This is a genomic window from Archangium sp., from assembly GCF_057119385.1.
The window spans coordinates 57,672-113,667 of sequence record NZ_DBNGVP010000028.1 but is presented as its reverse complement, the minus strand read 5'-3'; the positions used below and the strand labels follow the sequence as shown (position 1 = coordinate 113,667).

General features: G+C 69.7%; 54 protein-coding genes and 2 tRNA genes (2 of these 56 only partly in view). 16 read left to right on the top strand and 40 right to left on the bottom strand.

Annotated elements, in window-relative coordinates; translation table 11 throughout:
- The 3 genes from rfbA to rfbB all read right to left on the bottom strand — a co-directional run.
- A protein-coding gene (gene rfbA, locus AC16DP_RS07605) for a glucose-1-phosphate thymidylyltransferase RfbA (RefSeq protein ID WP_329728610.1) crosses the window boundary here: on the bottom strand, positions 1–367 show its 5' portion. It extends 515 nt beyond the left edge of the window; only the first 367 of its 882 coding nucleotides appear in the window; the start codon lies at positions 365–367; its stop codon lies off the left edge, out of view.
- A gap of 101 nt (positions 368–468) precedes the next feature.
- Positions 469–1,368 carry an SDR family oxidoreductase gene (locus AC16DP_RS07600; protein WP_329728609.1) on the bottom strand — a complete coding sequence of 300 codons (900 nt, stop codon included), beginning with the start codon at positions 1,366–1,368 and terminating at the stop codon, positions 469–471.
- Positions 1,369–1,384: 16 nt separating this feature from the next.
- Entirely contained in the window at positions 1,385–2,404 is a 1,020-nt protein-coding gene (gene rfbB / locus AC16DP_RS07595) for a dTDP-glucose 4,6-dehydratase (RefSeq protein ID WP_329728608.1), read from the bottom strand.
- 115 nt (positions 2,405–2,519) lie between these two features.
- Here rfbB and AC16DP_RS07590 point away from each other — a divergent pair, with 115 nt between their 5' ends.
- Together AC16DP_RS07590 and AC16DP_RS07585 are read left to right on the top strand one after the other, a co-directional pair.
- A complete protein-coding gene (locus AC16DP_RS07590) occupies positions 2,520–4,157 on the top strand; it encodes a glycosyltransferase (protein WP_329728607.1) in 1,638 nt (545 codons plus the stop codon).
- Entirely contained in the window at positions 4,147–4,650 is a 504-nt protein-coding gene (locus AC16DP_RS07585) for a hypothetical protein (RefSeq protein WP_329728606.1), read from the top strand. Before AC16DP_RS07590 ends, AC16DP_RS07585 begins: the two co-directional genes overlap by 11 nt.
- Positions 4,651–4,670: 20 nt before the next feature.
- Here the strand turns inward: AC16DP_RS07585 and AC16DP_RS07580 are convergent, their stop codons facing one another.
- The 9 genes from AC16DP_RS07580 to AC16DP_RS07540 form a co-directional block, all read right to left on the bottom strand.
- On the bottom strand, positions 4,671–6,098 hold the full coding sequence (locus AC16DP_RS07580) for a glycosyltransferase family A protein (RefSeq protein WP_329728605.1): 1,428 nt from the start codon (positions 6,096–6,098) through the stop codon (positions 4,671–4,673).
- Entirely contained in the window at positions 6,095–6,943 is an 849-nt protein-coding gene (locus tag AC16DP_RS07575) for a glycosyltransferase family 2 protein (RefSeq protein ID WP_329728604.1), read from the bottom strand. The genes AC16DP_RS07580 and AC16DP_RS07575 overlap by 4 nt, the downstream gene beginning before the upstream one ends.
- A complete protein-coding gene (locus tag AC16DP_RS07570; protein WP_329728603.1) occupies positions 6,940–8,244 on the bottom strand; it encodes an ABC transporter ATP-binding protein in 1,305 nt (434 codons plus the stop codon). The genes AC16DP_RS07575 and AC16DP_RS07570 overlap by 4 nt, the downstream gene beginning before the upstream one ends.
- Positions 8,244–9,023 (bottom strand): ABC transporter permease, encoded by a 780-nt coding sequence (locus AC16DP_RS07565; protein WP_329728602.1) that lies wholly within the window; start codon positions 9,021–9,023, stop codon positions 8,244–8,246. The genes AC16DP_RS07570 and AC16DP_RS07565 overlap by 1 nt, the downstream gene beginning before the upstream one ends.
- A 194-nt stretch (positions 9,024–9,217) precedes the next feature.
- A tRNA-Gly gene (locus AC16DP_RS07560) sits at positions 9,218–9,292 on the bottom strand.
- Positions 9,293–9,305: 13 nt separating this feature from the next.
- Positions 9,306–9,380: transfer RNA gene (locus tag AC16DP_RS07555), tRNA-Gly, on the bottom strand.
- A gap of 83 nt (positions 9,381–9,463) precedes the next feature.
- The gene (gene pgsA, locus AC16DP_RS07550) at positions 9,464–10,153 is read right to left on the bottom strand and encodes a CDP-diacylglycerol--glycerol-3-phosphate 3-phosphatidyltransferase (protein WP_329728601.1); all 690 of its coding nucleotides are present in this window, start codon (positions 10,151–10,153) and stop codon (positions 9,464–9,466) included.
- Positions 10,154–10,164: 11 nt separating this feature from the next.
- Positions 10,165–11,667, bottom strand: a complete 1,503-nt coding sequence (locus tag AC16DP_RS07545) for a tetratricopeptide repeat protein (RefSeq protein WP_329728600.1) — start codon at positions 11,665–11,667, stop codon at positions 10,165–10,167.
- Complete coding sequence (locus AC16DP_RS07540) at positions 11,621–12,307, bottom strand: transglycosylase SLT domain-containing protein (protein ID WP_329728599.1); 687 nt, start codon at positions 12,305–12,307, stop codon at positions 11,621–11,623. Before AC16DP_RS07540 ends, AC16DP_RS07545 begins: the two co-directional genes overlap by 47 nt.
- Before the next feature lie 87 nt (positions 12,308–12,394).
- Between AC16DP_RS07540 and nadB the strand changes: the two genes are divergently transcribed.
- Positions 12,395–13,984 (top strand): L-aspartate oxidase, encoded by a 1,590-nt coding sequence (gene nadB / locus AC16DP_RS07535; RefSeq protein ID WP_329728598.1) that lies wholly within the window; start codon positions 12,395–12,397, stop codon positions 13,982–13,984.
- 22 nt (positions 13,985–14,006) lie between these two features.
- Positions 14,007–14,603: an LOG family protein gene (locus AC16DP_RS07530; protein WP_329728597.1), complete on the top strand. Its 597-nt coding sequence runs from the start codon at positions 14,007–14,009 to the stop codon at positions 14,601–14,603.
- A 15-nt stretch (positions 14,604–14,618) separates the two neighbouring features.
- On the opposite strand, the gene AC16DP_RS07525 is transcribed toward AC16DP_RS07530, so the two are convergent.
- The 9 genes from AC16DP_RS07525 to AC16DP_RS07485 form a co-directional block, all read right to left on the bottom strand.
- Complete coding sequence (locus AC16DP_RS07525; protein ID WP_329728596.1) at positions 14,619–15,248, bottom strand: hypothetical protein; 630 nt, start codon at positions 15,246–15,248, stop codon at positions 14,619–14,621.
- The gene (gene pyrE / locus AC16DP_RS07520; protein ID WP_329728595.1) at positions 15,245–15,814 is read right to left on the bottom strand and encodes an orotate phosphoribosyltransferase; all 570 of its coding nucleotides are present in this window, start codon (positions 15,812–15,814) and stop codon (positions 15,245–15,247) included. The genes AC16DP_RS07525 and pyrE overlap by 4 nt, the downstream gene beginning before the upstream one ends.
- On the bottom strand, positions 15,811–16,671 hold the full coding sequence (locus tag AC16DP_RS07515; protein WP_329728594.1) for a ParB N-terminal domain-containing protein: 861 nt from the start codon (positions 16,669–16,671) through the stop codon (positions 15,811–15,813). Before AC16DP_RS07515 ends, pyrE begins: the two co-directional genes overlap by 4 nt.
- An 81-nt stretch (positions 16,672–16,752) precedes the next feature.
- On the bottom strand, positions 16,753–17,451 hold the full coding sequence (locus AC16DP_RS07510; RefSeq protein ID WP_329728593.1) for a bactofilin family protein: 699 nt from the start codon (positions 17,449–17,451) through the stop codon (positions 16,753–16,755).
- A 3-nt stretch (positions 17,452–17,454) separates the two neighbouring features.
- A complete protein-coding gene (locus AC16DP_RS07505; RefSeq protein WP_043389034.1) occupies positions 17,455–17,781 on the bottom strand; it encodes a bactofilin family protein in 327 nt (108 codons plus the stop codon).
- Between the two features lie 48 nt (positions 17,782–17,829).
- Positions 17,830–18,174 carry a bactofilin BacN gene (gene bacN / locus AC16DP_RS07500; RefSeq protein ID WP_043389032.1) on the bottom strand — a complete coding sequence of 115 codons (345 nt, stop codon included), beginning with the start codon at positions 18,172–18,174 and terminating at the stop codon, positions 17,830–17,832.
- Between the two features lie 64 nt (positions 18,175–18,238).
- Positions 18,239–19,075 carry an alpha/beta hydrolase gene (locus AC16DP_RS07495; RefSeq protein ID WP_329728673.1) on the bottom strand — a complete coding sequence of 279 codons (837 nt, stop codon included), beginning with the start codon at positions 19,073–19,075 and terminating at the stop codon, positions 18,239–18,241.
- A gap of 14 nt (positions 19,076–19,089) precedes the next feature.
- Complete coding sequence (locus AC16DP_RS07490; protein WP_329728592.1) at positions 19,090–20,961, bottom strand: tetratricopeptide repeat protein; 1,872 nt, start codon at positions 20,959–20,961, stop codon at positions 19,090–19,092.
- 20 nt (positions 20,962–20,981) lie between these two features.
- Entirely contained in the window at positions 20,982–23,483 is a 2,502-nt protein-coding gene (locus tag AC16DP_RS07485; RefSeq protein WP_483956663.1) for an ATP-binding protein, read from the bottom strand.
- A 413-nt stretch (positions 23,484–23,896) separates the two neighbouring features.
- On the opposite strand from AC16DP_RS07485, the gene AC16DP_RS07480 reads away from it, so the two are divergent.
- Genes AC16DP_RS07480 through AC16DP_RS07460 form a run of 5 tightly spaced genes read left to right on the top strand, consistent with a single transcriptional unit; the run spans position 23,897 to position 29,669 of the window.
- Positions 23,897–25,819 (top strand): OmpA family protein, encoded by a 1,923-nt coding sequence (locus AC16DP_RS07480; protein WP_329728590.1) that lies wholly within the window; start codon positions 23,897–23,899, stop codon positions 25,817–25,819.
- Between the two features lie 39 nt (positions 25,820–25,858).
- Positions 25,859–27,430, top strand: coding sequence for a hypothetical protein (locus tag AC16DP_RS07475; protein WP_329728589.1), 1,572 nt, complete (start codon positions 25,859–25,861; stop codon positions 27,428–27,430).
- A gap of 43 nt (positions 27,431–27,473) precedes the next feature.
- Entirely contained in the window at positions 27,474–28,193 is a 720-nt protein-coding gene (locus AC16DP_RS07470; RefSeq protein ID WP_329728588.1) for a Coq4 family protein, read from the top strand.
- Between the two features lie 28 nt (positions 28,194–28,221).
- Positions 28,222–28,893 carry an SDR family oxidoreductase gene (locus tag AC16DP_RS07465; RefSeq protein WP_329728587.1) on the top strand — a complete coding sequence of 224 codons (672 nt, stop codon included), beginning with the start codon at positions 28,222–28,224 and terminating at the stop codon, positions 28,891–28,893.
- Positions 28,893–29,669, top strand: coding sequence for an SDR family NAD(P)-dependent oxidoreductase (locus AC16DP_RS07460; RefSeq protein ID WP_329728586.1), 777 nt, complete (start codon positions 28,893–28,895; stop codon positions 29,667–29,669). The genes AC16DP_RS07465 and AC16DP_RS07460 overlap by 1 nt, the downstream gene beginning before the upstream one ends.
- A 12-nt stretch (positions 29,670–29,681) precedes the next feature.
- Here AC16DP_RS07460 and AC16DP_RS07455 read toward each other — a convergent pair whose 3' ends face one another.
- From AC16DP_RS07455 to cpaB, 13 genes are all read right to left on the bottom strand, one after another.
- Entirely contained in the window at positions 29,682–30,479 is a 798-nt protein-coding gene (locus AC16DP_RS07455; protein ID WP_329728585.1) for a hypothetical protein, read from the bottom strand.
- On the bottom strand, positions 30,476–31,111 hold the full coding sequence (locus tag AC16DP_RS07450; RefSeq protein WP_329728584.1) for a hypothetical protein: 636 nt from the start codon (positions 31,109–31,111) through the stop codon (positions 30,476–30,478). Before AC16DP_RS07450 ends, AC16DP_RS07455 begins: the two co-directional genes overlap by 4 nt.
- A gap of 95 nt (positions 31,112–31,206) precedes the next feature.
- Entirely contained in the window at positions 31,207–31,947 is a 741-nt protein-coding gene (locus AC16DP_RS07445; protein ID WP_329728583.1) for a TlyA family RNA methyltransferase, read from the bottom strand.
- Positions 31,944–33,698, bottom strand: coding sequence for a 1-deoxy-D-xylulose-5-phosphate synthase (locus AC16DP_RS07440; protein ID WP_329728672.1), 1,755 nt, complete (start codon positions 33,696–33,698; stop codon positions 31,944–31,946). Before AC16DP_RS07440 ends, AC16DP_RS07445 begins: the two co-directional genes overlap by 4 nt.
- Positions 33,698–34,588: a polyprenyl synthetase family protein gene (locus AC16DP_RS07435; protein WP_329728582.1), complete on the bottom strand. Its 891-nt coding sequence runs from the start codon at positions 34,586–34,588 to the stop codon at positions 33,698–33,700. Before AC16DP_RS07435 ends, AC16DP_RS07440 begins: the two co-directional genes overlap by 1 nt.
- A 1-nt stretch (position 34,589) precedes the next feature.
- Positions 34,590–34,979, bottom strand: a complete 390-nt coding sequence (locus AC16DP_RS07430) for a response regulator (protein ID WP_329728581.1) — start codon at positions 34,977–34,979, stop codon at positions 34,590–34,592.
- A gap of 29 nt (positions 34,980–35,008) precedes the next feature.
- A complete protein-coding gene (gene xseB, locus AC16DP_RS07425; protein WP_329728580.1) occupies positions 35,009–35,365 on the bottom strand; it encodes an exodeoxyribonuclease VII small subunit in 357 nt (118 codons plus the stop codon).
- Between the two features lie 78 nt (positions 35,366–35,443).
- Positions 35,444–37,186, bottom strand: a complete 1,743-nt coding sequence (gene xseA, locus AC16DP_RS07420; RefSeq protein ID WP_329728579.1) for an exodeoxyribonuclease VII large subunit — start codon at positions 37,184–37,186, stop codon at positions 35,444–35,446.
- Positions 37,183–39,018, bottom strand: a complete 1,836-nt coding sequence (locus tag AC16DP_RS07415) for an FHA domain-containing protein (protein WP_329728578.1) — start codon at positions 39,016–39,018, stop codon at positions 37,183–37,185. Before AC16DP_RS07415 ends, xseA begins: the two co-directional genes overlap by 4 nt.
- Positions 39,019–39,056: 38 nt before the next feature.
- Positions 39,057–40,589 carry an FHA domain-containing protein gene (locus tag AC16DP_RS07410; RefSeq protein ID WP_329728671.1) on the bottom strand — a complete coding sequence of 511 codons (1,533 nt, stop codon included), beginning with the start codon at positions 40,587–40,589 and terminating at the stop codon, positions 39,057–39,059.
- Between the two features lie 34 nt (positions 40,590–40,623).
- A complete protein-coding gene (locus tag AC16DP_RS07405) occupies positions 40,624–41,514 on the bottom strand; it encodes a type II secretion system F family protein (protein ID WP_329728577.1) in 891 nt (296 codons plus the stop codon).
- Positions 41,515–41,523: 9 nt separating this feature from the next.
- Positions 41,524–42,369 carry a type II secretion system F family protein gene (locus AC16DP_RS07400; RefSeq protein ID WP_329728576.1) on the bottom strand — a complete coding sequence of 282 codons (846 nt, stop codon included), beginning with the start codon at positions 42,367–42,369 and terminating at the stop codon, positions 41,524–41,526.
- A 53-nt stretch (positions 42,370–42,422) separates the two neighbouring features.
- Positions 42,423–43,247: a Flp pilus assembly protein CpaB gene (cpaB, locus tag AC16DP_RS07395; RefSeq protein WP_329728575.1), complete on the bottom strand. Its 825-nt coding sequence runs from the start codon at positions 43,245–43,247 to the stop codon at positions 42,423–42,425.
- 276 nt (positions 43,248–43,523) lie between these two features.
- Between cpaB and AC16DP_RS07390 the strand changes: the two genes are divergently transcribed.
- From AC16DP_RS07390 to AC16DP_RS07360, 7 genes are read left to right on the top strand one after another with little or no spacing between them, the layout of a single operon-like run.
- On the top strand, positions 43,524–44,285 hold the full coding sequence (locus tag AC16DP_RS07390; RefSeq protein ID WP_329728574.1) for a TadE/TadG family type IV pilus assembly protein: 762 nt from the start codon (positions 43,524–43,526) through the stop codon (positions 44,283–44,285).
- Entirely contained in the window at positions 44,282–46,252 is a 1,971-nt protein-coding gene (locus AC16DP_RS07385) for a pilus assembly protein TadG-related protein (protein ID WP_329728573.1), read from the top strand. The genes AC16DP_RS07390 and AC16DP_RS07385 overlap by 4 nt, the downstream gene beginning before the upstream one ends.
- Before the next feature lie 9 nt (positions 46,253–46,261).
- Positions 46,262–47,410 carry a TadE/TadG family type IV pilus assembly protein gene (locus AC16DP_RS07380; protein WP_329728572.1) on the top strand — a complete coding sequence of 383 codons (1,149 nt, stop codon included), beginning with the start codon at positions 46,262–46,264 and terminating at the stop codon, positions 47,408–47,410.
- Positions 47,401–48,144 carry a hypothetical protein gene (locus tag AC16DP_RS07375; protein WP_329728571.1) on the top strand — a complete coding sequence of 248 codons (744 nt, stop codon included), beginning with the start codon at positions 47,401–47,403 and terminating at the stop codon, positions 48,142–48,144. The genes AC16DP_RS07380 and AC16DP_RS07375 overlap by 10 nt, the downstream gene beginning before the upstream one ends.
- Positions 48,141–48,932: a hypothetical protein gene (locus AC16DP_RS07370; protein WP_329728570.1), complete on the top strand. Its 792-nt coding sequence runs from the start codon at positions 48,141–48,143 to the stop codon at positions 48,930–48,932. Before AC16DP_RS07375 ends, AC16DP_RS07370 begins: the two co-directional genes overlap by 4 nt.
- Positions 48,929–49,156 (top strand): hypothetical protein, encoded by a 228-nt coding sequence (locus tag AC16DP_RS07365; RefSeq protein WP_329728569.1) that lies wholly within the window; start codon positions 48,929–48,931, stop codon positions 49,154–49,156. The genes AC16DP_RS07370 and AC16DP_RS07365 overlap by 4 nt, the downstream gene beginning before the upstream one ends.
- On the top strand, positions 49,153–49,860 hold the full coding sequence (locus AC16DP_RS07360) for a hypothetical protein (protein WP_329728568.1): 708 nt from the start codon (positions 49,153–49,155) through the stop codon (positions 49,858–49,860). The genes AC16DP_RS07365 and AC16DP_RS07360 overlap by 4 nt, the downstream gene beginning before the upstream one ends.
- Before the next feature lie 131 nt (positions 49,861–49,991).
- Here AC16DP_RS07360 and AC16DP_RS07355 read toward each other — a convergent pair whose 3' ends face one another.
- From AC16DP_RS07355 to AC16DP_RS07330, 6 genes are all read right to left on the bottom strand, one after another.
- Positions 49,992–51,419 carry a zf-HC2 domain-containing protein gene (locus AC16DP_RS07355; RefSeq protein WP_329728567.1) on the bottom strand — a complete coding sequence of 476 codons (1,428 nt, stop codon included), beginning with the start codon at positions 51,417–51,419 and terminating at the stop codon, positions 49,992–49,994.
- Positions 51,416–52,048: an RNA polymerase sigma factor gene (locus AC16DP_RS07350; RefSeq protein WP_329728566.1), complete on the bottom strand. Its 633-nt coding sequence runs from the start codon at positions 52,046–52,048 to the stop codon at positions 51,416–51,418. Before AC16DP_RS07350 ends, AC16DP_RS07355 begins: the two co-directional genes overlap by 4 nt.
- A 205-nt stretch (positions 52,049–52,253) precedes the next feature.
- Entirely contained in the window at positions 52,254–54,122 is a 1,869-nt protein-coding gene (locus AC16DP_RS07345) for a DUF362 domain-containing protein (protein WP_329728565.1), read from the bottom strand.
- A 37-nt stretch (positions 54,123–54,159) separates the two neighbouring features.
- A complete protein-coding gene (locus tag AC16DP_RS07340; RefSeq protein ID WP_329728564.1) occupies positions 54,160–54,567 on the bottom strand; it encodes a DUF2085 domain-containing protein in 408 nt (135 codons plus the stop codon).
- The gene (locus tag AC16DP_RS07335) at positions 54,542–55,567 is read right to left on the bottom strand and encodes an ABC transporter ATP-binding protein (protein WP_329728670.1); all 1,026 of its coding nucleotides are present in this window, start codon (positions 55,565–55,567) and stop codon (positions 54,542–54,544) included. The genes AC16DP_RS07340 and AC16DP_RS07335 overlap by 26 nt, the downstream gene beginning before the upstream one ends.
- On the bottom strand, positions 55,564–55,996 hold the 3' portion of the coding sequence (locus AC16DP_RS07330; protein WP_329728563.1) for an ABC transporter ATP-binding protein. It continues 560 nt past the right edge of the window; 433 of the gene's 993 nt are visible here — the last part of the coding sequence; its start codon lies off the right edge, out of view; the stop codon is at positions 55,564–55,566. Before AC16DP_RS07330 ends, AC16DP_RS07335 begins: the two co-directional genes overlap by 4 nt.

Genomic DNA, 55,996 nt, shown 5'->3' with positions numbered 1-55,996 from the left:
CGCGCTGCACCAGCTCGCTCAGGCCGTGGCCGTAGAAGATGTTGTCGCCGAGGATGAGCGACACCTTGTCCTTGCCCACGAACTCGCGGCCGATGATGAAGGCCTGGGCGAGCCCGTCCGGGCTGGGCTGCACCGCGTACTGGAAGTTCACGCCCCACTGCTTGCCGCTGCCGAGCAGCTCCTCGAAGCGCGGCAGATCCGTGGGCGTGGAGATGATCAGGATGTCCCGGATGCCCGCCAGCATCAGCGTGGTGACCGGGTAGTAGATCATCGGCTTGTCATACACGGGCAGCAGCTGCTTGCTGACCACGCGCGTGAGCGGATACAGACGGGTGCCGGAGCCCCCGGCGAGAACGATTCCCTTCATGACTTTCCTCGGAAGGTCTGCCGGGTGGAGCGCGCTCCGGCCCTCAGACGCACTCTGTTTGCAGACCTCGGGAAGGCTATACCCGCCCCGAAGCGCTTCGTTCAAGCACCCCGCCCGTCCTTCCAAGCGGCATGGAAGCGGGCCAGGGACTCAGCCAACGGCAGCGGCTGGGTGCGCAGCTGGGTGCGGACCTTGTCCACCTTGAGGCCACTGCGGAGCGGGCGAGGGCTCGCCAGCTTCATGTCCGCCAGGCGGGTAGGCGTGATGAGGCCCGGATCGAAGCCGAACACCTCGCACACCGCTCGGCCGAAGCTGACGCGATCCACCACGTCCGCGCCGCAGGTGTTCCAGATGCCCCCCAGCTTGCGCTCGCCCAGCTCCACCAGCATGGCGGCCACGCTGTCGGCGAGGCTCGCGGAGACGAACTGGTCCTCGAAGAGCTTCACGGGCTGACCCTTCTCCAGGGCACCCACCAGCCACGCGCCGAAGTTGGGACGGCCCGCCATGGGCCAGCCGTACACCACGGCGGTGCGCGCGATGGCGCAGCCCGGCACGAAGGTGCGGGCGGCCTGCTCCCCCATGTGCTTGGTGAGGGCGTAGACGCCGCGCGGGTTGGGCAGCGCCTGCTCGTCGTAGGGCCCGTGCTCGCCGTCGAAGACGTAGTCCGTGGAGACGTGCACCAGGTGCGCGCCCAGCTTGCGCGCGCCCCGGGCCACCGCCGCCACCGCGGTGACGTTGGCCGCGTACGCCTGCTCCGGCTCGCGCTCGCAGGCATCCACCTCCGTCATGGAGGCCGGATGGATGATGACCTCGGGAGCCGCGGCCTCGAGGGCGGCGGCCACGTCCTGCTCGCGCGTGAGGTCGCACTCCACATACCGGTAGGCGCCGTCGGTGCGGCGCGGACCGCGGCCCAGACCCACCACCTCGTGCCCGCCCTTCTCGAGGAGCGTGCACACGCGGCTGCCCACCAGCCCGTTGGAACCCGTGACGAGGAATCGCATGGGAGAGGCTCCTGGCTCAGCCGTTGAGGCGCGTGCGGTACTGCGACTCGAAGTACTGGCGGTAGGCGCCGCTCATCACGCGCTCCCACCAGGCCGCGTTGTCCACGTACCAGCGCACCGTCTCCTGCAGGCCCTGCTCGAAGGTGTGCGACGGCGTCCAGCCCAGCTCCGTGCGGATCTTCGTGGGGTCGATGGCGTAGCGCCGGTCATGGCCCGGGCGGTCCTTCACGTACTTGATGAGGGACTCGGGCTTGTCGAGCAGGCCGAGGATCGCCTTGACGATCTCGATGTTCTTGCGCTCGGAGTTGCCGCCGATGTTGTAGACCTGACCGGACTTGCCCTTCTCCAGCGCGGTGAGGAGCGCCGAGCAGTGGTCCTCCACGTGGAGCCAGTCGCGCACGTTGGCGCCGTCGCCGTAGACGGGCAGCGGCTTGTCGTGCAGGGCGTTGACGACCATGAGGGGGATGAGCTTCTCGGGGAACTGGTAGCGGCCGTAGTTGTTGGAGCAGCGCGTCACCACCACGTCCATGCCGAAGGTGTGGTGCCAGGCCAGCGCGAGCAGGTCCGAGCTCGTCTTGGAGGCCGAGTAGGGGCTGGAGGGCTGCAGCGGCGAGGTCTCGGTGAAGTAGCCGGTGGGGCCGAGCGAGCCGTACACCTCGTCGGTGGAGACCATGAGGAAGCGCTTGATGCCGCGCACGCGGCTGGCCTCGAGCAGCTGCTGGGTGCCGAGCACGTTGGCCTGGATGAAGGCCTCGGGGCCCATGATGGAGCGGTCCACGTGGCTCTCGGCCGCCAGGTGCATGACGGCGTCGATGCGGTGCACGCCCATCAGGTGCTCGACGAGCTCGCGGTTGGCCACGTCGCCGCGCACGAAGATGTGCTTGGGGTCGCCCTCGAGCTCCTTGAGGTTCTCGAGGTTGCCCGCGTACGTGAGCTTGTCGAGATTGACGAGCGTCCAGTCGGGCCGCACGCGGCGCAGGTACTTGACGAGGTTGGACCCAATGAAACCGCAGCCACCCGTGACCAGGACGTTCATCGACGAACTCGGAGAGTAAAGAAGTGAATACCGGGGGCCTGAGTAGCGAAGGGGGCGGTGCGCGTCAAGGCAGCCTTGTGTGCGGACCTCCCAGCAGGTAGACGCTGGAAGCATCGTGAGAATCCCGAGAAGCAGACGGGCGGCCGGGCCATCAGCGGCCCGAGCGGTCCACCAGCTGGTCCCTCGGCTGGCCTGGGGCGACGCGGTGGGCAACCAGGTGCGCTACCTGCGCGAGTTGCTGCGGAGCTGGGGTTACGCCTCGGAGATCTACGCGGACCAGTGGGACGAGGAGTGCCGGCCCCTGGTACGGCCCGCGAAGGATTATCCGCGCGAGGCGGATGATTCGAGTGCCCTCATCATCCACCACAGCTTCGAGTCGAGGCTGGTGCCGCTGATCGCCCGCTCGCCGGGGCGCAAGGCGGTCGTGTACCACAACGTCACGCCGGCCCGGCTCTTCGAGGGTTTCGAGCGCAAGGTGGCCCAGGCCTGCGAGGCGGCCCGGGACGAGCTGCTGGCGATGAGGCCGATGGTGGAGTGCGCGTGGGCGTATTCGCGCTTCAGCGCCGAGGAACTGGTGGCGGCGGGCTACCCGCACGTGTCGGTGCTGCCCTTCGCGGTGGACTGGCGGGCCTTCGACGTGGAGCCGGATCCGGTGCTGCGCGCCGAGCTGGATGACGGGTGCGCCAACCTCCTCTTCGTGGGCCGCGCGGTGCCGAGCAAGCGGGTGGACGACGTGCTGCGCGTCTTCACCGCCTGGCAGCGGCTGTACCAGCCCCGGAGCCGGCTGCTCGTGGCGGGCTACCTCAACCGGGAGACGCCGTATGGCGCGTACCTGTACGGGCTGAAGGAGATGCTCGGGGCCGAGCGCGTGCAGTTCCTCGGGCGGGTGAGCGCGGCGCAGCTGTCCGCGTGCTTCTCGGTGGCCTCGGCGTACCTCTCCATGAGCCGGCACGAGGGCTTCGGCGTGCCGCTGCTGGAGGCCATGTATCGCGGCGTGCCCGTGGTGGCGTATGGCGCCGCCGCCGTGCCCGAGACGATGGGGGGCGCGGGCGTGGCCTCGCTGACGAACGACCCCCTGGAGATTGCGCGGTTGCTCGCGGTGCTGGAGCGCGACCCGGCCCTGCGGCGGGAGATGGTCGCCGCCCAGCGCGCCCGGGTGGAGCAGCTCGGCCAGGACGCCGTGGCCGAGGCCGTGCGCGAGGGGCTCCAGCCCTTCCTGGAGGGCACCCTGCGTGCACCGGCCACCGGGAGCGGGGCCTCGGGCGTGAACCTCGTGTGCCCCGGCTTCGTGGCCGCTCCGGAGGCGCCCGCGTCCGAGCTGGCACGGCGGCTGGTGGAGCAACTGCCCGGGGCACGCCTGCTGACGCTGGATCCCCAGCCCCGGCCGGTGGAGCTGGCGCCGCGCTCGCTGCGCGTGGGAGGCCTGGAGGTGCGCGCCTTCACCCCCGACGAGCCCCTGCCCCGGGATGCGTCGCGTGAGCTTCCCGGCTCCTCGTCGCTGGAGACGGCACTGCGCGCCTCGCGTGTGCCCACCGTCTTCCTGCCCGCGGATTCACTGCTCGCCCGGGACACCCTGCCCCACCTGTCCGCCGAGGCCTGGGGGGTCCGCGACACGTCCCGCCCGCTCTCCGCGCCCGACGTGGGCGAGCGCCTGGGGCAGCGGCTGCTCACCTTCGATCCCAGCCGGCCGGAGCCCACCGTGTCCGCGCTCGTCCAGGCCCTGCGGGCCACTGGAGCCCTCCGTGCGTCCTGAAGATCTCCTCACCACGACCCCGACCGCCGAGCGCCTCGCGGAGGAGGCCGCACGGCTGCCCGAGCCCGCGCCCGAGCAGGTGGAGTCGCTCCGCCGGCTGCTGGACGCCTCGCAGCGGGCTCCGGCCGAGACGGAATGGCCGCCCATCCTCCAGGCGCCCCGCTCGAAGAAGGACAGCCGCTACGCGGAGCCGCCCACCTCGCACCGCCCGGTGGTGGGGCCCATGCTGGTGACGGCCAAGCGCGCCTTCCGGCTCGCCTTCCAGCCCTTCATCAACGAGATGCTGCGCAAGCAGGTGGAGTTCAACGAGGCCATCCTCGACTCGCTGGCGCTCATCTATGAGCACCAGCGCGAGGAGTCGCGGACCCAGACGGCCTGGCGCCGCGAGGTCATGGCCCGGCTGGCCGCACTGGAGCAGTCGGCTCCTGAGCAGACGCCTTCCGAGCAGGTGCCTTCCGAGCGGGCCCCCAAGGGACGGAACCGGCGGTCCTGACACCAGGTCCAAGGACTCCGCTACCGCAGCACGCGGGAGACCAGGGAGCGGACCCGGGCGTGCGTGCCAGGGAAGCGCTCCCGGAGGCGCTGGTTGAGCCGGTCGATGGCCTGATAACGCAGACCCTTGGTGCTCTCGCCGCGGGCCTGGGCCCGGGCCAACCGCTCCTCCAGCGACGCGAGCGGGAGCAGCACCTGGAGGGGCGGAGCGGGAAGCGCCATGGGCTCGGGTCCGAGCGCGCGCCACTCCCACGTCGCGAGCCCCGCGGTGAAGACGGGCTCGAAGAGACTCGCCAGCCGCGCGGGCAGATCCGCCCGAGGAGCCTCCACCGGATCCGCCACCTCCAGCGGCAGCGCGCCCACGCGCGAGCGATCGATGACAAGCCCGTACAACAGGGCCGGGTGCTCCAGCAGATGGGAGAACTCGAAGTGGTCGCCCAACGGGAAGGGCTTCTTCTCCGCGATGAAGCGCCCCCCCGCCGTCTCGCGAACGAGCGTCCACCGGGAACGAGCGAAGGCCCACGCCGCGGAGCCCTCGCGCAGCCGCTGGACGAGTTGCACGTAGTGGGCGGGGTACACGACGCACGAGGCATCGAGGAAGGACAGGTACTGGCCCCGAGCCTCGCGCACGCCCCGGGCCATCCCGCCTTCGGGGACGCGGATGAGCTGGTAGGAGAAGTCTCGGAGCCGTCGGTGGCGTTCCAGCAGCGCGCGGGCGTCCGGTTCCTTCAGGGAGGCTCCCGGAGGCAGCACCACGAGCAGTTCCAGCGGGCGGTACTCCTGACACGCGAGCGAGAAGAGCGTCTCGTCGAGCGAGGCCGCGGGCGTGTCTCCCGCCCAGAGCACGATGCTGAGCAGCCCCGGCTCCCGCGAAGGAGCACGCGAGGCAGCACGCCCAAGGGCCAGCAACACCCCATCCGCCTCGGAGGTGGGGCTGAGCTGCGCCAGGAGCCGCCGGAGGGCACGCGCGGTATCCGGGGCCAGCTCCGCCGTGGAGTCCTGGCAGGGAATGAGCTCCTGGTGCCGCACCTCGAGTCCAAGCTCGGTCAGGCCCCGCAGCACGGCCTCGGCCGATGAGCCCGGCCGGCCCGGAGCCATCCCCAACAACGTCTCCAGCAGGGCAGCCGACGCACCGGCGTTGCGCATCGCCAGGAGGAGCTCGGCACCGGGAGCGGCCTCGGAGGCCTCGCGCACCTGGGGCAACGGCTCCCCCTCCTCCACCGGGAGCACCACGTGGGTGGGAGCGAACGCACGCATCCGCTCCACCCGCTCGCCCGTGGCCGGCACCGCGAGCACCGCACAACCCGCGGCCTCGAGGGCCCGGGCCAGCTCCGGCGCCTCACCCAGGAGAGCCACGCGGTCCCCTGCCCGGACGCGCTCCCGCACGAGCCCGCTCAGCCGGGAGTCCAGCGTCTCCAGAAGAACCGAGTCACGCGCGCCGGTGCTCACCAACGAGGCTCCGCGAACTCGAAGAGGTGCTGGAAGTCGGCCACCCGGGCCAGTGCGCGGGGCGGACGGGACTCCTTGGGAAGCTCGAAGGGCGCACCACCGAGCTCCAGGTATTCCTTCATGCGGGCCCGGGCGAACTCCAGGTCACCGTACTTGGCGCCCAGCAAGGCGGCGCTGCGGCGCACGCGGCGCTCGCGGTCCGGGCTGAGCTCCCGCGTCACCGTGTAGTGATGCACCAACGCCCGAGGCGCCACGCGGACGGAGAAGCCCGCGGCGCGAGCCCGCCAGGACAGGTCCACGTCCTCGCAGTACATGAAGAAGCGCTCGTCGAAGCCGCCGATGGACTCGAACAGCTCGCGCCGCACCAGCAGCACGCACCCGGAGCACCAGGGCGTCTCGTGCGTCTCCGGGTCGTACGGCTTGGGCAGCTCATCGGGGAAGAGCCGGGCCTCCACCAGCCCCGTACGAGGCCGCCGCTCCGCCTCGGTGACGAGCTCGCGCAGACACTCGGGGTGCAGCACGCCGTCCGGGTTGACGCAGACGTAGTGGCGCACCGAGGGGTCCGCGAACGCCTCGGCCATGAGCCGGTTGTGGGCCACGCCAAAACCCAGGTTGGCCCCGGAGAAGCGGTAGTCCGCCCCCGGTGACACCGTGAGCACCACGTCGCGCAGCGCCTCGGTGGGCGAGTTGTCCAGCCAGCGCACCTGGAAGGCCGGTGTCCCCGGCGTCTCCCGGGTCGCGGCCAGCGAGGCGACGAGCCGTTCCAGCTCCTCGCGAGAGTTGCGGTACAGCACGATGCCGAGCCACACGGGACTCGAGCCCGGCGCCGGACCGCCCCGGCTCACGAGACGACCTGTCTCACGGGAGCCGCCTCGGCGACGCCATCCAGCCGCCAGCGGTGCACCAACCTCACCAGCCCCTCGTCCGCGCCGGAGACACGCACCGAGAACGGACACACGCCCTTGCGCTCGTCGTAGACGGACCCACTGGCCGTCCGGGCGGACACATCGAACGTGTAGTCCCCGGACAGCAGCCCGAGCCGCTCGATGCTCAACCGCGCCGTCCCACGCCCGGAGACGACACCGGGCATCCGGGCGTCATCGGCGAAGGTGGTGATGCGGTAGATCATCGTGCCATCCGAGCGCATCAACGCCAGCGAGAAGCCCAGATCCTCCACCGGTTGCGTGGCGTTGTAGCCGATGTGGACCTCCAGGCCCTCCTCCGTGCCGATCTCCTTCACATCCTCGCCGCGGGGATTCGTCAGCCGGAGCAGCTCGAGGCTGACCGGGGAACCGGGACGCTGCGCCGCCGCCTCCAGCGTGGGCAGGGCGCCGCCGTCGGGAGACAGGGCGGGCGCGAGCATGGGCAGGCCACTGGCCTCCGCGAGGTTCACGGCCTGGCGGTAGTGCCGGACGACCTCCGCGGGCGTGCCCACCTCGCGGATGCGCCCACCGTCGATCCACGCGGCCAGGTCGCACCAGCGCTCGAGCGTGCCCAGGTCATGCGTGACGATGACGATCGTCTTCCCGGCGTTCCGGAACTCCGTCATCTTCTGCATGCTCTTGCGGCTGAAGTGCTCGTCGCCCACCGCGAGGATCTCATCGATGATGAGGATCTCCGGGTCCACGTGCGTGGCCACCGCGAAGGCCAGGCGCATGTACATGCCGCTGGAGTACGTGCGCACCGGCTCGTCGATGAAGTCGCCCAGCTCGCTGAAGGCGATGATCTCATCCATGCGCGCCCGGATCTCCGCGCGCGACATGCCGAGGATGACGCCGTTGATGAGGATGTTCTCCCGCCCGGAGAAGTCCGGGTGGAAGCCGGCGCCCAGATCCAACAGCGCGGAGATGCGGCCGTTGAGCTCGATGTGGCCCGACGTCGGCGTGTAGATGCCGGTGATGAGCTTGAGCAGCGTGCTCTTGCCCGAGCCGTTGCGGCCGATGATACCCATCGTCTTGCCGCGGGGCACCGTGAGGTTGATGCCCCGGAGGGCCTCGATGACCGTGGCGTCCTGCTTGTGCCGCTGACCGCGCAGCCAGCGCACCAGCTCGGACTTGAAGGTCGTGTACTCGCCCCGGATGGTTCTCTTCCGAAAGCGCTTCACCACGTCCCGCAGGACGATGGCATCGTTGGAGGGGGCTTGCATCAGATGAACTCCGCGAACTCCTCGCGGCGACGCTCGAAGATTTCGGACGCGACCCAGAGCAGACCGAAGGCAATGGCCATCCACAGCAGCAGGGGCCCCGCATCCGGCAGCCGCTGCTCGTAGAAGATGGCCTGGTAGGAGGTGACCATCACCGCCATGGGGTTGGCCAGCACGGCCAGCGTGCGGAAGCGCTCGGGGATGGTGGTCGCCTGGTAGAAGATGGGGGTGACGAAGAACCAGAGCGTCAGCACGTTGGTGACGATCTGCTGCAGGTCCCGGAAGGTGACGTTGAGCGAGGAGATGAGGTAGGCGAGCGCCAGCGTCACGGCCAACTGGGTCACCACCACCGCGGGGAAGGCCACCACGTGCCAGGAGGGGTAGCGGCCGAAGAACATCCCCAGCACCATCATCAACGGCAGGGACAGCAGGAAGTTGATGAGGTTGGTGGTCACCACCGAGGCGGGCAGCACCTGGGCCGGGAAGCGCACCTTGGTGAGCAGATCCCTCCGGTCACTGATGGCGCTGGCCCCGGTGCCCAGGGAGCTGTTGAACCAGATCCACGGCAGCAGCCCCACGAACACGAAGTACGTGTACGCCTCCATCTTCTGCCGCATGTAGACGGAGAAGAGGAGCGTGTAGACGGCCATCTGCAACATCGGGTTGAGGAACGTCCAGAGGAACCCGAGCACCGAGTTGCGGTAGCGGGCCTTGAGCTCGCGCTGCGTCAGGCTCAGCAGGAGGCCCCGGTACTGGTAGAGCTCTCGGAGGTTGCGGAACATGCGGCGCTATCCATACAGCATGGGAAGGGGTGGAGGGGAACGGCCCCCACGGATTCCCGTTCCGTATGGCTGGCCGCCCTGCTTCCCGGGGGCGAACCGCCCGAGGCGGCGCCCCCTATAGGCAAAGGGCAGGGCCTCGTCAAACCAGAGCTGGAAACAACAAAGGCCTCCTGGCTTCCCAGGAGGCCTTTTCTTGGAGCGGGAAAAGGGATTTGAACCCTCGACCCTCGCCTTGGCAAGGCGATGCTCTACCGCTGAGCTATTCCCGCATCAGAGGAGTGGTGGAGCGGGAAAAGGGATTTGAACCCTCGACCCTCGCCTTGGCAAGGCGATGCTCTACCGCTGAGCTATTCCCGCGTCACTCGCTCCTGATTGCCTCCGGCGTTGCCTCGCGGCGACGTCGAAAGCGAGGGGGGATATACAATCCGGTCCCAGGTGCGTCAAGCCTTCTGTGCGTCCGCTCCGCTCCCCCGTCTGGCCAGCATGGAGAGGAAGGCGCGGAAGTACACGACGGCGCTCCACACCGAGAACGCCCCCGACAAGTAGACCAACAACTGGCCCGCCTTGTTGAAGTCCACGGGCGCCGCGTAGAAGCCCACGTCGATGACGTGCTCGTAGTGCACGCACAGGGAGATGATGCCCACCAGTTGCAGCGAGGTCTTCCACTTGCCCTCCTGCCCGGCGGCGATGACCATGCCCTCGCTCGCCGCGATGGTGCGCAGGCCGCTGACGATGAACTCGCGCGCCAGCAGCACGATGACGACCCAGGCGGAGATGCGCCCCAGCCGCACCATCATCACCAGGGCGGCCATGGCGATGAGCTTGTCGGCCAGCGGATCCATGAACTTGCCCACCACGGTGATGAGGTTCCAACGGCGCGCCAGGTAGCCGTCCACCACGTCGGTGATGGAGGCCACGGCGAACACCGCGGCCGCCAGCAGCGAGGAGAGCGGATCCGCGTCGTAGGTGAGCCAGACGAAGACGGGGATGAGGAAGATGCGGCCCAGCGTCAGGATGTTGGGGAGGTTCCAGAACTCCTGGACGAGCACGCTCGGCTGACGTGCCGCCCGACGCCGCGCCCGCTCCTCCTTCTTCTGCTTCTTCCGCAACGCACGCTCAGCTCGATCCATGGCGGGGCCTTCTACCGGACTGGCAGGGCAATGAGGGCAAATCCTTCACCGCTCAGTTCCACGGCGACACGGGGAGCGTCCTCCTCCCCCGGCAGCGGCACCACCCGGGGCGTCACCTTGCCCTGCCAGCCCACCAGGTGGGACAGGGGGACCGTCACCGGTGTCTCCTCGGCGACGAACACCGAGCGCAGCGTCCCGCCCAGGCTCAGCACCACCCTGCCCTGCCCGCGCAGGTGTACCAGGCTCAGGTCCGGAGCGATCTCCGAGGGCACCTTGCCATTCTCGAAGGCCACCGCCTCCTCGAAGGCGAAGAGGCACTCCTCGCGCACGTAGGCGCCCACGTCCCCCAGGTCCACCGCCAGGAAGGAGCGCGACGCGGGCGGCTCGAGGAAGAGCACGCCCTGGCCGCTGGCGCGCACGAAGCGGCCCGCCCCATCACCGAAGGGCTCGTCCGTGGGCCGGCCCCGGTAGCGCTTCACCTCCGGCTGGAAGTGGATCTGCCCGCTGTAGGCCACCAGCCCCTCCAGCCGCGTGAGCAGCTCGCCCTCCACTCGCGCGGAGAAGCTGCCGTTGCCCACCCGGAAGGGCTGGGTCTGGCTCGCCCCCGCCAGCGCCAGCGCGGGCACCAGCTCCGCCAGCATCGGCACGTCCGCGCCCGGCCGGAAGGCGACCCTCGACGGCAGCTCGGGAACGGCCTCATCCAGGGACTGGGGCAACGGCTCACTCGGCGTCACCGCCTGGGACGTCTCCGCGAAGGCCGCGTCCGACTCCGCCTCGGGGGTGTCCGCCGGGGCCCGCGCTCCGGCCGCGTCCGACTGACTCTCGGAGAGGGCACCGGGCCCCTCGTCCTCGGCGAACCGCAGGTCGTCCGAGTCCTCCGCCTGCGCGGGCTGGGGCGCGGAGGGGGGCGTCTCGTCCAGGCCGAACTGCGTGCCCCACTGCCCTTCCACGGGAGCCACCGGACGCGGAGCGGGCGTAGACGCCCGGGGGATGACGGGCACGGACCTGGAGGGCCGGAGCACCTTCTCTCCCGCGATGGCCTTGGCCATCTTCTCCGCCATGGCCTCGCTGCCCGCCTTGACGAAGTGCTCGCGGGCGCGGCCGTACTCCCCGGCCTGTGCCAGGGCGAGTCCCAGGTAGTTGTGCGCCTTCTGGTGGTCGGGCTGCAGATCCGTCGCGGCCTCGAACTCACGCATCGCGCGCTGCAGGGCGTTCGTCTTCAGGTACACCAGTCCCAGGTTGACGCGCAGCGTGGCGTCCACCGGGTTGTCGCGCACCAGCGCCTCGTAGATCTCCGCCGCCCGGTCGAAGAGGCCCAGCTTGAAGTAGGCCAGCCCGAGCAGGTTGCGGCCCTTCTCGTTGCGGGGTTGGAGCTGGTGGGCCCGCTCGAGCAGTTGGCGCGCCTCGGGCACGCGGCCCTGCGCCAGCAACTCCCCGCCCTGGTAGAGCTGCTTGAGGAACTCCTCGTCAACGGGGCTCTTCTGCCCCCGCCCCGTCACGCGCGTCGTCGCCATCGGAATCCGTCCCGCGGGGCTCGTTCTTCGTGAGCCGTTCGCGCTCTTTATAATGGTAGTAGAGCTGGAGCACCTTGCGAACGTACGCCTGCGTCTCCGCGTATGGCGGCACCTGGCCCCCGTACTTGCGCACGGCTTCCGGGCCCGCGTTGTACGCGGCCACCATCTTCACCATGTCCCCGTTGAAGAGGTTGGCCAGCACGCGCAGGTAGCGCACCCCACCCTCGATGTTGTCCCGGGTGTCGAAGATGTCCTTCACGTACATGTCCGAGGCCGTCGCCGGCATGAGCTGCATCAACCCGCTGGCGCCCTTGGGAGACAGGGCATTGGAGTTGAAGTTGCTCTCCGTGTGCATGATGGCCCGCACCAGCGCGGTGGGGATGCGGTAGCGCTCGGCGGCCTTGACGATGTGCGGCTCGAGCTCCGCCGGGGTACGCGACCTGCCCTTCACCGGGGCGGTGGGCTCGGGAGCATCGGTGAAGGTGCCCTTGAGCTTGCTCGCCTTCTTGGCTCCACCGGGCGGGACGTTCGTGTAGACGATGGTCCCGTCCTTCTCCACGTACCTGTAGATGCCCTCCGCCTGGACACCCAGGGGGGCAAGCAGCAGCGCGGCCAGCAGCAGGAAGGAAATGGGTCGCATATCGGCCCCCCAACCTTAGATCCCCTGTCGAAAGTCCTCAAGAAATCGCCTTGTTTCCGGCACTTACAGCCATTAAGGGTCTGACACATGCCCCATCGGTTCGACTTCCTGGTTTTGGGCGGTGGTGTGGCCGGACTCTCGCTGGCCCTCCAGGCGGCCCGGCACGGCACTGTCGCGGTCCTCACCAAGCGGGACAGGCACGAGGGCAACACGGCCTACGCCCAGGGTGGCATCGCCAGCGTGCTGTCGCCCACGGACACCTTCGAGGAGCACATCCAGGACACCCTGGAGGCCGGTGCCGGCATCAACCACCTGGACGCGGTGGAGGTGACGGTGCGCGAGGGCCCCGAGCGCATCCGGGAGCTGGTGCAGCTGGGGGCGGACTTCAACCGGCGGGCCACGGGCGAGTTCGACCTGACGCGCGAGGGCGGCCACTCGCAGCGGCGCATCATCCACTCGGGCGACATCACGGGGCGCGAGGTGCAGCGGGCCCTGATCGAGGCCTGTGACGAGCAGCCCAACATCACCTTCTTCCAGAACACCTCGGCCATCGATCTGATCCTCGATCGGAAGGCGGGCCCGGGTGCGCCCGGCCGGTGCCTGGGGGTGTACGCGCTCACGGCGGAGGGCCACATCGAGCGCTTCCTGGGGAAGGTGACGGTGCTGGCCACGGGAGGAGCGGGCAAGGTGTACCTGTACACCTCCAACCCGGACGTGGCCACGGGCGACGGCGTGGCCATGGCGTACCGGGCGGGGGCGGCGGTGGCCAACATGGAGTTCTACCAGTTCCACCCCACCTGCCTGTACCACCCGGAGGCCAAGAGCTTCCTCATCAGCGAGGCGCTGCGGGGCGAGGGCGGCAAGCTGCGGCTGCGCAACGGCCAGCAGTTCATGGACCGCTACCACCGGATGGGCGAGCTGGCCCCGCGCGACGTGGTGGCGCGCGCCATCGACGCGGAGCTCAAGCGCACCGGTGACGACAGCGTCTTCCTGGACATGACGCACCTGGGGCGCGCCTTCATCATGGAGCGCTTCCCCAACATCTACACCACGTGCAAGGCCTTCAACATCGACATGGCCGTGCAGCCCATCCCCGTGGTGCCCGCGGCCCACTACATGTGCGGCGGCGTGGTGACGGACCTGTACGGCCGCACCAACGTGCCGGGCCTCTACGCCATCGGCGAGGTGGCCCACACCGGCCTGCACGGCGCCAACCGGCTCGCCTCCAACTCGCTGCTGGAGGGGCTCGTCTTCGGCCACCGTGCCGCCGCCATCTGCGCCGAGGAGCTCCGCGCCCTCTCCCCGCTCGAGGAGGATCCTCCCGAGTGGGACGAGGGCAGCGCGGTGGCCTCGGACGAGAGCGTGGTGGTCACCCACAACTGGGATGAGATCCGCCGGCTCATGTGGAACTACGTGGGCATCGTCCGCACGGACAAGCGGCTGATGCGGGCGCGGCGCCGGCTGGAGCTGCTGCGCGAGGAGATCCGCGACTACTACTGGCGCTTCAAGGTGACGCGCGACGTGATCGAGCTGCGCAACATCTGCGAGGTGGCCAGCCTCATCGTGGACTGCGCCAGCCGCCGCAAGGAGAGCCGCGGCCTGCACTTCACGCTGGACTACCCCAACACGGACGACCACCACTGGAAGCACGACACCGTCGTCCGCCGCGAGCTGTGAGCCCCTGGAGGAGCTTGCCGAAATGGAACCGAAGTCGGTCTGTGTCTTCTGTGGCTCGCGGATGGGAGCCCGGCCGGAGTACCTCGAGGGGGCCCGGGCCCTGGGCACGGAGATCGCCCGGCGGGGGCTCACCCTCGTCTACGGCGGCACCAGCGTGGGGCTGATGGGCGCGATGGCGGACGCGGCCCTCGCGCGGGGCGGCAAGGTGATCGGCGTGCTGCCCCAGTTCTTCCTGAGCGAGCGGGAGCGCGCCCACAAGGGGCTCACCGAGCTGCACCTGGTGGACTCCATGCACACGCGCAAGGCGATGATGGCCCGGCTCTCGGACGCCTTCATCGCCATGCCCGGCGGCGTGGGCACCTTCGAGGAGCTCTTCGAGATCACCACCTGGGCCCAGCTCGGCCTCCACCACAAGCCCATCGGCCTGCTCAACGTGGCGGACTTCTACGGGCCACTGCTGGTGATGATGCGGCGCGCGGTGGACGAGGGCTTCATCCCCGAGGCGCGCGCCCAGCCCTTCGCCTGCGACACCTCGCCGGCCGCGCTGTTGGATCAGCTCCAGCGGGCCGGGCAGCCGCTCGCGCCGGACACGCCGGTGCTGCGGCCCGAGCAGACGTGAGACGCCGGGGGCACGTCAGCGCGCGTGCACCCGCATCTCCACCTTGCCGAGCGAGGAGGCCATGCGCAGCACCACGTGCCCCATGCCCTCGGTGATGACGGGCCTGCCATCCGGGTAGGTGGCGGGGAAGCGCACGCGGTAGCCCACCCAGAAGGTGCCCATGTACGGGTAGAAGGAGCGCATCTCCAGGTCCGAGCGCCCCACCCGCTCCACGCTCACGGGCTTCAGCTCGCCCCCGGGCGTCACCATCACCAGGTTCCAGATGGACGAGGGCCGGTCGAAGTCCTCGTAGCGGTAGTTGAAGACGTGGACGCCGAGGAAGAACTCGTGCGTCTTCGCCGCCTCGGCGATCTCCTGGGTGAGGATCTCCTGCACGCGCTCCTGCGTCAGGGCCTTGAAGGCGGCCTCGCGGCGCACGCGGGCCTCACGGAAGGGCTGCGTCTGCAGCGTGGCCGCGGCGAACATCACCGTGTCGAAGCCGCTGTAGAGCTCGGCGCGATCCGTGTACTTCTCCAGCACCTCCTGGTAGCCGAACTCCTGGCGCTCGTCCTTGAAACCAGGCGGCGGATCTCCCAGCGTGGGAGGCGTCGAGACACAGCCCGCGAGCGCCATCATCAGCGCCCCGAGCCGCAACTGCATCTTCATGGAATGAAGTCCTTGCGGGTGTACAGGGTGAAGAGCCGGTGTCCGGCGGCCTCGACCGCCTCGCGTCCGCCCTCCAGTCTATCCACCAACGCGAACGCCCCAAGCACCCGCAGTCCTTCCTGCTGAGCCCGCTCGATTGCCTTGAGCGTGGAGGCGCCCGTGGTCACCACGTCCTCCAGGATGGCCACCGGCGACCCGGGAGCGAGCGCCTTCATGCCCTCGATCCACTGGCCGGTGCCATGGCCCTTGGGCTCCTTGCGGACGATGAAGGCATGCAGGGGCGTGCCCGACAGGTAGCTCATCAGACTGACGGCCGACGCGAGCGGATCCGCGCCCAGCGTCAGCCCGCCCACCGCCACCGCCTCGGAGGCCTCGCGCTGCACGGCCTGCAACAGCAGCCGGCCGATGAGGAAGTGCCCCTCGGCCAGCAGCGCCGTGCGCTTGCAGTCGATGTAGAAGTCCGACTCCTTGCCGGACGACAGCACCACCTTGCGCCGCTCGAAGGAGCGCTCGGTGAGCACCTCCAACAAGCGGGCCCTGTCCCGCGCGAGCGCGTCCACGGTCACAAACGCTCCAGCCAGGCCACGAGGTCCGAGGAGTAGCGCAGCTGGGTGAGCAGCTCCTGCTTCCGCGTCTCATCCAGGTCGGCGAACACGTCCGCCAGCAGCGCCAGGTCCTGGTTGATGTCCACCAGCCGCTGGGTGGCCTCGGCGGCCAGCTCGTCCGCGTCGACCTCTTCCTCCACCGTCTCGGAGGCCAGCGACTCGTCGGGGGACACCAGCGCCTTGTCCAGCATGTCCCGGGCGATGGGCGTCAGCCGCCCCTCGGACTCGAGCCGCGCCTTCAGCTCCTCCAACTCGTCCGCATCCACCGGCGAGGCATGGATGGCCGAGGCCAGCGCCATCAGCAGCGCGTCCTCGTCCGACAGGTCCGTGTGCAGGCGGGCCAGCACCCGATCCCTCTTGAGGAACCTCAGCGCCGCCACCCGGCGGAAGCCGGAGATGATCTGGAAGCGGTCCGGCGGCTTGAAGCGCACGTCCACCGGGAAGAGCTGTCCCAGCCTCGCCAGGTCCGTGGCGAGCGCGGACAGTTCTCCCGGCGGGCGGATCTGGAAGGTGGTGTCCTCGTCGATCCGCTCCAACGGAATGTGCGCGGGAGCCACATGCCCCCGGCGGCGCGGCGCCACGGCTTCCATCCCCTCGGGAGGAACCGCGGCCTGCGCGCTCTCCGGCTGCGAATGCTGCTCGGTGCCCTGTGCCCCACCCTCCTGCTGCTCGGTGGAAGCCGCCTGGGCGGTCTCGGACGCGGAGGCCTCCGCCGTCCCCTCCTGCTCGGAGGAAACGGAGGACTCCCCGGTCGACGACTCCTCGGCCGGGGTGCTCGGCTTCGCGTCCACCTCGTCGATTCTGTTCTCGGCGTTCATGGCGTTCATCGGCACCCTTGGATCGGCCCGTCGTAGCGCCGGGACGGCGGTGCGGTGGCGCACGAGCGCCACCACAACGCTTTAACGACCCTTCTTCTTCACCACGACCTTCTTGCGGGCGGCCTCGGCCACGGTCGGCGGGACCGGCGCGGCGGCCGGCGGCCGAGGAGGCTCGGGGCGGGTGGGCTCGGCGGCCCTGGCCGCGGGCGGCGCAGGGGGTGCCGGGCGGGCCGCCGCCGGAGCGGGCGGAGGCGCCGGGCGGGCCGGAGCCGCGGCCGCCGGACGGGCCGGAGCGGCAGCGGCGGGCGGCGTGGGCCGCGCACCCGGCAGGGCCGGACGGGCCGGAGCCGCACCCGGACGCACCGCGGGACGCACGGTGGCGCCCGTCGGACGCGGCAGCGCCGAGCGATCGGACGGCATGCGTCCCGGCTCCACCTCGCCCATGTCCACGCGGCCGCGGAAGCTCGCACCATCCACGATGATCACGCGGGGGGCGTGGATGTCGCCCACCATGCGGCCCTCGCGGGTGAGCTCCACGCTCTCGGTGGCGTTGATGTTGCCCACCACCACGCCGCTCACGATGGCGTTCTTCACCGCCACGTTCGCCTTCACCACGCCCGTGGGCTCCACGATGAGGGTGCGGCTCAGCGTGAGCTCGCCCTCCACGCGGCCGCGCACGGTCAGGTCCTCGTCACCCGTCAGCTTGCCGCTGATGAGGATGGACTGACCGACCACGGTGTTGTTGACGGCCCCTGGGGCCAGTTCCTTCGCAGTGGCCAAGGATCAGCGCTCCTTCGGAATGTCCATGTCGACGTTGCCCTTGAAGGAGGCACCATCGGCGATGAGGATGCGCGGGGCCTTGATGTCGCCCACCACGCGGCAATCCGTCTTGAGCTCCACCTTGTCCGAGGCGGCGATGTTGCCCGTCACCCGGCCGGCGATCTCCACGTTCTGCGTCTCGATGTCGGCCTCGACCACGCCGCTCCCCTCGACGAAGAGACTCTCCTTCAAGGAGATCTTCCCCTTCACGGTGCCCTGGATGACCAGGTCCTCGTCGCCGGAGATCTCACCATCGATGACAATGCTCGAACCAATGACCGTATTCGCCATGAGTGTTGTCCACCCCTCCCGGAGGGTGCTGCGGGCCCTGGGGCCCGTTTAGATGTCGTCCGGCAGCTTCACGTCCATCTCGATGGAGCCGTTGAACACCGCTCCATCCTCGATGACCACGCGCGGGGCCTTGATGTCCCCCGCCACCTTCGCCGAGGCGTTGATGGCCACCCGGCCCGAGGCGTCGATGTTGCCACTCGCCTCGCCGTTGATGGTCAGCTCCTCCGCGCGGATGTCCGCCTGGACCTTGCCCGTGCCCTCGATGGTCAGGTGGTTCTTCAGGGCGATCTGCCCCTCCACCCGTCCCTCGATGATGAGGTCCCCACCACCCGTCAGATTGCCCCGGATGATGATGCCCTTGCCGATGATGCCCGTCTGCTCGCCCTGTGCCATGCGGTGACCCTCGGAAGCGCCCTCGCGATAACGAAGTTTGCTCTGTAAGGAATTGGAACCTACGTCAGAGATGCGCGGAGATCCAGTTGGAGATATCGCCCTGGACCTCCTCTTTGCCGAGCTCGTTGAGCGGCTCGTGGCGCATCCCCGGATACACCTTGTACACCTTGTCCTTCGAGCCCACGGCCTCGAAGAAGGCGCGTCCGGTCTCCACGCTCGCCACGCCGTCGTCCGCTCCGCTGAGCAGGAAGAGCGGCACCTTCACCTCCGGAGCGAGCGTCATCACCCGGGCCTGGGCCTCGGTGGACTGGATGAACCAGCGGGGGGTCACGATGTGATTGTAGAGGGGGTCCTGACGTACCGCCTCCTGCACCGCCTCGTCCCGGCTCAGGTCCTTGGGCGTGAGCTCCGTCTTGATGGGCATCCACGGCAGGACCCTGCCCACCGCCTTGGCGGCCACGAGCTTCATCGCGGGCGGCGTGATGGCGAGCTTGAAATAAGGTGCTGACAGCACCATGCCGCTCACGCCCTGGAGGCCGCCGCGCCCCAGCAGGTGCACCGCCATCAGGCCGCCGTGGCTGTGCGCGAGCACGAAGATCTTGCGCCCACCGGCCGCGCTCCGCACCCGGTCCCAGAAGGCCGCGAGGTCGTCCAGGTAGTCCGGCCAGCTGGCGCAGAAGCCGCGGCGTCCGTCGGCGCGGCCATGGCCCCGGTAGTCGAAACCGTGCACGGCGAAGCCCTGGGCCGTGAGGGCGTCGAACGTCGTGCGGTAACGGCCGATGTGGTCGCCGTAGCCGTGCACCACCGCCACGTGCGCGCGGGGTTCGTCCGGCTGCTCGGACATCCAGTACAGCCGCAGCCCGTCCTTCCCGGTGAAGAAACCCTCGTCGAAGCGCGCCATAGGATGCGGGGACATTAGCGATCCGCGGCACCCGTGGATAGCAACTTCAGCTTGCGCTCGAGGAGCACCCGTTGATCCGCCGGGTCGGCCGCCTCCGGATTGAGGGCCAGCACCTCCAGCGCGCGCCGCCAGGCCCCCGCCGCATCACCGGGCCGTGACACGCGGTGGTAGACATCCCCCAGGTGCTCCAGGATGACGGGCTCCTCGGGCTCCAGCTCCACCGCCCGCTCCAGCGACTGCAACGCGCGGGGGTAGTCGCCCCGCTGGTAGTGGATCCACCCCAGCGAGTCGAGGAAGGAGCCGGTGTCCGGGCGCAGCTGCAACGCGCGCCGCACCAGCCGCTCCGCCTCGGCGAAGTCCCGGCCGCGCTGGGCCAGCACGTAGCCGATGAAGTTCATGGCCGCGGCGTGCTCCGGGTCCACCTCGAGCACGCCGCGCATGCTGGTGATGGCCCCCTCCTCGTCCCCCTGTGCGAGCAGCACGTTGGCGAGCACGTAGCGCAGGGCCGGCTCACGAGGCTCCCGTGAGATGGCCTCCCGCAGCAGGCGCACGGCCTCGGCCGGGCGCTTCTGACGCTGCAGGGTGGAGGCGAGCGCCTCGTACAACTCCGGGGACGACTTGCGCGCGAGGGCCTCCTTCAGCGTGGCCACGGCGCGCTCGGGCTCCCCGGCGCGCTCCTGGGCCCGGGCCTGATGCACCCACAGCTCCGTGTCGTCGGGGTGCTCGGCGAGGGCCTCGCGCAACAGGGCGAGCGCGGGCTCATGCTGTCCCGCCTGCGAGAGACAGACAGCGCGGCGGGCGCGCGCCTCGGGGAAGAGCTCGGAGGTGAGGGGCACCTCGGCATAGGCGGTGGCGGCCGCGTCGAAGTGGCGCAGCCGCTCGTGCACCAGGCCCGCGTAATAGGAGATACGGGGCGAGGCGACCCTCCCCTTCCGCGCGGCGTCCAGCACCTCCACGGTGGAGGAGGGATCCCTCGCGGAGAGGAAGGCCAGCGCCACCCGCACGGTGAGCTCCGGGTCCGAGGAGATCGACAGCAGCCGATCGAAGTACGCCCGCGCCCGCACCGGCGAGCCGAGCCGCAGCGCGAGCCGGCCGGCGCTCATCAGCACCGCCTGGTTGTCGGGATCCCGCTCCAGGGTGCGGGCCAGGGCCTCCTCGGCATCGGAGAGCTGCCCGGCCTTCTCGCGAATCTGCGCGAGCACGGTGAGCGACTCCACGTCACCGGGATCCCTCTCGATGGCCCGCGCCAGCAGGTGCCCGGCCCGCGTGGAGTCTCCCCGTTCGGCCAGCGCCAGACCGAGGCGACGGTAACCGGAGGCCTCGCCGGGAAGCGCCGCCGCCAGCTCCTCCACCACCTTCACGGCCTGCTCGTTCGCGCGGCCATCCAGGTGGAGCTGCGCGAGGACGAGGTAGGCCTCCGGCTCGCGGGGCTTGAGCTGGATGGCGCGGCGCAGGTGCATCCGGGCGCGCGCGGGCTTGCCGGCCTCCATCAGCACGCGCCCCAGCATCAGCCGGCCGGCGTAGTGCGTGGGGTACGACTTCACCACGCGCCGCAGCTCGCGCTCGGCCTTCGTCAGGTCGCCCAGGCGCGCGTACTCCTCGCCCAGCTGCGTGAGCAGGTGCGGGTTGTTCTCGTCGGTGGCCAGCGCCAGCCGCAGCGCGTACACCGCCTCCCGGTGCTGGCCCTGGAGGCTCAGCAGCTTCGCCCGGAGGTAGTTCGCGTAGCTGGCGGGCGACGCGATGCCCTCGTCATTGGACCCCGCGGAGATGGCCTCGCGCATGGCCTGCGTGTCCACCTTGGGCCGGCGCGCGGGCGCGGCCATCACCCCCAGCCCCACGAGGGCCAGGAGCGGTACGGCTCGGGTGAGGAGTCGACTCGGGCGCACGCCCCGAGTCTAACGCGGGCCTAGAGCTTCGGCACGGGGGGTGGTGCGCCCAGCCGCTCCAGGATGCGCTCCACCGGCTCGCTGTCGTGGCTCACATCCGCCACCGCCGAGCGGTACTCCATCCCTGTGTGCTTCTCGACATCCGGCAGCAACCGGCCGATGACGTTGCGTCCCGCTTCAACATTGCACTCGGGCAGGACGACGGCGAGCACCCCCTCGCCCATGTGGCCGAGGATGTCCTGGGTGCGCAGGCGTGCGCGCATCACGTCGGGAATCCCGCGCAGGGCGTCGTCGAGCACGGGGCGGTCCGGGCGGAGCACCGCGAGGCTCACCGGCCGGCTGTAGCGCCGCCCGCGGCTCACCTCGTGGTCCAGGCGCAGCATGAGGCCGCGCCGGTCATAGACGCCCGTGAGGGGATCGTTCCCGCTGCGGCGCATGAGCGTGGAGGTGCGCTCCAGCTCGTTCTCGGCCTTGCGCAGCTTGAGGGCGCGCTCGGTGCGGCCCAGCAGCTCCATGGCGTTGAAGGGCTTGCTCATGTAGTCCACCGCGCCGAGGTTGAGCGCGCGGACCTTGTCGGCCACGCCCTGGTGGGCGGACAGCAGGATGACGGGGATGCTGGCGGTGTCCGAGGAGGACTTGAGCGCCACCGCGGCGTCCAGGCCGTCCAGCTTGGGCAGGAAGACGTCCATCACCACCAGGTCCGGCTTGGCCGAGCGCGCCCGCGCCAGGCCCTCGGCGCCGTCGCGCGCCACGTCCACGCGGTAGCGCGAGCGCAGCACCTCCACCAGCACCGCGGCGATCTCCGGCTCGTCCTCCACCACCAGCACGCGCGGCTGCTCGGCCGTCTCCTTGGCCGGCAGGTTCTGCACCGCGCGGGAGACCTCCTGCGCCAGCGGCAGGGTGAAGATGAACGCGGCGCCTCCCTCGGCCGGGGCCTCGGCCCAGATCTCCCCGCCGTGGAGCTCCACGAACTCCTTGCAGATGGCGAGCCCCAGGCCCGTGCCACCGCCGCCCTTGGCCCCGCTGCGGTAGCGGTCGAAGACGAGCGGCAGCTCCTCGGCCGGAATGCCCTTGCCGTCGTCCTGCACCACGATGCGCGCCACGTCACCGTCCGGGCGCGCCAGCCGCGAGGCCTTCACCACCACCTCGCCCGCGTCCTGCGCGTGGTGGATGGCGTTGGTGATGAGGTTCTGCAACACCTCGTGCAGCTTCAGCTCATCGCCGATGAGCATCATGATCTCGCTGGTCTCGGCCCGCAGGGCCACGCCCCGCTCGGCGGCGAGGATCTCCAGCTCGGTGACGCTCTCCTTGCAGAGCGTGGACATGTCCAGCACGCGCGGCTCGATGGACAGGCGCGCCACGTCGCCCTTGCCCCGCTCCAGCAGCGACTCCACGAGGCCGAGGATCTTCCGGCCCTGGCGGATCATCGCCTCGGCGGACTGCTTCTGCTGCGGATCCAACCCGCCTTCCAGCAGCAGCCGGCCATGGCCCAGCAGCACCTGCAGCGGCGCGCGCAGGTCATGGCTGCACACGGCGATGATCTCGTCCTTGAGCCGGTTGAGATCCTTGAGGCGGCGGTTGGCCTCGGTCAGCTCGCGGTAGCGCTCCACGTAGGCCAGCTCGAGCTCGTCGCGCTTCCTCTTGAGCGCGGTGTGCAGACGGGCGTTGCGGATGCAGTTGGCCAGCGCCGCCGCCACCGCCTGGGCGAACTCCTGCTCGTCCCGGCCGAAGCCCTCGGAGCCCCGGGAGATGCGCAGGAAGAGCGCGCCGAGCAGCTCGTCCGAGCACACCAGCGGCTGCACGAGGATGGAGCGCACCCCGAGCGACGTCATGGTGGGGCGCACCTCGGCCATCAGCGGATCCCGCTGGGCCTCCTCCACCAGCACCGGCTGGCGCGTCTCCAGCGCGCGGCGCAGCTCGGGGTAGCGCTGCAGGTCCACGTCCAGCGACAGGCCCGGATCCTCCAACGTGGCCACCACGCTGGCGGTGCGCGAGTTGACGTCCTCCACCAGCACCACCGAGCACCGGTCGGCGTTGATGACGGCGCCCACCTTCTCCACCGCGAGGCGGAGGATCTGCTCCAGCTCCAGCGAGCTGGTGGCGGCCTGGGTGATCTCCAGCAGCCGCTCCATGCGGTTGCGCGTGCGCTCCATCACCCGCCGCTCGCGCAGCGCCGAGTCCAACCGGGAGCTGAGCTCCTCGAGGCTGCGGACCCACTCGTCCACGGGCAGCTTGCGCAGCACCTCCGAGCGTGAGCGCGTCAGGTCCGCCAGCACGCGCAGCTCGCGCAGCCGGGACTCCTGACGCACGGCGCTGAGCGCCTCGGTGGCCTTCTTGCCGGTGGCGGACATGAGCACGGCGTCCGGCCGCAACGACTCGGCCAGGCTCGACAGCTCCTGCATGTCCTCGGTGATGGCCCACTGGTAGCCACTGTCGGACAGGTGGGCGAGCAGCTCCTCGCTGCCCGCCTTCGTGCCGATCACCAGGACGCGGCCACGTGACCCCACGAGTTCAGCTCTCACGAGCGCCCCCGGGGTGCCTGGCCCTGCATGTCTGTGTGGAGAGACCGGAAAAATTTCAAGAAAGCGTCAACCTTCATGCGCGGGTCCGAATCATGCCGCTGAAGCTGCCCGGGGGCCAGCGTGTCGGACTCGGCGGGTCCCGGCAAGAATTGTGAGGCGGGTACCCCCGCGTATACTCGGCCGCCGTGCGACTTCCGCGACTTCCGCTGTCCCCTTCCCCCCTGCGCTCCCTCCTGCTGACGGCCCTCCTCGGGGCTGGCGCGGCTCGGGCACAGGGGACCTCCGCGCCCCCTTCTCAGCCCCCGGCTCCCGTTCCTTCGGCCCAGCAAGGCCTCGCTTCCTCGTCCGCTCGGGAAACGACCCCAACGGTCGGGTACTCAACACATCCAGGGTCCGCCGCCCCCTCCCCGGGGTTGGATCAGCCCTACGAGGCGCACAGCCCCTCCACGCTGGGCAACTCCTGGAGGGATGCGCGCAACCTGCGCCATGGCTCCACCGCCACCGGCGGCGTGGGCCTGCTGCGACTGGCCGGAGCGGACCTCGGGCGCAAGGGCGTGCTGCGCTTCTCGGCCACCGGCGAGTTCTTCTCCACCCCGGACTTCCCCGTCCAGGGCGCGGCCAACACGCGCACCGGCGGCACCTTCGCCGTCGGCTACGTGCCGCTCGACTTCCTCGATCTGTCGCTGTCCTACACGGCCTCGACCAACACCAACACGCGCTCCTCGCCCAACCTCATCCAGGCGCTCGGCGACGTGACGCTGGGCGCGCGCGCCACGAAGCAGTGGCTCCCCGGACTGTGGGCGGGCGCGGACGTGCGCGTGATGACCTTCTCCGGCGTGGGCAGCAATCAGATCGCCTTCGGCGTCTCGCCCCGCGTGGTGGCCACCTATGACGCGCGCTCGCTCAGCGCGATGCTTCCCCTGCGCATCCACGCCAACCTGGGCCTCCTCCTGGACGGCACGGGCTCGCTGGTGGACGCCGGACGGCTCAACGCCGCCGAGGAGTATGCGCTGGGCATCAACCGCTACTCCCGACTCGGCGTGGGGTTCGGCCTGGAGGCGCCGCTGCCCGTCGTCACACCCTTCCTTGAGTACGGACTGACCTCGCCGCTCGGCGTGCCGGACGGACAGCTCGTCGCGCCGGATGGGAGCCTCGTGCCCGTGGGCAGCGTGGCGCCGCAGACGCTCGGGCTGGGCCTCAAGCTGACGGCGGTGCAGAACCTCACCTTCACCGCCGCGGCCGAGCTCGGCCTCACGCGCCAGGTGGGCCGGGGCGTCCAGCCCGTGCCGCCCTTCAACCTGGTGCTCGGCGCCTCCTTCAACGTGGATCCGGCGCTGCAGGGCGGTGGAACGCGCGTGATTGAACGCGTGGTGGTGCGCGAGGCCGTGCCGGCGAATCAGACCCCCACCCCGGTCCGGACCGAGACGCCCCAGGTGGCGCAGGTAGCGCAGGCGACGACCGCCCAGGTGTCCGGCGTGGTGGTGGACGCGAAGACGCGCCAGCCGCTGTCCGGCGTGCTCGTGGCCATGGTGGACTCGACACTGCCGCCGGTGGCCTCGGCTCCGGGCGATGGCCGCTTCCTCACCTACGCGCTGCCGAGCGGCCCGGTGAAGCTCTCCGTGCGCAAGGACGGCTACCTGCCACTGGAGAAGGAGCTGGTGCTCGAGGCGGGCAGGACGGCCAGCGTGGAGCTGGAGCTCGTGGCGGAGGTGAAGCCGGCGGCGCTGGCCCTGGCCGTCACCTCCAAGCGCAAGCCCGTGCCGGCCACGCTGACCTTCTTCGGTGGTCCCACGCCGCGGCAGGTGAAGTACTCGCAGGCCGATGCGGCATCCCACCAGCTCCAGCTGCCGGCCGGCCGCTACGTGGTGGAGGTCACCGCTCCCGGCTTCCTGGCCCAGACGCGCGCGGTGGAGGCCGCCGATGGCGCCGCGCTGGAGCTCTCGTTCGACCTGGAGCCCGAGCCGAAGCAGTGGCAGGTGAAGCGCGAGAACGACAAGCTGGAGCTGCTCCAGCAGGTGCGCTTCGCGGATGGCAAGGCCGTGCTGCTGCCGGACAGCTACCCGCTGCTCGCGCAGGTGGTGGACCTGATGGTGCGCACGGGCGTCCAGCGCATCCGCATCGAGGGCCACACCGACAACCAGGGAGACAAGACGGCCAACCTGAACCTGTCCAAGGAGCGGGCGCGCGCGGTGGCGGACCACCTCATCAAGGCGGGGTTGGATCCGTCGCGCATCGAGTCCGAGGGCTTCGGCGACAGCCGGCCCGTGGCGCCCAACATGACGCCCAGGGGCCGCGAGCTGAACCGGCGCGTGGACTTCGTCATCCTGGACCGCTGATGTCCGGAGGGTGGCGCCCGGGCTAGACTCGGCGCCACCATGCCTACCCCCCTCCTTCGCCAGGCCTTCGTCCGCCCGGCCCTGCTGCTGCCGTTCCTCGCGCTCGCCTGCAACCCTCCCCCGCCGCCCACCACGCCGGAGCCTCCCCAGGTCAGCGTCGTCGTGGACCAGCCGAACACCGTGGGAAAGAGCCTCAAGCTCTTCATCACCACGACCGGCTGTGACGAGGTGCAACGGCTGGAGCTGCTCGACAACAACGAGCCGCTCAAGCAGGTGACCTACGGCGCCACGCCCACCCCGGTGGAGCTGGCGACGAGTGACCTGCGCTACACGCGAGGGCTCGCCGCGAACCTGTCCCTCACCGCGCGCGTCACCTGCGCCGACGGACGCACCAACGTCTCCCAGGCCCAGCCGGCCACGTACTTCCCGGTGGAGGAGGTGGTGGAGCCGATCAACTCCACCACGCCCGCGGTGCCGGATTACTTCGTCGTCGATGGCAGCGGCGCCAACGCGAGCTTCATCGGCTGCGCGAAGGAGGGCTCGCGCTCGTTCCTCTACAAGGTCCCGAAGAGCAACCCGGCGAACCGGCAGTCCATCGAGATGGACTTCCCGTGCGATGCGACCACGATCATCACCGACCGCAAGCCCGCGGGCACCGGCTGGCGCTGGCTGTGGACGAGGGGCCAGGGTGCCTTCGCCATCGACTCGAGCTTCAAGATCACCGCCACCATCACCCTGGCGGTGAAGAACCTGACGGTGGCTCCGGACGGCAAGGCCTTCGTCTACGACAACGTGAGCCTCCAGCTCCGCAACCCCGAGATCACGGCGACGAAGCCGCAGATTCAATGGTCCCTGGCGATCGGAGATCCGGAGGGCCTCATCACCAGCCTGATCCTCGCCGATCCCTACGTGCGGCCCGATGGACGGGTCGTGATTCCCTTCTACGACGATGGCATCGACCTGACCTACATCCGGGTGGGAACCGTGCGGTACAGCGACGGGCAGGATCTCAAGATGTACGACGTCGATACGATCACGCCCATCCAGCAGCCGCCGGTGGCGTTCGATCCCACGGGGAAGGTGCTGTACCTGGCCTCCCAGGGAGCGGCCTCGGCGAACGTGCGGGCCTGCGACTTCGAGGGGGGCCTGTGCAGGCCGTCCACCGGCAAGCGGCTGTGGATCAGCGCGGAGCTGCCCGGGTACATGGCCGCGCTGGTGCCGTACAACAACGGCACGCGCCTGGCGGCGATCGGCTCGAACCGCTTCTGGTTCCTGGAAGCCCGGGACGGCCAGAGCAACGAGGGGCAGGCCGTGAACAAGGATCAACTGCCGCTCACGGCGAATGGCTCGCTGGTGGCGCGCTTCGCGCAGCCCGGTGCGGGCAGCACCTTCTACATGTTCACCAGCGCGGCCGCGACGGACGACAAGCCCGACCCGTATCCGGTGGAGATCATCGCCACGGACGAGGCCGAGAAGGGCGAGCTGTTCCGCTACCGGGTGCCGGGCGGCAGCCTCTACGGCGCCCTGGATGACTCGGAGGCGCTCTGGCTGCGCGTGGGCAGCAGGCTGGTGAAGCCGTTCACGCCGGCGCAATACCGCGCCATGCGCTGAGCGGCCCGGAGTACCCTCCCCCGTCCTCTTCGTTGGAGCCTCCATGTCCGAGCTTCGAGAGATCGCGCGTGGCCTGAAGGAACGACGGGCCACCCTGGGGGAGGTCATCCCCGTGCTTCGCACCGCCGAGAACCTGGCCGCTAGCGATACCGTCCTGCTCGCGGTACCGGGCTTCCAGCGCCTCCATGCCGAGCGCTGGGACCCTCCGCTTCCGGAGCCGGAGGCGCTCGCGGCGCTGCCGGTGGGCTCGTTCGGGCACGCCTATGCGCGGTACATGGAGCACTACCGGCTGTCCCCCGACTTCTTTCCCATCCCGACGCGGCTCGGCGCGGACGTGACGCCCACGCAGTACGCCGTCCACCGGCTCAACAAGAGCCACGACTTCCTCCACGTGCTGGGCGCGTACGAGACGTCGGACGAGGACGAGGTCGCCGTTCAATCGTTCGTGTTCGGCATGGCCCCGGTGGCGCTCGCCAGCTTCCTGGCGGAGGCGGCGGTGCACCCGGACATCCGGCAAGCCCGGTACAAGCACCTGCGCGACATCTACTCGGGACACATCCAGGCGGAGGATTTCGAACGGGGGGCCGCCGCCTCGGCCCTCCTGGGCGAGCGCGTCGAGACGCTGTGGGAGGAGCCGCTGGAGCAGTTGCGGCAGCGGCTCGGTATCGCCGCGCGAGCCCCCGAACACCTGGGTCGTGGCGGAGAGAATTCCTGCGGTGGCTTCACGGCCATTCCGTTCTTCACCGCAACGCGAGCCACCTGAGGGACACCATCCGGCCTACACTGGGCGCATGAGCGTTCGGAACATGATCGTCATCGGCGGGACCGGTGAGATCGGCAAGGCGGTCATCAGCAAACTGAGGGCCGAGGGCGTGCGCGCCGTGTGCGCCTCGAATGACGTGAAGCAGGAGTCGGCGGACGAGATGCGGGTCGACATCACGGACGAGGCCTCCGTGGCGTCGCTGTTCGAGCGGGCGGAAAAGGAAGTGGGACCCATCTCCGTGCTGATCAACTGCGCGGGAGTGGGGGTCTTCACGTCCATCGCGGACACCTCGGTCCAGGATTGGCGCAGGACGCTCGAGGTGAACCTGACGGGAGCCTTCATCTGTTCGCGTGAGGCGTTCAACCGGATGAAGACCCGGGGCGGCGGGAGGCTCATCCACATCGGCTCCATCAGCGATCACCTCACCCTGGCCATGAACGGCTCGTATGCCGCGTCCAAACATGGGGTCCGGGCCCTGACGGGCGTGCTGAACGAAGAGGGAAAGCCCTACTCCATCCGGGCCACGCTCATCTCCCTGGGCGCCGTCTACACGTCCTTCTGGAAGACGCGCCCGGAGTACAGCCCGGCCGACATGCTGTCCGTGGAGGACGTGGCGCAGAGCATCTGGGAGATCGCCCGCAAGCCCTTGAACGTCCGGGTGGATGAGCTCCGGCTCCTTCCTCCGAAGGGGGTGCTCTGATGGGAGCGCGACTGGATGCGAAGCTGGCGCTCGTCACCGGAGCCAGCCGCGGTATCGGCGCGGCGATCGCGGAAGTGCTCGCGGAGAATGGTTTCCAGGTGGCCCTGCTGGCCCGTGACGCCCAGGCCCTGTCCGGGCTCGAGCAGAAGCTGACCGCCACCGGGGCCCGGGCGCGGTCCTTCCTCTGCGATGTCGCGGATGAGGCCGCGGTGGACGCCACGCTCGCCCGTATCGAGACGGAGCTGGGCGTCCCCGGCGTCATCGTGAACAACGCGGGATATGGCGGCCCCTTCCATCGCGCGGACGAGGTTCCCACGGAGGAGTGGAAGACCCTGTTCGGCGTGAACGTGGATGGCGTCTACTACCTCTGCCGGTGGGCGCTCCCGCGCATGAAGGCCGGGGGGTATGGGCGGATCGTGAACATCTCCTCCATCCAGGGCCTGTTTGGAGGAGCGCGCTCTTCCACCTATGCGGCCACCAAGCACGCGCTCATCGGCTACTCCAAGACGCTCGCCGTGGAATGGGGCGCGTACGGCATCACCTGCAACGCCATCTGCCCGGGCTACATCGACACGGAGATGCTGGCGAAGGCGGACCCCGGGGTGAGGAAGGAGCTGTTGCGAAGGATTCCCGCCGGGAGGTTCGGAACCGCCGAGGAGGTGGCCAGGATGGTGGCCTTCCTCGTCGGGCCCCACGGGAGCTACATCAATGGCAGTTCGCTGGTGATCGACGGCGGCCTGTCGTCGCACCTGGCCAACGACGTGCCTTCGTTCTGAGCCCGCCACCTCTTATGGGCTCTCGGTCTCTTCCTCTTCTTCCTCGTCGACGCTGGCCATGGAGAGAGGATAGAGGGCACGGTGATTGATATTCGGATAGTACGCCGCGAGGTAGAACTCGCGCGCGATCATCACCCATGTGCGCCTGGCTGGAGTGGGCTGCCCGGTCAGCCAGGCTTCCGCCTCCTCACGAGTAGCGAATGAAGCCGTGGCAACGGGCGGATCCACCCGCTCGAGCCACGCGAGATAGCGCTCGAGGTGGCGATTCCATGGCAGGCGGCGAAAATCCGTTTCGCGCTCATAAACCACATCATGGTACCGGCCGCCGATCAGGATATCAGCGAAAGCGGGCGGACACGGATGGGTCTCGAGCCATGCGTCCGCCTCCTGCTGTGTTTCAAACGAGGCCACTACAAATGGCGGAGCATGGGATTCGACATGCTCGATGAAATCACTGAAGGACTCATGCTGCCCGGCTGAAGAGACGAAGCGAAGCGCGTCGAGGATGATCTGGATTGGCACCTGCTCTCCAGCGGCCTCGGGGTCATCGAGAAGCTTCCCGAAGAAGCGCTCTGTCTTGCGCAGGAGTTCTCGCAGCCCCGTGGAGCCATTCTCGCCAAGAGTCTGGGCCTCACGAGACCCGTAGTGTGCTCGAAAATCCTCGAAGGGGTACCATTGGCCAGTGGCGGAGATGAAGTCCAAGGCGTCTCGTGTGAGGCTGAGAATCCGCGCCTGCTCCGGAGGCTGCCCCTTGCTCCAACGCCTCCCAATCACCTGCTGTGCATCCGAGAGGATGAGTGGATTCGTCATGGTGTCACCGCCAGAACCCGGGGCTCGGAAACAACATCGGACGATGCGAAGGAGATGACAGGCACGAGAAACAGGATTCCGCTACCACCGAAGGCGACGACGAAGGCCACACCTGCGATGACAACGACAGCTCCCTCCAGCAGCCGCTCCCTGTTCTGCTTCAGCCAATCGACGGCCTCATCCATGGCATGAAACTCCACGGCCTGGCCTTCGGCCAGTTCTCTGAGCTTGCAACAGTCAATGTAGGGCCGCATGCACACGCGGACACAATGCTCCTTCTTGGAACCCGCGCTCATGTGGCTCCAAGCGCGGCCTCTCAAGCCAGCCAGGCACATGCTCTCGCACGCATCACGCTCCTGCTCGCAGTCGCGGTTGAAGGCAGCCTGGACGATGAGCCCTTGAACGCCGCGGGTGGCCACCTGATGCGAATGCGCCGCCTGGTTGAAGTCCTCAACGGGCTTCCATGAATGGAGCACCTGCCCATCTGGCGCCCTTTCGATGATGAGCACGTATTTGCCCAGATCGAGCGCACCAGTAGGACCCGAGACCGAATGACGAGTCACGCCGCAGGAAAGGAGCAACACGCAGAGGCTCACGCTCATGAGCCGCCCAGGAGTCGACATCATCTTCATATAGGCAGTTCCCCTAGCATGCGCCCGCCGTTCGCCGGCAACGAATTCCAGCGCTTCATCACGAAGGCGGAGCGATGCTTCGCGCCCTCACCCCGTCACGCTTTGTCCGCGACGAGCAGGGCCTCGACGTTGCCCGCGGGGCCGGGCACGGTCGAATCCATCACCCCGCGCACCGTGAGCCCCTGCTCCCGGACGAACGCGGACACCGAGTCGATGGCCTCCTGGCGCGCGGCCGGGTCCTTCACCACACCGCCCTTCCCCACCTTGTCCGGCCCCACCTCGAACTGGGGCTTCACCAGCGCCACCAGCAGGCCCTTGGGCTTCAGGAATGGCAGCACCGCCGGCAACACCTGCGTCAGCGAGATGAAGCTCACGTCGATGACCACCACGTCCACCGGCTCGGGCAGGTCCTCGGCCGTCAGGTAGCGCGCATTGACGCGCTCGCGCGAGCGCACCCGCGGATCCGTCCGCAGCTTCTCGTGCAGCTGCCCGTAGCCCACGTCGATGGCGTGGACGTGCGTGACCCCCTCCTGCAACAGGCAGTCGGTGAAGCCTCCCGTGCTGGCGCCAATGTCCGCGGCCACCTTGCCGCGCACGTCCAGACCGAAGCGCTCCAGGGCCGCCTTCAATTTCAGCCCTCCGCGAGACACGTAGGGCAGCACCTCGCCCTTGAGACGCAGCTCGGCCTCCACCGGCACCAACGCCCCGGGCTTGTCCACCCGCTGATCCGCCACCACCACCTGGCCCGCCAGAATGAGCGCCTGTGCCTTGGTCCGCGACTCGGCGAGCCCCCGCTCCACCACCAGCACGTCCAGGCGCTCCTTGCGTGGCTTCACGGCGCACCTCCCTCCGCGAGCAGGGCCAGGGCGGCACGCCGCAGGCCCGCGGCATCCAGGCCCAGCTCGGCCCGCTGCACGCGCGCATCCCCGTGGGGCACGAAGGTGTCCGGCATGCCCAGCAGCTTCACCCGCGCACTCACGCCCCTCGCGGCGAGCAGCTCCAGCACCGCGCTGCCCAACCCACCGTGCGTCGTCCCCTCCTCCACCACCACCACGCGCCCGCATGCGGCCGCTTCCAGCACCGCCGACTCGTCGAGCGGGGTGACGAAGCGCGCATCCAGCACGCTCCAACCCGGCTCCGAAGCAGCGGCCTCCAGCGCGGATACGCCCAGCGGCCCGAGCGTGATGAACGCCACCCGCGCCCGTGCCGCCCGCTTCAACCACCGCGCTCCACTCACCAAGCCCGTGCCCGGCTGCGGCTCCGAAGGCAGCGCCGGCAGCGTGCCCCGGGGGAAGCGCATCAACGAGGGCCCGGGCAGCGCGAGCGCGGTGGCGAGCATCGCCGTCACGTCCTCGCCCGTCACCGGCGCCATCATCGTGAGGCCGGGAATGGGCCGCAGCGAGGCCACGTCATAGGTGCCCTGGTGCGTGGCGCCATCCGCGCCCACCAGCCCGGCCCGGTCCACGGCGAACACCACGGGCAGGCCCGGCAGGCATACGTCGTGGATGACCTGATCGTACGCGCGCTGCAGGAACGTCGAGTAGATGGCGCACACGGGCCTCAGCCCCGTGACGGCCAGTCCCGCGCAGAAGGTGACGGCGTGCTGCTCGGCGATGCCCACGTCGAAGACACGCTCGGGGTAACGCCGCTTGAGCTCCACCAGCGCCGAACCCTCCAGCATGGCCGGCGTCACCGCCACCACGCGCGCGTCCCGCGCCATGACCTCTTCCAACGCCGAGGCGAAGGCCTCGCTGAAGGTGCGCTGGCCGCCGCGCGAGCGCACCAGCTTCCCATCCCGCCACTCGTAGGGCCCCATGGCGTGGCCGCGCGTCTGCGTGTCCGCCTCGGCCGGGGGAAAGCCCCTGCCCTTCTGCGTCATCGCGTGCACCACCACCGGGCGCGTGGACGCACGGGCCTCGCGCAGCGCATGCGTGAGCGCCCCGAGGTCATGCCCGTCCACCGGCCCCAGGTAGGTGAAGCCCAGTCCCTCGAAGAAGCCCCGGGCCTCGCGCGTCCGCAGCAACGCGGGAATGGCGCCCACGTTGGCGGAGATGGACATCTGGTTGTCGTTGAGCACCACCACCAGCGGCAGGTGCGTGCCCCCAGTGTTGTTGAGGCCCTCGAAGGTCAGCCCACCGGTGAGCGCCCCGTCCCCCACCACCGCCACCACGTGCCCGGGCTGTCCCCGCAGCTTCTTGCCCTCGAGCATCCCCAGCGCCGCGGACACGGCGGTGCTCGCATGGCCCGCGGCCAGCACGTCGTGGTGGCTCTCTCGAGGGTCCAGGAAGGGAGCAATCCCACCGGCCTGGCGCAGGGTGCCCATGCGCTCGCGCCGGCCCGTCAGCAGCTTGTGCGCGTAGGCCTGGTGGCCCACGTCGAAGACGAGCGCGTCCTGGGGCGAGTGGAAGACGCGGTGCAGGGAAACAATCAGCTCCACCGCGCCGAGCGAGGCGCCCAGGTGGCCACCCACGCGGCCACACAGGGAGATGATGTCCTCGCGCAGCTCCTCGCACAGGCGAGGCAGCTCGGACTCGGGGAGCGCGCGGACATCCCCGGGAGATTGGATTCGCGGCAGGAGCCGCTCCATCACGAGCGTCGCTCCACCGAGTAGCGCGCGAGCGCCGCCAGCGGGCCATCGTGCGGCTCCAGCGTCTTCACGGCGGCGATGGCCTCGGCCACCTTGCGCGCCGCGAGCTGCTTGGACTCCTCCAGCCCCAGCACCGCCGGGAAGGTGAAGCGTCCGGCGGCCGCGTCCGCGCCCACCGGCTTGCCCATGGAGGACGCATCCCCCGTGACGTCCAGCACGTCATCGGCGATCTGGAACGCGAGTCCCACCGAGTCCCCATACGTATCCGCGCGGGCCAGCGCGTCCGCGTCCCCACCGGCGGCGAGCACGCCCATGCGGCACGCGGCGCGGATGAGGGCGCCCGTCTTCAGCCGGTGCATCCGCGTGAGGTAGTCGATGTGGGCCGGCCGGTCCTCGGCGATGTCCAGCACCTGCCCGCCCACCATGCCCGACGAGCCCGAGGCCACGGCCAGCTCCCGGCACAGCACGCCGCGCACCGGCTCGGGGCCGCCCGCCACCAGGGCGAAGGCGTCCGTGAGCAGCGAGTCACCGGCCAGGATGGCCATGGCCTCGCCGTACACCTTGTGGTTGGTGGGCCGGCCCCGGCGCATGTCGTCGTTGTCCATGGACGGCAGATCGTCGTGCACCAGCGAGTAGGTGTGGATGAACTCGAGCGCGCACGCGCAGTCCTCCACCATGCGCGGCACGTTGCTCTGCTTCAGCACCGCCTCGGCGAAGGCCAGGCACAGCACCGGCCGCAGCCGCTTGCCTCCGGCCAGCAGCGAGTAGCGCATGGACTCGTGCAGGCGCGGTGGCACGTTCACGCCCAGCTCGTCCGAGCGCGAGCGCAGCAGGTTCTCCACCCGCTCCACCTGGGTCTGCAGGTAGGAATCCAGATCGAAGGACGACATATCAGGGCACCTCGGAAGCGGGCGGAGGAATGAGCTCACGCAACCGCTGGATGAGCGCGTTGAGATCCAGGGGCTTCACGAAATAGTCCGCGGCGCCGGCCTCCCGCCCGCGCCTCCGGTCCTCGGGCTCCCCGCGCCCACTGATGAAGATGACGGGGATGTCCCGGAACTGCTCGTTCTTCTTCACGGCCTTGCACAGCTCGAAGCCATCGATCCAGGACATGTTCACGTCCATGAGGATGATGTCCGGCCGCTTGAGCTGCAGGGAGGCGATCAGCCGCAGCCCGTTGGCCGCCGCGTTGACCTCGAAGCCCTCCGATTCGAGGGCGAACGAGAGCAACTCCCGCGTATCGCGGTCGTCGTCGACAATGGTGACCTTGGGCTTGGGCATGGCGTACCGATAGCTCTACAGCCGGGGGCCTAGAACGGCACGTCATCCTCGGGAGGCGGCGCCGACCGGGCGGCCCCCGAGCTGCCCCGGGACGGGGCGGGTGCCGGAGTGGAGGGCAGTGCCGGGGGCTTCACGCCCGCCTGCAGGGGAACCACCGCGTCCCGTCCGTCCTCGTTCAACAGCTCCTCGATGCGCTTCTCCGCCGCGTTGAGCAGCTGCTCGCCCCGGCGCACCAGCTTGATGCCGTCCTCGAAGGACTTGAGCGACTCCTCGAGCGTCAGCGTGCCGCCCTCCAGGCGCGCCACCACGTCCTCGAGCCGTTGCACCACCTCCCCGTACTGCTCGGGGACCTCTTCCGCCGCCTTGCCCTTGCTGTCCTTCGCCACTTCCGTCCACCTCGAAAAAGAGCAGTGGACTCTAGAGGAGGCCCCCACCCGGGTGCCAGCGGCACGTGCACCCGGACGTCAGCAATCCACCGGACCCTTCACCGCGGTGACGGTGGCCTCAATCTCCTCGCACCCCTGGAGTGTCTTCGCCCCGTTGTTGGCGAACTTGATGCCGAGCGTCTCGCCGGGCTGAACGTCCGAGATGGAACGCACCACGCCCCCGTCCCGCGTGCGGAAGGTCACCGAGTAACCCCGGGACATGACCTTCAGGGGGCTCATGGCATCCAGCCGGCCTTCTAGCCGCTGGAAGTGCCGCTGTGCCGACGCCAGGGTGTCCTTCTCCAGGGCGACCAGGCGGGCCTTGCGGTCCGCCAGCCGGGCGCGCAGCTCCGCCACCCGGGCCAGGGGCGAGCTGCGCTCCAGCACCAGCCGGGCCTGGGCCGCCCTCGCCCGCCGCGCCGCCACGTCCGCCCGCACCGCGGCCTTCAACCGCGCGGACAGCTGCACCAGCCGCGCCCGCTGCTCGGCGAGCCGGGCCTGGGGACGTTGGCGTTGCAGGTGCTCGGTGTGCGCCCGGAGCTCCTCGCGCCGCTCGCGCAGCACCTGGCGCAGCACCCGCGTCATCGCGTCCTCGGCGTCCGCCAGCCGCAGCCGCTCCGTGGACAGCCGCCGCCTCGGGTCCACCACCCGTCCGCGCAGGGCGCCCATCCGCTCGCGCAGCTCCAGCACCCGGCGCTCGGCCGCCTTGCGCAGCCGCACCGACTGCGTGGCCAGCGCGTACTCCAGATCCTGCAACACCGGGGCGAGCCGCTCCGCCGCCGCGCTGGGCGTGGGCGCGCGCCAGTCCGCCACGAAGTCGGAGATGGTGAAGTCGATCTCATGGCCGATGGCGGACACCACCGGCACCGGCGAGGCGAAGATGGCGCGCGCCACCCGCTCCTCGTTGAACGTCCAGAGGTCCTCCTTCGAGCCGCCGCCGCGCGTGACGACGATGACGTCCACGTCCGTGCGGGACAGGCGCTCGATGCCGCGGGCCACCTCCTCGGACGAGCCCTCGCCCTGCACGCGCGCGTCGCACAGCAGCACGGACAGGCGGGGGTTGCGCGAGTGCAGCACGCGCAGGAAGTCCTGCAGCGCCGCGCCGGTGCGGCTCGTCACCACGCCGATGCGCCGGGGCAGGAAGGGCAGCTCCCGGGGCGGGCGGATGCGGTTGTCGCCGATGAGGCCCTCGGCCGCCAGCCGCGCCTTGAGCTGCTCGAAGGCGAGCGCGAGGGCGCCCTCCCCTTCCGGCTCCAGCTTCTGGGCGATGAGGCTGTAGCGGCCGGCGGGCGCGTACACGTCCACGCTGCCCTCGGCCACCACGGCCAGCCCGTCGCGCAGGGCGAAGCGCAGCCGCGCCGCCTGCGAGGCCCACATCTTCACCTCGAGCGACGCCTCCGCGTCCTTGAGGGAGAAGTACAGGTGGCCACGGGCGTTGGGGCCCCGGAAGCCGGACACCTCGCCGCGCACCAGCACGCGCGGGAAGCGCGATTCGATCGTCACCTTGAGCTGCTGGGTGAGCTCGCCCACGGTGAGCACCGTGCGCGCCGGGGGCGTCCGCGAGGGCGGCGCTCCGGGCAGCGACGGCAGTGCCGCCGACACGTCCGCCAGCTCCGAGGGAGGCGGAGGCGCGGGGGGAGGAGAAGGAGGCTCGGGGGGAGGCTTGGGAGCCGCCGCCACCGTGCGCTTGGGAGCCGCACCCAACGAGCCGCCGAAGAGATCCCTCTGTCCGTCGGAGGCCTCCGGCGGGGTCTCTCCGGTGCTTCGCCGTTTCCTGGTCACTTGAGCTTCTCGACCCAGCTCTTGGCCTTCTGGTGCGTCTCGTCTTCCGACGGGGTCATGGCCATGACCTCGCGGAACTTGGGCACGGCGTCCTCGGGATTGGTGTCCTTGAGGGCGTAGGCCTGCAGGTAGAGATCCTTCGCCTTGGCGCGCAGCTCGGCGACGATGTTGTTGGCGCCGGCATGGCTGGGGTCGGCCTGGAGGGCGCGCTGGGCGTTATCCATGGCGCGGCCGTACTGGCCGGACGCCTTCGCGGCCGAGGCGCTCTTGAAGAAGATGTTGGCCGCGCGCGTGCCCGCGTTGCGCGACAGCTTGCTGCCCTGGCCCTTGGTGATCTTCTTGTCCAGATCCAGCAGGCGCGCCAGGCCCTTGGCGTCCAGGTCCTCCAGCTTCTTGTAGAGGTTGCCGAAGTCCGCCATCTGCGCCATCAGCGTCTTGCACTGCGGGCTCTTGGCGGCGCAGGCGTTGGCCATGGCCACGGCGCCATTGAGGTCACCATCGCGGAAGCGATCCACGGCCTGGTCCCAGGGCTTGGGCGCCTCCTTGACGGTGGGAGGCGGAGGAGGCGCGTCGCGGATGGCGATGGCGCGCTCCACCTGCTCGCTGACCACCTTGGCGTCGCGGTGCTCCGGGAAGGCCACGAGCACGTCGTCGACCATGGCCTTGGACGGATCCAGCTGCTTCTGCTCGAACAGGGCCAGCGCGTCACGCACGCGCTTGTCGGCCTTGTCCTTCAGGGTGGTGTGCAGCTGGCGCACCGCCTCGAAGAGCTGGGTGTCCTTGCTCACCTTGGCCAGCGCCGTGGCCGCCGGGCCGAGCTGATCCTTCTCCAGCGCCGCCTTGGCCGTGTCGATCGCCTCCTGGTTGGGGATCTCCTTCTCCACGCGCGCCAGGTAGTCCGGCAGCTGCACGTAGTTGGGCTCCAGCTCCTGGAGCTCCAGCAGCTTCGCCTTGGCATCCGCCCACTTGCCGTCGCGGATGAGGTTCTTGGCGTCCTGGAAGAGCGCGTCCATCGCCGCGCGCCGCTCCTGGGCGAGTTGCTCGTTGCGGGCCGCGACCTCGGCCTCGCGCTGCTGCTGCACCTTCATGACGGCCAGCAGGCCCACCAGCATCACGAAGACGGCGGCGGTGAGGATGAGCAGGCGCTTCTTGCGCTTCTGCGCGTTGGGATCCGCCGGCGTCGCCGCGGCACGGCCCCGGGTGCTGCGCACGCGCCCCTCGGGCCGGGGCGGCGGACGGCGCGGAACCCCGGCGAGAGCCCCACCCTCCTCCCCTCCGGCGTCCTCGGCGGGAGCGGCGGCGGGAGCCGGGGAGCGGGCGCTGCCGCGGCCCGGCCGTGGCGGAGGCGCCGAGGGCATCGGCATCATCATCGTGGCGTTGGAGTTGTCGTTGAACGTCAGCTCCGTGTCGCCGAGCGTGAGGGTGTCGCCATGGGCCAGCGGCATCTCGCTGGTGAGCGGCTCCCCGTTGAGGAGCGTGCCGTTGCCGGAGCCCAGGTCGCTCACCTCCCAGCCCCCGCCCACGCGGCGGATGAGCACGTGCTTGCGCGACACCGAGGTGTCCGGGATGCAGATGGGGTTGTCGTTGGCACGGCCGATGACATACTCGCCCTCTTCCAGGGCGAACTCGTTACCGGAGCACGGGCCCGCCGAGCACACCAGCCTGGTGCCCATCACCGGCAGAGACGGCTCGCGCACGGCGGGGGCCTGAGCCGTGCCGGTCGCGGTCCTGCGCGCCGGGGGGCGCTGACTGGTGGAGCCACCCGAGGGAGTGCCACCCGAGGGGGAGCCCGTCGTGGGCCGACGGCGTGCGGGGGGAGAACCGTTCGACATGGAAAGTCACCACTTCGTTGGGTGCACGGACACGGGCCTCACAGCCCATGCTCGTTGGCTTTTTCGAGCGCCAGATTGTGGCAGCGATGCGCCGGTGTAGGGAAGCGCCGGGTGATCTCTTCGAGCACCCGCCGGGCCCGCTTCTTGTCCTTGAACTGGATGTGCCGTTGGAATTCCAGCATCAGCTGGCCACACTTCTGGTCCAGGTCCACCGCCACCTGGCCCATCATGTGCCGGACGTCCTCGTACAGCTCGGGCTTCTCGTCCAGGGCCTCCAGGGTGATCCACGCCGAGCGGTAGTTCTCCCAGGCCAGCGAGAGGTTCTCCGCGCCGACGTCCTTGCGCTCGTAGAAGTCACGAGCCCGGGTCACGTAGCTGCGCGCCGTCTCCAGCAGCTCCTCGGGGCGCAGGTCCGGGACGGGGATGATCTCCAGGCGCAGGTTCCACACCCGCCAGCTGTCACGGCCCGGGGGGTTGCGGACGTTGTCGAAGACCAACTGGTTGTGCGCGTTCCGCTTGAGCACCGAGGGCGAGATGATCTGCTGGAGCTCCCGCTCGGTGGCGGTGACCATGTCCGGAGGCAGCGAGCCCAGCGGCGTCGCGTTGACGCTGAGGGTGACCTCGTCCTTGGAGATGCCGCTGGCCTGGTAGCGCAGGACCGCGACCGCGCGTGTGGGCGACACGAACTCGAAGTCGAAGAGCTTCATGTCCGGCTGCTCCCACGTCACGCCCTCGCCCAGGCCGAACGAGTCCGTCACGGTCTGGAGGCCGAGGGACGTGGGCTCCGGACCCCGGGACAGCCCTTCCAGGTCGGGCTTGAAGACGATGGCGAGCCCGCCCACCACGCCGGCCAGCAGCAGGAGCACCACGGTGGACAGGACGAGCTTGCCCCCGCGGGACAGCCCGAGCCACCACAGGGTGAGCTGGCCTCCCAGGGTCTCGCTCAGCTCGCGGCGGCGCCGGGCCTTGTCGGCGGCGGACAGGCCATCGGCTCCAGCCGAGGGGCGCGCGGGGGCGGTGGGAACGGCCGCCCGCTCGGGTGCCGCACGGGACAGCGGGGCCGAGGTGGGGGGCTCCACCGCCAGCGATTCCGCCAGGGTCTCCGAGCGGGCCACCGCCAGAGGCCCCGACGCGGGAGCCAGGACGGGCGGCGCCGAGGACGCCGGATCGAGACGCGGCGTGGGAAGAAAGGAAGCGGGCTGGGTGGACGGCCCCGCGGACGCGGCCTGGTTGCGGCGGATGAGCCGGGTGGCCTCGTCCTCCTCCTCCTCCACCGGCGTGAAGGGCCGGGTGGCGTCGTCCGCGCTGACGACCTCCTTGAAGACGAACTCCACCGGCCCCAGGGAGATGCGATCGCCGTTGCGCAGCTCCCGCTCACCGGAGATGGGCGCGTCGTTGATCAACGTGCCGTTGGCGCTGCCCAGGTCCTGCACGTAGAAGCGCCCGAGCCGATCCGAGACGCGCACGTGCTTGCGCGACACACCGGCGTCCTGAAGCACCACGTCGTTCTCCGTGGTGCGGCCGATGTGGATCTCGGCCTGCTCGAAGAGAAGCTCCTTCCCCGCTTGCAGACCCTTGGCGATGGTGAGCTGGAAGCCCAGGGCCCTATCCCCCGACGTCTCCGAACATGAACTGGAACACGATGGGCCCGAAGAGGACCATGAACACCGTGGGGAAGATGCAGGCGATGAGCGGGAAGAGCATCTTCACCGGCGCCTCGCCGGCCAGCTTCTCGGCGCGCTGGGTGCGGTCGATGCGCAGCTGGGTGGACTGGATGCGCAGCACCTTGCCGAGGCTGGTGCCCATCTTGTCCGCCTGGACGAGCGCGGTGACGAAGGTGGTGAGCGCCGGCAGGTCCACCCGGGCGATCATCGCCTTGAGGGCCTCCTCGCGCGTCTTGCCCATCTTCAGCTGCTTGAGGACGATCTGCAGCTCCTCGCGCAGCGGGCCCGCCTTGCCCTTCTCCACCACCTTGGCCAGCGCGCCGGTGAAGTCCAGACCGGCTTCCACCGACAGCGTCAGCAGGTCCAGGCTGTAGGGCAGCGCCCGGGAGATCTGCAGGTGACGCTTCTTCACCTGATCATTCACCCAGATGAGCGGGTAGTACAGGCCGAACAGCGCGAAGGCGAGCGACCAGGCCAGGTTCTCGTTGACCGCGTTGATCAGGATGAGGCCCGCCACCAGGCCCAGCACGGCGCTGATCTCCTGCATCGCCATGATGTCTTCGGGCTTGAGCGCGTTGGGCTCACCGGCCTTGGTGAGCTTCTTGCGCATCTTGTTCTCATAGCCCGGCCACATCAGCCGCCGGTTGAGCGCGCCCAGCTTGCGGATGGTGACCGAGCCGAGGCCCGCGACACCACCCGCCGAGTCATCCCGCACCTCGGAGAGGAACTGCGAGAAGTAGTTCTGGTAGACGCCGAATCCGAGGAAGCCCGCCGACGTCGCGAACATCAGCGCAGCGCCCCCCATCAACGTATTGGTGAGGATGTCGCTCACGGCCACTCCTTAGATATCGATGTTGACGATGCGCCGGATGATGATCACGCCCAGCACTTCCATGATGGCGATGACCGTCACGAGGATGTAACCGAACCAGTGGTCCATCATCGGCTCCATCAGGTCCGGACGCATGTAGTTGAGGACGAGGCCGAGGATGGCCGGCATGGCCGCCACCACCCAGCCCTGCAGCTTGCCCTGGGCGGTGAGGGCGTCGATCTTGCCCTCGAGCCGGAAGCGCTCGCGGATGACGCTCGAGATGGTCTCGAACATCTCCGCCATGTTGCCGCCGAGCTGGCGCGCGATGTTGGTGGCGACCACGACGAGCTCCAGGTCGTCACTGCCCACGCGCCGGCCCATGTTGATGAGGGCCTCCTCCAGCGGCACACCCAGCTTCACTTCCTTCACGAAGAGCCCGAACTCCTGGGCCAGGGGCGGCTGGGCCTCGCGCGCCACGTGCTCGATGGCCTGCGGGAACGTGAGACCCGCCTTGAAGGCGTTGGCCATGGCCTGCAGCGCATCCACCAGCTGCACGTTGAACTTCTTGATGCGCCGCTTGCGGTAGTGCTTCACCAGGATGATCGGCAGGAAGAAGCCGAAGATGGTGGCCACCACGCACAGGATGGGGTTGAAGATGATGTACGTCATGATGCCCAACAGGCACATGCTGGCGATGTTGAGCACCAGCAGCTGACGGGCATCGATGAAGAGGAACATGTCGCTCAAGTCGTTCATCGACTTGACGACGTACCGCTCCTGGTACTGCTCATAGGCCTTCGCCAGGACGGTGAAGATCACCAGGCTGAAGAAGAAGACCGACCCGGTGACGAGGAGTAGGACGATTCCGGCCAGCATGCGCGGGGACTTCCTTCAGCTTCGGGGGGAAGGGGAACGCACGGACGCAGAGACTACGGAGTACCCGAGGAGCCGACCGCGCTCTTCTCGGAGCTGCCGCCCTTGATGATCTGGATGATCTCGCGGCGCTTCTGCTCGAGCACGCGGGTGCGCTCACCGGAGAGCAGCGTGCTGATGGTGGCGCGGCCGCGCTCCTCGATCATGTCCACGTCCTCCTCGTTGCGCAGCGAGAGCGTGAGGTTGCCCAGCTCGCTGGCCAGCGTGAGGATTTCGGCCTCCTCGGGGATCACCATCAGCGTGATGTTCTGGTACTCGCGCTGGTGCTCGGGGATGAGGTTGACGTTGGTGGTACCGGTGACCTTGCCGGTGGCGAGCACGATGACGTTCTGCAGCAGCGTCACGGCCACGTTCTCGTCCGTCTGGGGATCGCGGAAGGTGCCGATCACGTCCACGTGATCGTTGGGGCGCACCCAGCCACCCACGGACGTGGTGGGCTTGGAGTCGATGGTGATGGCGCGGACCTTCTTCTGCACCTTGGTGGACAGGCGCTCGGCGGCCTTGGTGGTCTCGAACTGGCTCCACAGGAGGGGGTCACCCTGCTGCAGCGCCACGAGCACCTTCTGGCCCACCACGTAGGTGGCCGAGTCCGGCTTCACCACGGAGGAGGTGACGAACTGCTCGGGGACCGAGCGCTGGTTGATCATGTCGAAGGTGATGACGGTGCCCTCGGGGATGTCCGCTGAGGCCACGACGACTGGCACCAGGTTCCAACCACGGCGCACATCCGATTCCTTCTTCTTGATGGCGGACCACGCGATGATGCCGGCCAGCAGGCCGAGGCCCAGCGCGATGAGGAGCGGTGTCTTACCCTTCAGCATGTCTCGGAGACCTCCAAAGCGGGGAGCGCCCGGGGGGGCGGAACTCGTAGGTGGCGCGGCTGCTTTGCAAAGCGGGGGCCCGGGGCACCAGCGGGTGGGATGTTATCCACCCACCACGCAAAGTGTCAAAGTCACGAACCCTCGGCTGCCGGTTTGTTCCGATCTGGCGGGTCCCCGTCCCCCTCGTGGAGGGGGGGTCTTCCCTCTGAGACCCCCGGTGGAACACCCGCCCGAGTGACAGGGCTGTGGCACGGATGTCGCTCCAGGGCGGCGTCCATGAGTGAACACCTCTCCCGAGACGGACAGTCGGGCCAGGCCGCGGTCGAGTCGGCGCTGGTGCTGCCGCTGATGGTCTTCCTGGGCCTGGGCCTGCTGCAGCTGACGCAGATGCAGCAGGCGAAGCTGATGACGGAGTACGCGGCGTACTGCGCGGCGCGCTCCGGCATCGTGTGGAACGGCAACGCCGAGCGGATGCGGGACGCGGCCCTGGTGGCGGTGCTGCCCACGCTGGGCCGCACGGACGCGCCGCCGGAGCTGGCCAGGACGTGGACGCGGGCGCGGCTCCTGGACGAGATGCTGCGGCGGCTGCCGTGGCCCACGCGGGACACGGGGGTGCCGGACTCGGTGAATGGCGCTCCCCTGTCCGGCCTGGTGCGCGTGGATACGGTGAGCCCGTCCGGGTTCTCGCCGAAACGGGGCGAGCTGGAGTTCGACGGGCCGGAGGGCCTCGCCGAGGAGGTCTACCGCGAGGCCACCGTGCTGAGCGTGCGGGTGCGCTACTGGTACGAGCTGCGAGTGCCCTTCGCCAACCAGCTCGTCTTCACCGCGTGGTGGGCGGCCAACGCGGGCGCGGGGCCGAGCCACCAGCGGGGATACGCCACGCTCCACCGGCGGGAGTTGGGTGTGCTGCGGGGACTGGCCGCGGACAGGCGCTACTTCCTCCCGCTGACGGCCACCTACAGCCTGCGGATGCAGTCGAACTTCCATTCCAAGTGGCTGATGCACCCGAACCCGGACGGGGGGGCAGTGACGCCATGATGACCCGCGCTCTCCGGCGGAGCTTCGAGCGGCAGGAAGGCCAGGCGCTCGTCCTCGCGTGTCTGCTGATGCTCGTGCTGAGCATCGCCCTCATCACCACGGTGAACCTCGGGCAGGGGGTGCACGAGCGGATCCGCCTGCAGAACACCGCGGACGCGGCGGCCTGGTCCACCGCGGCCATGGAAGCCCGCGCGTTCAACTTCTACGCGTTCACCAACCGCACGCAGGTGTCCCACTACGTGTCGGCGATGATGTGGCAGTCGCTGGACTCGTTCGTGTTCTCCGTCCAGGCCTTCCTGACGGACCTCTACGGGTTCATGCGCACCATCGGCCCGTGCTTCCCCCAGGACAGCCGCGACGGACTCTTCTGGGTGAGCGTCTGCACCCTGCTCGACACCCTCCCCTCCATCCACGCCATCATGCGGGGGCTGGACCTGGTCTTCACGGTACTGCGGGGGATGTTGCTCCTCATGAAGCCCGTGATGGAGCCCCTCGACCGGGTGATCGGCCGGGTGGTGATTCCCGGGCACCGGATGCTCAACGCGGTGATGGCGGGCACGGCCACGGCGGTGATGCTCGCCACCTCCACGTACGTGATGGGCACGTCCCAGGCCATCATCGAGGCGAACGATCCCGAGGTGGACCCGCTCGTCCCCCAGACGCTCGCGGGACTCATCAACCAGTGCCTCTACAGCCGCGCGCACGACAAGGCGGCCAACGGGACGCCCTTCAGTCCGGTCAATCCCTTCGAGCCGCTGGATCCCACGCGGCGCAACGAGACCGACAAGACCGCCCGGGCCAAACGGGTGATGGCGGGCATCACCAACGCCACGCGCTTCGCCTGCGATGCGAAGGACGGTGAGTGTCCCGAGTCCCTCGTCACCGACCGGAAATGGGGCGGCCTCATGCCCATCCCCCGGTGGCTCGCGCCGCTGGAGAGCGTGCTCGATGGCATCCCCAAATGGGGCCAGACGCGCTTCCTCACCTACCGGCTCGGCGAGGGGAACGGCAGGAGCGCCAGGGGCGGCAACAAGATCCGCGAGTCGAAGGACCTGCCCCACCTGCCCATGGGAATGCTCGCCCAGGGCGATGTGCTCGGCGCGGACGACCCCTACTTCATCAAGTTGCCGGGGCCGGCTTCCCTCAACCTCGGGGGCACCCGGCTCCTGAATCCCTTCCGCTGCCCCAAACAGCCGGGCCCCGGTGACACGCGGACCTGGCGCGACTGCTGGGGAGACCCGCGCGAGGACAAGAACGACACCCTGAAGACGAGTGTGTGGGCCATGAGCGGCACGGACCTGCGCGAGAACGGCATCCACTGGCGCGTGGTGTTCCCGGGAGAGGCCTCGAAGCAGGAGGACCGGAACGTGGGCCTCTACGAGTCCAGGACGTGCCTCGCGAGTGTCCAGGGCGCGTGCTTCTTCGAGATGTCCGTGTACGTGGCCAACGTCCGCATCGACCCGAAGGACCACAACCACCCCTGGCCGGGGCTCGTGCCCTTCCCCCACTTCGAGCCGGGGGACTACGCGAAGGACTGCGCGGAGGGCCTCGACGACACACCGAGCATCGCGGCCATGGCGGGGCGCCGGGATGACTTCAACCAGCCCTCCACCTGGGTGCTCCTCACCAAGAGCGCGGATGCGTTCCGCCACACCCCGGGCCAGCTCAACGCCCAGGGGAAGCTCACCTTCTCCTTCGGCACGTCTCCCGAGACGCTGGATTTGAGGAACGGCCGCAAGACGGTGGGGCTCGGAGGCTCGCCGGGGATGAGCGTCATCTCCCGCGGCCAGACGTACTACCACCGGCCCGGGAACTGGACCGAGCAACCCAACTTCTTCAACCCGTACTGGCGGCCCCGTCTGGCGGCGGTCTGGCAGGGCAAGGACTCGCTGCCGCTCGTGGAAGAGCTGGCGGACGCATTGCCCGGCGACCTGAAGGACTCACCCGCGCGGTTCATCACCCACTGAGGCCCCGCCATGAAACACGTCCGTCAACAGTTGAAGTCCGTCCGGCGAGGGGCCGCCACCGTCGAGCTCGCACTCGTGGTGCCGCTGCTCGTCTCCCTGGTGATGTTCAGCGTCTTCCTGAGCGAGGTCATCCGGGCCCGGCTCAAGCTCCAGGAGGCCAGCCGGTATGTCGCCTGGGAGATGACAAGCTACACCCTGAGCGACTACGCCACCGCGGACCACGACAAGGCCTTCGGCCTCGCCATGAAGGCCACGGTGAAGGAGGCCGCCGAGCGCTACGCGGACCTGGACTCCATCGAGCCCGAGGGGCGGTTCGGCACGATGCTGCGCGCCGCTCCGGTGCAGGTGAGCATGCGCAACCAGAGCGTCTCGGGGGTCGATCTGAGCCGCGTCTTTCCTGGGATTGCTGGCGGCAAGGGCCCCGAGGCCGCCGCCGCGATGGGCAGGACGATGGGCGAACTGCTCGGGCACTTCCGCTTCAACACCCGGGGACAGGTGGAGGTGGAGACCACCAGCACGCTCTCCAGCCACGTGCTGCCCCGGTTCTATCTGCAGAAGGAGCAGCACGGTTTCTTCGACGTGGACAACTGGGGCGGACGGGACCTGAGCCGCCTGCCGGTGAAGGAGCGCTACACCCTCATCGCCACTGGCTGGCACCTGCCCGATGGTGGGGATGCGCTGATGAAGCCCCAGCGGGCGGGGGTGCGTGGCGACGGCTCGCGGCATGGCCTCCACCAGCAGGTGGACCGGATGAAGTTCCTGGGGGTGGGCAGCTACCTGGACCAGGTGGAGCTGGACCGGCTCGGCGCGGTGGCCCGCTTCCTCCTTCCCGACTTCCAGGGCCCCTTCGTGGTGTCCCACAACTACGTGCCCGGAGAGAGCGGCCGCGGCTGCAACAAGAGCAAGCACGGCGCCCCGATGGGGCTCAACAACGTCAACGCCTACCCCGGTCTGGATGACCCGGCCCAGCGCTGCTTCGACACCGCTCCGTTCCGCGACACACAGGCCTACGACCAGTCCCTCTACCGGAAGATGTTCATGGCCCGCGGCCCCCACTTCATGGGCTGCAAGAACGCCCAGGCGGATACGCCCTCCATGCCCGGCCTCGACCCCAGTACGTCCACCGACTCGAACGAACGGAAGATCCCATGCGAGTGAGTGCCCTCCCCCTTCTCCTGCTGCTGTGGGCCGCTCCGTCGTGGGCGGAGCAGGAGCTCGCGGTCTACCCCGGCACCGTGCACACGCGGATCGGCGAGGACCTGCTCATCGGCGGCCAGCCCCACCGCATCGCGTACTTCACCACGGCGGACTCGTTGGTGAAGGTGGCGAGGTACTTCCACGGCTTCTGGACGAAACAGGGCTACCCCGTCGTCGTGAATGGAGACCTGCAACGAGAGGCCGTGGTGTCGGCCTTCTTCACGCGCGAGGGACTCCAACGGGCCGTGGTGCTGCGCACCCACCTGGGGAAGACGGTGGGCTTCACCGTGCTCAAGGACCTGTGGTGGTACGAGAAGCCCACGAGCACCCGCGCCAGTCCCTTCATCCCGGTGGAGGGCGCGCTCTTCAGCGCGGACGTGGGCTCGCGCGATGCTGCGGGTGGCTCGAGGCACCGCACCCAGGTGGTGGAGCGCGGACTCGACGCCGTGCGCCAGGAGCTCACCGCCCGGCTCACCGCCGAGGGCTACACGCCCGTGCGCGAGTCCGGGGGCAGGTTGGATGGACAGCGCACCTTCGTCCTCGAGTCCGCACGCGGAGCCGGGCAGCTGCTCACCACCCTGGTGGAGCTGGCGCCCTCGCGGGTGGCCATCTCGCAGAGCTGGGTGGGGACGGACCGGCCCGATGGCATGTCCAACGCCGAGGCCGTGCGTCAGGCTCGCGAGGGGACACCATGAGCACGCTCCTCTGTGCCCTATCCCTGGTGCTGCTGGGCGCCGCTCCGATGGAGGTGTCGCGCGGGATGCTCTTCGAGGCCATTCCCGAGCGGCTGGACGCACGCGTCGGCGAGTGGGTGACGTACCAGATGGAGGGAGGCCCCCAGTTGGGCTTCCTCCGTCTGGCCGTCGTCGCCGAGCAGAAGGACGCCCAGGGCCGCGACGCGGTGTGGGTGGAACTGGAGCTCGGCCAGCACCCGGCGATGAAGGCTCCGCTGGCGCAGTTCCTCCTGCTGGTGGCCCGCGACACGGGGCTGCGCACCGAGGGCGTCTCCCGGCTGTTCGTCACCCAGGGCTTCGAGAAGCTCCAGGAGGTGGACACCGCCGCCCTGCCCTTCTTCCTCGGCTCGCCCGGGAAGCCGCCGCCCCGCCCCGCCCTTCCGCCCCCCTCGGCGCGCCTGGCCGTGGGAGAGGGCTCGACCGTGCGCCGGGGCCCGCCCACCCGCCTCATGACGTTCGCAGGCACGGTCACCGCCGAGCCTCTGGAGGTCCGCCACCGCCAGCTCGTCCTCGAGCGCTACTGGGTCAGCCGGGAGATCCCCATCCTTCGCCTGGCGAAGCTCGAGTTCCCTCCCATCCGCTACTCGATGGAGGTGCGCGACCATGGCGTGGACGCCCGGCCCCGCCTGGTTCCCCCCGCCCCCGGTGACAAGAAGATCACCCTGGAACCGGCCAGCCACCTACCACCCCACTTCCAACCCGTGTCACAGTCTGCTACCGATTGGGGTACGGAGGACAACCGACCATGAAGACCCACACGCCTCGCCCTCAGCTCCGCCGCCGTCAGCGCCGCGGTCAGGCCATGGTGGAGTACTCCTTCGTCAACTGGATCCTCGTGCTCGCCCTCATCGTGTCAATGAGCGTCGACTTCGGCAGCGGAGACCAGAAGATGAACGTCATCGACGCCTTCCTGCGCGCGTACCAGATTTATTACGACTCGTTCTACTTCGTGCTGAACCTGCCGTTCCCGTGAAGCCGTCCTCCGCCGCGCGGCAGCCCGCCCCGCTCCCGCTCCGCGTCCTTCACGGGCTCGTCTTCGGGGGCTTCACCGCCATGTGTCTCGCGGCGGGCTCCCCCGAGTTGCTTCACCTGGTCCGCACCCAGCTCCAGCCCTTCCACCCCGGGCCCCCTCCCCGCCTGGACATGCTGTTGCCCATGCTCGCGGCCCTGGTGGGCATGGTGGCCGTCCTCGTGCAGAACGTGCGGGGGCGCACGGTGCGGCTGTCCTGGTCCCTGCTCATCCTCGGCGCCCTCGTGCTCACCCTCTGGGGCCAACGCGACGGGCTCGTGGCCGGACGCACCGCGGACTCGGCGAATGTGAAGATCCTCGAGGTGGCCCGGAAGCTCCATGAGGGGACCGCCGGTGCCCTGCGGTCCCAGGGCGCTGTTTCCGAGGATGTGGGCACCTGGCAGACCGCGCTGGAACAGATCTCCCAGGGGGAACCTTCTCCCGTGCGCACGCGCTCGTTCGCGCCACTGCCCTTTCGCATCCGGAAGATCGAGTCGCCCGAGGCGCTGCCCTCGGATGCTCCTCCCGGCACGCTCCTGCTCTACGTCATGCCCGGCGGCTTCGCCTATGCGCTCCATCCCGTGGGGGTATCGCCTACCGGCGAGCCATGGCCTCTGCGCGCTCCCGATGGTGAGGCCCTCGTGTTCCGCGGGGCCGCCAATCCGTGAACCCGTGAGCCGCCCGCGGTCGCTGGGGGCGCGGGCAATGAGTACGGGCACGGATACCCTCACCCCGACCCTCTCCCGAAGGGAGAGGGAGGATACGGCGGGTGAGGTGCGGCGGGTGGGCGGGGTTTCGCCTACTTCTTGATGGGAGCCGTGGTCTTGACGTCGATGCCTGCCTCGTCCGCCGAGGACGGCAGTTCGCGCTCCAGACGGCGCTGCGCCGTGCGCGCCGCGCTCGAGCCCGGCGCCTCATCCATCACGGTCTTGCAGACCTGCGCGGCGATCTGCTGGCGGCCCATCGCGAACTCCGCTTCACACAGCCGCGACAACGCCTCCAACCGCTGAGAGCCACGGGCTCCGGCCGACAACGCCGCCCGCAGGAAGTCCACCTCCTGCGCCCAGTCTCCCGAGCGGTGGGCCACCTCCGCCTGCTTCATCAGCTCCGCGGGCGTGGGCGAATAGCGCGTGGCGGCTCTCTCCGCGGACTGCTGCGCCACTTCCTTCTTCCTCGATTCCAGTGCATCCGTCCGCGCGACCGCCCCGGCCGAAGCCACGGCAGGCTGCTGGTACTGGGCAGCAGGTGCAGGTGGCGGCGGCGCGGCACTCGCTACCTGCGAACGTGCCGGGGCCTTCTGCTCGTACACATCGTCGTCCGCGACGTTCTTGCTCGCCGCCGGGGCCGCACGCGAGGCGGAGCCACGGAGCGGCTGCATCGGCTCGGGCGGCGCGGACTGCACGGCCTCGGCCATGGGAGCACCGGCGGCGTATTCCTCGGAGGCTACCTCGGCGGGCTCGGCACGCTGAGCCGTCGAGACAGAAGGCAGCGCCATGCCCCCTGGCGCGTCGCGCTTGCTCTTCGACGCCTTGCCCTCGCTCTCCAGCGCGAGCTTCTTGTCCGGGAAGCCCCCCGCACTGCCCGAGCCCAGGTTCCAGTCGTCGCCCAAGCTGGCACCACGCCCGCTCCCCATCTTCGAAGGAGCCTTCTTCGGCATGGCCTTGGAGGGCGGCATCGCGGCGCGCATCTCCTCGTCCATCTCCGCGTGCACCTTGCCGATGTCGGCGGGCACGGGAGCGGAGGTGGGCACGATCTCAGGGGGCGCGGGCGACGCGGGCGCCGCCGCGGTGTCCGCCACCTCCGCCTGCTCGCCACGGCCACGCGTCTTCTCCCGCGGAGCCTCCTTGTGCTGGGCGAGCGAGGGGCTGAGGTCCACCTCGCGATTCACCTGGATGACCACGACGCCAAACACGCTCAGGGCCGCCACGCTCAACGCAGGGGCCAGCAGGCGGCGCCACCAACGAGGTGCCGGCTCGGGACCCGCGGCGGCCCGGCGCGCGGACTGCTGCGCATACGCGAGCAACGACTCCAACCCCGCGTCCGGCGCGGACTCCAGCGGCAACCGGGACATCGTGGTGCGCACGCCCCGGATATCCGCCAGCGTCTCCGAGCAGCGTGAGCAGCCCTGCACATGCTGCTCCACCAGCCGCGCCTCGGTGGGCGGCAGCTCGTCGTAGGCGAAGTCCAGCAGCCGATCCTCGTGTGCGTGGGCTCCCTGGGGCTTCATCCCGCCACCGTCCTTCCGTCCTCGGCCAGGTCACCATCCACCCCGAGCTCGGCCAGGCGCCGGCGCAGGCCCTCGAGGGCATAACGCATGCGGCTCTTCACCGTATTCTCGGACACCGCCGTCACCTCGGCGATCTCCTTGAAGGGGATGCCGCTGTACTCGCGCAGGATGAACACCTCGCGCTGCTCCTCCGGGAGGCTGGCCAGCGCGCGCTCCAGCAGGGGCCGCACGCGGGCGTTGTAGGCGCCGCGCTCGGGGCTCATGCCCTCGTCGGGCAGGGCCTCGCCCAGGGGCCGGCCCTCATCGCCCTCGGCACCCGAGGTGGGCGCCTCCAACGAGGCCGCCTGCCGGTAGCTCTCTTTGCGCGCGCTGTCCACGCAGAGGTTCCTCGCAATCGTGTAGACCCAGGTGGTGAACTTCGCCTTCGCCTCGTACTCCGGGGCGCTGCGCACCACCTTCAGCCACGTCTCCTGAAGCACGTCTTCCGCCCGCGCACGGTGGCCGGTGAAACGGAGGATGAAGTTGAACACCGGTGTCCGGTGCCTGCGCACCAGCACCTCGAACGCACGAGCATCCCCCGCCCGGAAGGCGAGCATCAGCCGTTCGTCTGAGGTCTCCGGTCCCAACACTCCCCCGTTTCCAGGGCCCTATGCCTGTCCTCACCCCTCCCGCCCGATTAACGGGCGAAGGGTGATTCGGGTCTACCCGATTTTGGCCCTCTGTAAGTGGCGAGAATGACAGGGAGCGTGGGCGCTGTCACCAGCGCAGCACGGCCCGCCCGGCCCTCCAGGAGGACTCCAGGCCCACCCGCCGCGAGCGAGCGGCCGAGCGGGCTCACGGTCCCACCAGCGCCCGCATCAGGGCCCGGTACAGGCGCCAGAACGGGCCCTGGCCATGGCCGGACTTCGGCGGAAAGGCCCGCGTGTCCATGGCCGGCAGGAACGCCGCGCCCCGGCCACTGGCGAACTGCCAGACGGGAATCGAGAGCAGCCCCATGAGCGCGTGCAGCTCCGTCTCGTAGGGGGCGCGGAACCCGGGGATGGCCTCGTCCGGGCCCAGGACCCGGGTGGCCTCCCGGGGGTCCCCGAACCAGTCGCACGCCAGCCGCAGGAGAGGGGATTGGAGGGGCTCCCCTGCCCCGAGGTGACGGGTCGCGAGGAGATCCACCGCCAGCGCATCCGCGCCCGCGTAGAGGCGTCGAGGCGCGGGGGGCCGCCGGCAGCCGAGGATTCCGACCAGCCCATCCGCCGCGTGCTCGAAGGCGTCGATGAGCGCGAAGTGCGGCGGAAAGTCGAGCAGCGGCATGAGCAGCGCCGTCTCCCGGCTGGCGAACCGCTCGGCGAAGAGGAACTCGTCGAACCGGCCGCCCACGCCCTGGATGGTGGCGAGGGAGAGGTGCGTGAGATCCACGGGGTGGCTCCGGGCCTTGGAGAACACGATGCGCAGCTCCGCGTCCCGCCAGGAGCGGGCGATGGTCGACTGCGCCATGCCGCGGCTGTAGTCGTGCGGCACCTGCTCGGCTTCGAGGTCCACGACGCGATACGTGGGCGAGGTGAAGCCGAAGTAGCGCGCGACCTCGTGGACGCTCCGCCCGTCGAAGAACCGGTCGTAGAGGTTCCCGGCATCGGCGACGGCGATGTCCTCGAGGCCCAGCTCGCGCAGCCGCAGCGCCAGGGCCTCGACGAGCTCCGGGTCCGTGATGTTGGAGCAGTCGTCACGGTGGTAGCCCAGCATGAAGCTCACGCGCACGAGCACCCGGAGAGAGGAGACCGGCCGGCCCAGCGCCTCGGCCCTGGCGCGGACCACCTCCACGAGCCCGGAATCCTCCACGGTCCGGCGGAGCGCCTCCTGCTTGGACTCCCCGGGCGGCGACACATGGACGACGACGCGTCCTCCCTGGCCCACCGGGTGAGAGCGGAGCGGAGCCGAGCGCAGTGCACGAGGCAGGAACAGCTCGTCGGCACGGCCCACCTCGGAGATCAGCGAGCCGGTGGGCGCGAGGACCGAGTCCCCCTCTCCGAGCGTCTCCATGAACGCACGGAAGATGCGGGCGTGCTTGTCCTCGTCGGAGTGCATGCGCGAGAACCACGTGCCCGCATCCGGAGGCAACTCCGGCACCCGGGGAGCGACCTGGGCGATCCGCTTCCACCCGAGCGAGGCGCTCTCCTCCGCGTCCACCTGGAGCGCGCAGTACTCGCGGAGCGTGAGGTGCCGGAGTTTGTCGCGCATGGGCTTCGGCACCTTTCCTCCCAGCCGGCCCAGGAACATGACGAAGGACGCGATGAGCGTGGAGATCGGCGCGCGGGAGAACGACGTGTGGTGACGGACGGCGACGGCCCAGCCCGCGAGCGCGCCCGCGACGTGTGAGAGCCACGTGGCCACCCGGACGCGCACGGAGCCGATCCGGAGCAACACTCCCCGCGTATAGGTGGCGTGCATCTCCTCGTCGCGCCACGCCCAGGCGAGCGCCTGACGCATGAGGGCGCGGCTCTCCTCGGGCATGGCCACGGACGCGAGGCGCTCGCGCATCACCTCGTCCCGGTACGCCACCGCGACGATGCGCTCCCGCTCGAGGGCCAGCAGCAACAGCGCGCGCAGTTCCTCCGTGGGCCGTCCACGGAACCGCTCCGCCCACGCGTCGAGCTTGCGCTGGAACTCCCCCGCGACCGTCTCGGTGCGTGGGGCCTCCTCCCCCGTCGTCATGGGCGTGCACTCTAGCCGCTGACGAGGCCCTTCGGCCCTACCCGTCGCTCGAGCCCCGGTAGGTCATGAGCAGAACGGGGAGCGCGACCACGGCCACCAGGGCCGCCTGCCACACCAGTACCTGGGGCAGGGGCCTCTGGAGGTGGATGAACAACGAGCGGCCCAGCGCCACACCCAGCAGGACACCCGTGAGGGTGCGCACGGCGTTGGAGCCACCGCTCGGACGGAAGCGCCCCACCGCCCAGTCCACGAGCGCCGGCAGGGTGAGGCCGAGCACCACCGGCACATCCCACTCCCACGACAGGGGCGCTCGCGCCTTGAAGAGGGCCACCATCACGGCCAGCAGCACCGGGTACGTCCCCAGGCAGCGCGCGCACACCCGCACGCCATCGAGCACGTACGTGCGGTTGTACTCCTCCTCATGATGATGACTGAGCCAGAACACCCTGCCCTCCCTCCGAGACCTTCCGGGCCTCGTCCTCCGCCAGGAAGCACGCGGCGGTGTGCCCGTTGCCCAGCGCATACAGGGGCGGAGTCTCGCGCCGGCACCGCTCCATGGCGTACGGGCAGCGCGGATGGAAGGGGCACCCGGGCGGTGGCGCGAGCGGAGACGGCACGTCCCCCTGGAGGATGATGCGCGAGCGCTTGCGCTCGGGGTCCGGCACCGGCACCGCCGACAGCAGCGCCTGCGTGTACGGGTGGCGAGGCTTCCGGTACAGGTCCGCCGCGTCCGCCAGTTCCACGATGCGGCCCAGGTACATCACCGCCACGCGCGTGGACACGTACTCGACGATCTTCAGGTCGTGCGCGATGAAGATGTACGTCAGCCCCAGCTCGCGCTGCAGGTCCACCAGCAGGTTGACGATCTGCGCCTGGATGGACACGTCGAGCGCGCTGATGGGCTCGTCGGCCACCACGAGGTCCGGCCGCAGGGCGATGGCCCGCGCGATGCCGATGCGCTGGCGCTGCCCTCCCGAGAACTCGTGCGGATAGCGGCCCAGGGCATCTCGCGGCAGGCCCATCAAATCCAGCAGCTCGGCCACCTTCGCCTCGCGGGCGGGGCCTCGCTCCAGCCCGTGGATGGCGAAGGGCTCGCCCAGGATGTCCCGCACCGTCATGCGCGGGTTGAGCGAGGCGTACGGATCCTGGAAGACGAGCTGCATCCGCCGCCGCAGGGGGCGCAGCTCGCGCTGGGACAGGCCCGTCAGCTCACGGCCCTCGAAGCGGATGGAGCCGGCCGTCGGCTCCACGAGCCGCAGCAGCGTGCGCCCCAACGTGCTCTTGCCGCAGCCGCTCTCGCCCACCAGGCCGAGCGTCTCGCCGCGCCGCACGTCGAAGCCCACCCCATCCACCGCCTTCACGGTGCCCCGCACGCGCCCGAGCAACCCCCCGCGTACCGGGAAGTGCGTCTTCACGTCTCGCACCTGCAACAGGGGCTCGGTCATGGCGCGGGCACCGGGTTGTGGCACGCGGCCTCCTGGCCGTCGCGCTTGAGCTCCAGGGCGGGCTCCACCCGGGCGCAGATGTCCTGGGCGCGCTCGCACCGGTCCCGGAAGCGGCAGCCTCCGGGCAGCCGGCGGAGGCTCGGCACCATGCCGGGGATCGTCTTCAACCGGGGGCGCTCCCCTGCCCCCCCCGTCTCCTGGAGGGCCGGAATCGAGCGCAGCAGCCCCGCCGTGTACGGGTGCGCCGGCTGCCGGAAGAGGGCCTTCACCGGGGCCCGCTCCACCACCCGGCCCGCGTACATCACCACCACCGCGTCACAGCTCTCGGCCACCACACCGAGGTCGTGGGTGATGAGCATCACCGCCATGTGGCGCTCCGCCTGCAACCGCTTCAGCAGCTCGAGGATCTGCGCCTGGATGGTGACGTCC

Bases quoted from the DNA above. Each gene is read 5' to 3' on its own strand.
- AC16DP_RS07600 (WP_329728609.1), bottom strand. From the start codon at position 1,368: ATGCGATTCCTCGTCACGGGTTCCAACGGGCTGGTGGGCAGCCGCGTG.
- rfbB (WP_329728608.1), bottom strand. From the start codon at position 2,404: ATGAACGTCCTGGTCACGGGTGGCTGCGGTTTCATTGGGTCCAACCTC.
- AC16DP_RS07570 (WP_329728603.1), bottom strand. From the start codon at position 8,244: ATGCAAGCCCCCTCCAACGATGCCATCGTCCTGCGGGACGTGGTGAAG.
- AC16DP_RS07565 (WP_329728602.1), bottom strand. From the start codon at position 9,023: ATGTTCCGCAACCTCCGAGAGCTCTACCAGTACCGGGGCCTCCTGCTG.
- pgsA (WP_329728601.1), bottom strand. From the start codon at position 10,153: ATGGATCGAGCTGAGCGTGCGTTGCGGAAGAAGCAGAAGAAGGAGGAG.
- AC16DP_RS07545 (WP_329728600.1), bottom strand. From the start codon at position 11,667: ATGGCGACGACGCGCGTGACGGGGCGGGGGCAGAAGAGCCCCGTTGAC.
- AC16DP_RS07540 (WP_329728599.1), bottom strand. From the start codon at position 12,307: ATGCGACCCATTTCCTTCCTGCTGCTGGCCGCGCTGCTGCTTGCCCCC.
- nadB (WP_329728598.1), top strand. From the start codon at position 12,395: ATGCCCCATCGGTTCGACTTCCTGGTTTTGGGCGGTGGTGTGGCCGGA.
- AC16DP_RS07530 (WP_329728597.1), top strand. From the start codon at position 14,007: ATGGAACCGAAGTCGGTCTGTGTCTTCTGTGGCTCGCGGATGGGAGCC.
- AC16DP_RS07525 (WP_329728596.1), bottom strand. From the start codon at position 15,248: ATGAAGATGCAGTTGCGGCTCGGGGCGCTGATGATGGCGCTCGCGGGC.
- AC16DP_RS07515 (WP_329728594.1), bottom strand. From the start codon at position 16,671: ATGAACGCCGAGAACAGAATCGACGAGGTGGACGCGAAGCCGAGCACC.
- AC16DP_RS07505 (WP_043389034.1), bottom strand. From the start codon at position 17,781: ATGGCGAATACGGTCATTGGTTCGAGCATTGTCATCGATGGTGAGATC.
- bacN (WP_043389032.1), bottom strand. From the start codon at position 18,174: ATGGCACAGGGCGAGCAGACGGGCATCATCGGCAAGGGCATCATCATC.
- AC16DP_RS07495 (WP_329728673.1), bottom strand. From the start codon at position 19,075: ATGGCGCGCTTCGACGAGGGTTTCTTCACCGGGAAGGACGGGCTGCGG.
- AC16DP_RS07475 (WP_329728589.1), top strand. From the start codon at position 25,859: ATGCCTACCCCCCTCCTTCGCCAGGCCTTCGTCCGCCCGGCCCTGCTG.
- AC16DP_RS07470 (WP_329728588.1), top strand. From the start codon at position 27,474: ATGTCCGAGCTTCGAGAGATCGCGCGTGGCCTGAAGGAACGACGGGCC.
- AC16DP_RS07465 (WP_329728587.1), top strand. From the start codon at position 28,222: ATGAGCGTTCGGAACATGATCGTCATCGGCGGGACCGGTGAGATCGGC.
- AC16DP_RS07460 (WP_329728586.1), top strand. From the start codon at position 28,893: ATGGGAGCGCGACTGGATGCGAAGCTGGCGCTCGTCACCGGAGCCAGC.
- AC16DP_RS07455 (WP_329728585.1), bottom strand. From the start codon at position 30,479: ATGACGAATCCACTCATCCTCTCGGATGCACAGCAGGTGATTGGGAGG.
- AC16DP_RS07450 (WP_329728584.1), bottom strand. From the start codon at position 31,111: ATGAAGATGATGTCGACTCCTGGGCGGCTCATGAGCGTGAGCCTCTGC.
- AC16DP_RS07440 (WP_329728672.1), bottom strand. From the start codon at position 33,698: ATGGAGCGGCTCCTGCCGCGAATCCAATCTCCCGGGGATGTCCGCGCG.
- AC16DP_RS07435 (WP_329728582.1), bottom strand. From the start codon at position 34,588: ATGTCGTCCTTCGATCTGGATTCCTACCTGCAGACCCAGGTGGAGCGG.
- AC16DP_RS07430 (WP_329728581.1), bottom strand. From the start codon at position 34,979: ATGCCCAAGCCCAAGGTCACCATTGTCGACGACGACCGCGATACGCGG.
- AC16DP_RS07415 (WP_329728578.1), bottom strand. From the start codon at position 39,018: ATGTCGAACGGTTCTCCCCCCGCACGCCGTCGGCCCACGACGGGCTCC.
- AC16DP_RS07400 (WP_329728576.1), bottom strand. From the start codon at position 42,369: ATGCTGGCCGGAATCGTCCTACTCCTCGTCACCGGGTCGGTCTTCTTC.
- cpaB (WP_329728575.1), bottom strand. From the start codon at position 43,247: ATGCTGAAGGGTAAGACACCGCTCCTCATCGCGCTGGGCCTCGGCCTG.
- AC16DP_RS07390 (WP_329728574.1), top strand. From the start codon at position 43,524: ATGAGTGAACACCTCTCCCGAGACGGACAGTCGGGCCAGGCCGCGGTC.
- AC16DP_RS07385 (WP_329728573.1), top strand. From the start codon at position 44,282: ATGATGACCCGCGCTCTCCGGCGGAGCTTCGAGCGGCAGGAAGGCCAG.
- AC16DP_RS07380 (WP_329728572.1), top strand. From the start codon at position 46,262: ATGAAACACGTCCGTCAACAGTTGAAGTCCGTCCGGCGAGGGGCCGCC.
- AC16DP_RS07375 (WP_329728571.1), top strand. From the start codon at position 47,401: ATGCGAGTGAGTGCCCTCCCCCTTCTCCTGCTGCTGTGGGCCGCTCCG.
- AC16DP_RS07370 (WP_329728570.1), top strand. From the start codon at position 48,141: ATGAGCACGCTCCTCTGTGCCCTATCCCTGGTGCTGCTGGGCGCCGCT.
- AC16DP_RS07365 (WP_329728569.1), top strand. From the start codon at position 48,929: ATGAAGACCCACACGCCTCGCCCTCAGCTCCGCCGCCGTCAGCGCCGC.
- AC16DP_RS07355 (WP_329728567.1), bottom strand. From the start codon at position 51,419: ATGAAGCCCCAGGGAGCCCACGCACACGAGGATCGGCTGCTGGACTTC.
- AC16DP_RS07345 (WP_329728565.1), bottom strand. From the start codon at position 54,122: ATGACGACGGGGGAGGAGGCCCCACGCACCGAGACGGTCGCGGGGGAG.
- AC16DP_RS07335 (WP_329728670.1), bottom strand. From the start codon at position 55,567: ATGACCGAGCCCCTGTTGCAGGTGCGAGACGTGAAGACGCACTTCCCG.